Genomic DNA, 57,671 nt, shown 5'->3' on the forward strand with positions numbered 1-57,671 from the left:
CGTTTATTTGCTCCCGCGCCACGTGCTCCGACCCTGCTAAACCGGAGGGCTTGACAAAAACGTTCATAGCAACGAATCTGAGCAACGCTATTTGACTATATGCAGGCAAAATATAAATCTAACGAATCTCAGACACACTATTTGTCCGAATTGGCGCCGAAATGCGTTCTAGCAGGCAAATAGCGTGTTATAGATTCGTTAGATTTTTTAGCATGCCCGTTTTCGCGAAATAGGGTGGCTGAGCCGGAATGTGGAGGCGCTTCACAAAAAATTGTTTTGACAAGGAGCATTCTTCCAACTTATAATTCCTATATTATAACTAGGTATTATCGGAATGGTGAGGGATGTTTATGGATTGGACAATTGCGTGTCTGGGACTGCTGGTGGGGCTTCTGGTAGGACTAACCGGTGTAGGCGGTGCAGCGCTGCTGACCCCGCTTCTTGTGATGATCGGCATCCATCCTTCCATCGCGGTGGGCACGGATCTGTTTTACAATTCCATCACCAAGCTGTTCGGCACCTTTCAGCATTGGCGGCAGCGCACCGTAAATCTGACGCTGGTCCGTTATCTCGCCATCGGGAGCATTCCCGGTGCTGTTTGCTCTATCATCCTTCTGAAGGTATTTGACAGCTTTTTTCAGGATTCGGAGACCTTTCTGAAACATACCTTAGGTATCGTGCTGATTATCGCCTCCTTGGCCACTCTGTTGAAGCCGCTGTTCAAATTTCGGCAGCCGCCTGCAGATGAAGCGGGGGACGGCCTATCCATTTATCAAGCCAAGCGGAAGCAGGTTGTGGGTATCGGATTCGTCCTGGGTTTTATTGTAGGGATGACCTCCATCGGATCGGGTTCGCTGTTTGCCCTGGCGATGCTGTACCTGTTCCGGATGAAAGCCTCGGAGATTGTGGGCACGGATATCGCCCATGCCTTCCTGCTGGTAACGGTGGCGGGCCTTCTCCACGCTAGCTTCGGCAATGTTGACTTCGTCCTTGCCGGCAATCTGCTAGTAGGCTCCATCCCAGGTGTGCTGGTAGGAAGCCGTCTCTCCGCCAGGATTCCCGCGGTTCCCCTGCGGACAGCTATGGCGGGCATTATTCTGCTGAGCGGTCTCAAAATGATTTAAACCTTTACCCCGACAGGTCTGTGGACCTGCCGGGTTTTTCGCTATTTTCAGAGGAAAGCAGGAGAAGCAGGAATAATATGAGAATAATGCAGGAGTAAAGAAGGAGGGGGAGCCATGAGCAAAACCATTGCTGTGGTAGGGGAGTACCGCGGGAATTCCAAACCTCAAGCGGCGCTGAACGCTGCTCTGAAGGATATACGGGACGGTTTCGGGTATCCGGTGGATTACGAGTGGGTGGACACGGATGAGGTGGAACGGATGGGAGCGGCGCTGCTAAAAGGGTACGCAGGGATATGGAGCGCACCGGGCAGCCCGTTCCGCAGTCTGGAGGGGGCCTTGGCGGCCATTTCCTACGCCAGGCGGAATCAGGTGCCGCATCTGGGGACCTGTGCGGGCTTCCAGCACACCATTCTGGAGTATGCCCGGAATGTGCTGGATATTCCGGAGGCGCAGCATGAGGAGTATAATCCGGAGGCGGATGTCCTGTTTATTACCCGGCTGGCTTGCTCCCTAGCGGGGCAGGACCTGGAGATTCTGCTGGAGGAGGGGACCCTGGCCTTTTCCTGTTATGGGGAAAAGCATGCTACGGAAAGCTACTATTGCAATTTCGGCATCAATCCCGGGTTCCGGGGCAAGCTCGTCCACAGCGGTCTGCGGCTGTCCGGCAAAGACAAGGAGGGGGAGGTGAGGATCGTGGAGCTTCCCGGCCATCCCTTCTTCGCCGCCACCTTGTTTGTCCCGCAAACCCGCTCCACCCGGGAGGCGCCGCATCCGCTGATCCTGCGGTTTGTCCAGGCTTGTATGGGGCAGTAGCAGATAATCGGATGTCTCCCAGGTGAGGACTGGGCGAATTATCACACGGACTGATGATCCGTTATTTTGCCAAAACAAAGGGGTTTGCCTGTTGTGCGGACCTGGTTCCGTTATTTGCTTCTATAAACAGAAAAACCGGCTGTTTTGCCCTCCATAACGGATCGTGAGTCCGTGTGAAGCGGAAAACACCGGTTTTTTGTTAAATAACGGATGCTGTGTCCGTAAATATGGCTCAGCCCGTTAATGGTGCTGGGCAGAAGACCGCTACCATTTGGTCAGCTTGCGTACCAGCGCCGCCAGATCCTCTTCACCGTTGACGAACACCCGCTTCAGCTTATAGGGATGCTGCTTCGGGGTGGTTTTTCCCTGGTCGATGGTGAACGCGTAACGGAAGCCGTTGTCTTTGAGAATCTTCAGTGTCGCATTGTTGTATTGGCCGTAAGGGTAGCAGAACACATCTGCCGTCACTCCCAGTTTTTCCTCAATCTGCTTTCTCGCTTCCATAATTTCGTAGGCCTGCTCCTCAGCGGTCAGCTTGGTCAGGTAAGGATGGGTCATACCATGGGGATGAATGTCCCAGCCGTTGTCCCGCAGATCCGCGGCCTGGTCCCAGTTGATAAAGCGTTTGTCGTCCATGACGCCCGGCGACATGAACAGAGTAGCAGGAAAACCAAGCTTGGAGAGAAGCGGCATTACGGTGCTGTGGTTATCCACGTAGCCGTCGTCAAAGGTCAGGAGCACAGGCTTATCGGGAGCGGCGGCCTGGCCCTCCATAATAGCGGAAAACTCCGCCATGGTTAACGGATGGTAGCCGTTGTCCGCCAAATATTGCATCTGTTCGGTAAATTTCGTGGGGCTCACCACTGCGGTGCTGCCCGGCATTACCTGAACACTGTGGTAATAAAGCACTGGAATGGAGACGGTCTTTTGGCTGCCGGCCCCGCTGTTATAGACAGAGGCGGTGACGCTGGGCGCAGCCGCATCGGAAGCAGCCGGCAGCGGGGAGGAAGATGGGGGAGCAGGGGAATCAAAGCTTGCGGTCAAATCCGGTATGGCGGAGCCTTCTGCAGAAGCAGCGGCCGAAGGTGGAGCAGCCGTTCCGGCACCGGCATGGGAAGTGACAGACACAGAGGGAGAGGGTGTCTCCAACTGGGAAACAGGCTCCGTAGACGCAGTGTCTACATCCGCCGGGGATGCCGTTGCCGGAAGCTCCGATTCCACCACCTGGGCCAAGGCAGGCTCGAAGGGTTTATCTCCAAAATCGAACAAAATTGGAACGGCCACCGCTGCCAGAAGCAAGCAGATGGCACCCACATACACAGCTGCGCGTTGACTCAATTTCATAGCAAGCACCTCCATAAAAGGGTAACGTGCCTAGAGTCTATCTTATTGTTTCAGGGTGCCCGCGGCTTCTCCGGGTACCGTCCAGCCGGTTACAACGGTTTCGTACATACGAAGTGCCTCTTTACCCGTTGGGGTAAGGTCATAAGTGCCACGGTTTACCCGCTGGTACCATCCGTAATAATTTTTTTGGAGGATGGAGGTGATCTTGGGGCTGCCCGTCAGCTCCCGCAGGCGCGCTGTGGTTAACGGACCGTGGGTTTCCATCGCCAGCGCACAGCGCAGGGCGGTTTCCCGGTATCCGGTAACCAGCTTCTGCCGGGTGCTGCCCCCTACGTTGTAGTCGGCGGAGCGCTGGCGGAATTCCGCCACCAGGCTGGCGGTGCGGCGGGCCATCCGCTTGGGGGTGTACGGCTCCGGATCGCATTGAATATGTACGGCGGGTTTTTTCGTTTTGTAGAAGCGGACGGTGAGCAACCCTACTCCGATCCGCCTGCACAGCCGGATAATATCATTCCAGGCCAAGCCGTGGGGAGCGCGTCCTGACGGGTTCATTTCTACGGCCAGATACACACGCTCGGAGGTGCGCAGCCGGTCCAGTCCCTGGATAAGAAGAGGCAGGTTGAAGGTACGCTTCAGCTCCACAATGACTGGGTCCTCGCCGCTTTTTAGCGCCACCAGATCGCAATGCTTTACCTCACCCCTGACCTCATAGCCATTGGCCTCAAAAAAGTGCTTCACGGGTGCATATAGCTCCGTTTCATGTTGAATGGGCATGCTGTTATTTTCCTCCTGAAACACTTTACTCGGCAGGCGTGCTGCGCTTATCAGCGGTGGATTCCGTTTGACTTCGGGGAAGCGGCGGACGGGGCGGACGGTTCACGGAACCCGCGGTCCGTCACATAATTCTCCACACTCCAAATGCCCTTGCCCCCGGCCTGTGCCTCCGCCGCGGCACTGCGGAAATCCTCCACATACTTCACGTCCGGCGGAAACACCGCCACACGGGCCAGCCCTTCCTCCAGCAGCAGCCGGTTCACCAGCTTATCGTCCAGCCATACATAATAGAGAGAGCGTCCGTACGCGTCCTTCGCCGAGATATCCCGCTCCAGCCGCACCTCTTTACCGGTGAGCAGCTTCCGGGTGAACGCCGCTGCTTCAAGACCGAAGGGCTGGGGCTCCTGAAGCCCCGGCTTGCGGATCTCCGGCGTATCCACCAGAATCATCCGGACGGTTTCCTTGCGGCTGCCGATGGCCACCTCGATGGTGTCCCCATCGATGGTTCTGGTAACGGACGCCTCAACGGTCCCGCCGATCCCGGGAGAGGTGGTTCCGGCGGAAGGGGGTGCCCCCTGTCCGTTCGTGCAGGCAGCCAGGAGCAGGCAAATGATCCATCCCCATTTTTTCATGCGGGCCTTCTCCTGATTGTTTAATGGTTATGAAATCTTATAGCAGCCAAATGTCCAAAATGAATGGAAATGCTGCTGTATCCTGTATTTACCCCTAACCATGGGAATCTTAATCCATTCCCTTTACAATTCCACAAGACTTGGGATTTTTCCTGCAAGCCCTTTGGGCCTATGGAAAATAGAGGCAGGCGGAAACCGCCCCGAACATGGTATAGTGAAAGGGAGGAATAGAGAGTAACCGCCAGAAGCTTATGCTATATTTTATGCTCGCGGCGGACAAGGTTATGAATGCTTCCGGTGAAAAGGACGATGGTATGGTATGGCAGCGGTATATGCTGTTCTACCCGATAGATTAGAGGTACGCCTTCAGGGCGGAGAGCGGAACAGTGTTCCGCCTTCGCTGGCAGGCTGCACCGCGTAACATGAGGAGGGAACCGCGCTTGTTTCAACGGGACTATATTCTTCGCATGATCGAGCAACTGTCCCAGGTGATGGCCCGGCTCCTGCTGCTTAAATCCCTGGAGGAGCGCCAGGAGGCTCTGCTCCTGCTTGAAGAATTCTATGGCAAGCTCCGCCTGCCCCCGGCCAGGCTGCTCCTGCGTATGTCCGATTCCGAGCTGCTCTCTCTGATCAGCACCAACGGCCAGCCTGATCTGGACAAGGCGGTTGGGCTGGGGATGCTGTTGAAGGAGGAGGGCCGGGTCCATGAATCCATGGAGGAATACGGCGAAAGCGGGGAACGTTTCCGCAAGGCGCTGTACCTGTTTCTTTCCGCGGAGCATCTGGGGGCGAATATGCCGGGAGCCGATTGCCGGGACCTGATCAAGGAGACCCGGGAGCTGCTGCGGCCGTACTCCATTCCGGAGCATACGCTGCTTTTGCTGTTGGACTATTACACGGGAGCGGGGCAGTACGCCCTGGCTGAGGATGTATTGTTCGAGCTGCTGGAGCAGGATGTGTCGCTGGCGGGGCGTGAGGCGGGTGAGCGCTTCTACCGTATGCTGCAGGAGGTGCCTGACGAATCGCTGGAGGAAGGCCGCCTGCCCCGCGATGAGGTGGAGCAGGGCCGATCCGATATGGAGCGGATCGCCGCGCGGGCCGGGGAGGCTGCCCCCCGGGCGGATTGAGAGTGCAGGGCGGCGAAATGGACCAGGGGAGGCCCTGGTCTTTTTTTGTGCACAGAACATTCACTGGAAATGGCAGTAAGGATCTGCCGTCCCGTTAGGACTGAAAACCAATGACCGTCCACTCGTCGACATAACTCCAAAAATCAATATGATATTTGGGCTGCCGTTTAGCAGACCAGAATACACCCTCATTTTCTCCGCAGTTGGCGGCATCAATGACGATATACGAGCCCATTCCGTTGGTAAAAAAACCAAAGGATGCGGTCAGGTCAAGCTGCAGCGGCTCCTTAAGCTCCTCAAGAATACTCCATTCCAGGTCATCGTCTCCCAGATATGTAACGGATTCAAAGGGAACAAGCCCCATTGATTCGCTGGCGTAATAATAAAAACCGTTATGTACATGCCCATAAAAATGTCGGAGGGAACGGGGAAGCTTGTCCCAGTGCTTCTCCAGCTCGCTGTTATTCATATCGTCTTGGGGATTTCGGCCTTCATAATAAAAAATTCCGCCGTCAGGATTGCGGATGGTATACAAAACCGAATAAACATTCCCGCATTCCAGCAGCTCAACTTCCTCCAGATAATCAGCCAGATAGGAAATTGTATTCCGCAGCTCAGTGGCCACACTATTCTTCCATACCTTCAATATCGCTTCTTTTCGCTTGTTTGTATTCGCCTCCTTGAATATGTCACGCCACACATCAGGTATGAGAGCTGCCTCAATATCAGTTAATTCCTTGCTTGAAACCATACGAACCCCGGGATTGTATTCTCTTAGATAACTCAGTTTTTCTTCCATAGTTTAATCATCTCCATAAAAAGGAATAAACAGGCAGGCTCAGTATATCAATAAATGGTTTTACATACCAGGGCTGAAGGTTGGGAAAGGCATTTAGCCAGTGCTCTCTGCGGGAAGAGGGCGCCCTCCTTTTGGACGGAAACGGATGGACAAACCCTGTGTGTAGGTTTAATCGTCTGTTATACCATTATTAACACTCTGTTTTATGAAAACGATTAGACAAACTTCTGTAACATTTCGTTCACAAACCCAGCATAAACTTGTGAAAATAGTGTAACATTATCCAATGAAAGCCTTATTATTCGGGATTTTCTGAGATTTCAACCGTATTTTCATTCACAAACGTGTCACCATTCTGTCTCTTTTCCTTTTGGCAAAATAGGTGTATGATTTGGTTATAGAAATTGCTGTTATATAAATTACTTAAATCTGTTTTATTCGGAGGGAATGTTGATCATGAAACAATGGGAAGGATTCCAAGGCGGCGCATGGGAAAAGGAAATTAACGTCAGGGACTTCATTCAACAAAACATCACAGTATACACCGGCGACGACCAATTCCTCGCACCGGCTACGGATGCAACCAACCAATTGTGGAAGCAAGTCATGGAACTCTCCAAGCTGGAGCGTGACAACGGCGGCGTAGTAGATATGGATACCGAAATCGTGTCCACTATCACCTCCCACGGTCCCGGCTACTTGAACAAGGACCTGGAAACAGTTGTCGGCGTTCAAACCGACAAACCTTTCAAGCGGTCCCTGCAGCCTTTCGGCGGTATCCGTATGGCAGAGCAATCCTGTGAATCCTACGGCTACAAAGTAAGCGACGAAATTACCCGGATTTTCACCGAAATCCGTAAAACCCATAACCAAGGCGTATTCGATGCCTATACCGACGAAATGAAGCTGGCCCGTAAGGCCGCCATCATCACCGGTCTTCCCGACGCTTACGGCCGCGGCCGGATCATCGGCGACTACCGCCGCGTTGCTCTTTACGGTATCGATCACCTGATCGCCGAGAAGAAGAAGGACCTGTCCAACACCGGCCTGCGCACCATGAGCGATGACATCATCCGCCTGCGCGAAGAGCTGAACGAACAAATCCGGGCTCTGAACGAATTGAAGAAGCTGGGCAAGGCTTATGGCTTCGACCTGTCTCAACCGGCACAAACTGCGAAGGAAGCTTTCCAATGGCTGTACCTGGGTTACCTGGCCGCCATCAAGGAACAAAACGGCGCTGCCATGAGCTTGGGCCGCACCTCTACCTTCCTGGACATCTACGTAGAACGCGACCTGAAGGCAGGCGTTTTGAACGAACAACAAGCACAAGAATTGGTTGACCACTTTGTTATGAAGCTGCGTCTGGTGAAATTTGCACGGACTCCGGAATACAACGAGCTGTTCAGCGGTGACCCCACTTGGGTAACCGAATCTATCGGCGGTGTAGGCCTGGATGGCCGTCCGCTGGTAACCAAGAGCTCCTTCCGCTTCCTGCACACTCTCGACAACCTGGGCCCGTCCCCGGAGCCGAACCTGACTGTGCTCTGGTCCAACCATCTGCCGGAAGGTTTCAAGGACTACTGTGCCAAGATGTCCATCAAAACCAGCGCTATCCAGTATGAGTCCGATGATCTCATGCGCAACGAGTTCGGCGACGACTATGCCATCGCCTGCTGTGTATCCGCCATGCGCGTCGGCAAACAAATGCAATTCTTCGGCGCCCGCGCCAACCTGGCCAAGGCTCTCCTGTACGCCATCAACGGCGGTGTGGACGAAAAGCTGAAGATTCAAGTCGGCCCGACCTTTGCTCCCATCAAATCCGAATATCTGGACTTCGACGAAGTCATGAAAAAATTCGATTCTATGATGGAATGGCTGGCTGAGCTGTACATCAATACCCTGAACTGCATCCACTACATGCATGACAAATACAGCTACGAGCGCATCGAAATGGCTCTGCATGACACCCATATCCTGCGCACCATGGCTACCGGTATCGCCGGTTTGTCCGTAGCGGCTGACTCCCTGTCCGCCATCAAGTACGGCAAGGTCAAGACCATCCGCGACGAAAACGGCCTGGTAGTAGACTTCACCATCGAAGGCGAGTTCCCGAAATACGGCAACAACGACGACCGTGTGGACCAACTGGCTGTACAACTGGTAGAATCCTTCATGACCAAGCTGCGCAAGCACAAGACCTACCGGGATTCCGTACACTCCATGTCCATTCTGACCATCACCTCCAACGTGGTGTATGGCAAGAAGACCGGTAACACTCCGGACGGACGCCGTGCCGGCGAACCGTTCGCACCGGGCGCCAATCCGATGCACGGCCGCGACGAGAAGGGCGCATTGGCTTCCTTGTCCTCCGTGTCCAAGATTCCGTACCAATATTCCGTGGACGGTATCTCCAACACCTTCTCCATTGTGCCGCATGCACTGGGCAAGGATGATCATTCCCAAATCAAGAACCTGGTTGCCATCCTGGACGGTTATGCCTCCAAACATGGTCACCACTTGAATATCAACGTGTTCAACCGCGAAACTTTGATGGACGCCATGGAGCATCCGGAAAAGTACCCGCAGCTGACCATCCGGGTATCCGGCTATGCCGTTAACTTCATCAAGCTGACCCGCGAGCAGCAAGCAGACGTTATCCACCGGACCTTCCACGCTACCATGTAAGGTAGGCAGCCTGTCTTCCGGGACTTGGTAAACAAGTCCCGGAGACGGCAGTCCGGCTTGTATAGAGCGATTCCCCATACAGATAGAAGCCTGCGCATACGCAGGCTTTTGCCTGTTATAGATTGTGACTATTTTCACAATAGATGAGTAAAGGAAGATGCCGGTTGACAAAGCAAATCTCGGTTTGTATTGGAAGCTCCTGCCACCTGAAGGGTGCTTATCGCCTGATTGAAGAGCTGCGCCAATTGATCGCCAGCCGCGGCTTGCTGGAGCAAGTGGAATTGAAAGCGAATTTTTGCGCTGGCCGCTGCCAGCATGCCGTGTCCGTCCAGGTGGACGGCAAACCCTGCATCGAGGTTAATGAAGAAGGCATCGGGCAATTCCTGAAGGAAGTGCTGGAGGAGAGAATATAACCATGGGACTGCTTCATTTCCAGGCCGCCAACTGCAAGAATTGCTACCGGTGCATCCGTACTTGCCCGGTCAAAGCCATTGAATTCAAAGACAACCAGGCCCGTATTGTGGCCGAGGAGTGTATTTTTTGCTGCAGATGTATGAAGGAATGCCCGCAGAACGCCAAGACGGTGGAATCCGATGCTGGCAAGGTGCTGCGGATGCTTCAGTCCGGTGCTGAGGTGATTGTGAGCCTGGCGCCTTCCTTCGCCGGATTTACCCCGGACCCCCATGGATATATCCGGCGGCTGTACCGGGCCGGCTTCTCCCAGGTGCGGGAAACGGCGGAGGCCGCAGAGGAAATTTCCCGCTGTTATGAGGAGGAATTTCAGCGCAAGGGGCGGCTTATCACTACGGCTTGCCCGGTGGTCGTGGAATATATCGAGAAGTATAGCCCCCAGTGGGTTCCCTATCTGGCAGAGGCGGATTCCCCGTTGATGGCCCATGCCAAGTGGATCAAGGAGCGGTATCCCCAGGCAAAGGTGGTATTCGTAGGGCCGTGTTATGCCAAAAAAACCGAGGCGGACCAACAGCCCGGTTATGTGGATGCCGTGCTCACCTTCGAAGAGGTGGAGTGGCTGCCCCTGCTGGCGGTGGAGGAGGAAGGTTTTGCTGAGGGGGTACCTACAACCGCTGCTGCTGAAACGGCTGCCGCCGCTCAAGCTCCTTTAATGGAAGCGCGGCTGTATCCCATTGATGGCGGCGTTGTGGAAACCACCTTTAAATCCGGCAACGGCCATCCCGCCTCCACCCGCCTCAGGGCGGTGTCCGGCATCGAGAACTGCCGCAAGCTCCTGTCCTCCCTGAAGGAGCTGCCGGAGGGTTATTTCCTGGAGATGAACGCCTGCGAGGGCGGCTGCATTAACGGCCCCGCCGCGGGCAGTCACATCCATCCGCTGCTGAAGCAGGACCGGATCCTTGCCTACCGGCAGAACCCGGCTCCCCAAGGCCCTGCACTGCCTATGGCAAACAAGGAAATGGTCCGCCGCACCTTTCGCGACCGGAGTAAGGCTCCTGTCCGCTATTCTAAGGAGGCGATCCGCGACATTCTCCGGAAGCTGGGCAAGGAGCGGCGGGAGGATGAGCTGAACTGCGGCGCCTGCGGCTACGACACCTGCAAGGACAAGGCAGAGGCGGTTCTGGCGGGCAAGGCCGAGCTGTACATGTGTATGCCCTATGCCCAAACCAAAGCGGAGTCCTTTGCCCATGTCCTGCTGGAGAAGACACCCAACGCGGTGATTGCTGTAACGGATCAGCATCTGATCAAGGAAGTGAACGCTGCCGTAGGAATATTTTTCCAGACTGATCCACAGGAGCTGCTGGGCCTTCCCCTGGAGTATCTAATTCCCGCCGAGGAAATAACCCTGTCGCCTCACGAACAGTCACGGAAGAAGCTGTATTTTCCCGAGCTCCGCAAAATCGCCATTGTCTCCGCCGCTTTTGTGCCCGAGCAGCAGCTGTATCTGGTGATCCTTCATGACCTGACCGAGCAGGAGCAGGAGCAGGAAAAGCTGCGGGTGCTGAAGCAGGAAACGGTGGAAATGGCCCAGCGGGTCATTGAGAACCAGATGCGGGTAGCCCAGGAGATCGCCGGCCTTCTGGGAGAAACGACAGCTGAAACCAAGGTGACGCTGACCAAAATGAAGCGGCTTTTGCTGGAGGATTGAGACCATGTCGATGATGGAGCACCGTATCTTTGCCGATGTGGGATTTAGCAGCCTGAATAAGGCGGGGGAGGAGCTGTGCGGCGACAAGGTCCATATTACCCGGACGCCGGATTCGGCGGTAATCGTGCTGGCGGACGGCCTGGGCAGCGGTGTCAAAGCCAACATCCTGGCCACCCTCACCTCCAAAATTGCCGGGGATATGCTGCGGATGGGAAGCGATATCGAGGATGTGGTGGATACCCTGACCCAGACGCTGCCGGTATGCAAGGTCCGCGGTGTGGCGTATTCCACCTTCACCATCTTCCAGGTGTTCGCCGACGGACGGGCATACCTTGTGGAATATGACAATCCCTCCACCTTCTTCTTCCGGCAGGGCAAGCTGGAGGAGCTGTATTACCTGGAGCGGACGGTAAACGGAAAAATGATCAAGGAATCCCGCTTCCGCGTCACCGAGGAGGATACGGTGGTGCTGATCAGCGACGGAGCTGTCCATGCGGGAGTGGGACAGATTCTGAACCTGGGCTGGCAGTGGAGCCATATCGCCGAGCATCTGGGTAAAATCGTGCCGGAAACCGCCTCCACCCGGGCGGTGGCCCGGCAGCTGGCGGAGGCCTGCGAGGCGTTGTACTGCGGCAAACCCGGCGATGACACCACGGCGGTGGCGGTGCGCTTCCGGATGGCCAGCCCCGTGACGCTGCTGGTGGGACCGCCCAGCAATCCGGAGCTGGACAGCCGGATTGTGCGGGAATGGTTTACCCGTCCCGGGAAAAAGGTGGTTTGCGGCGGAACCTCCGCCACTATCGCCTCCCGGGAGCTGGGTGAGGAGCTGGAGGTGGATTGGTCCTCCGCCTCCGACCCGGATATTCCTCCGGCAGGGAAGCTGGCCGGCGTGGATCTGGTGACGGAAGGGGTGCTGACCCTCCGCAAGGTGCTGGAATATCTGCAGGCCTACAAGGCCGGGGGGACCCTGGACCGGAAAAGCCATGGCGCATCCCGGCTGGCCAGGCTGCTGCTGCGGGAGGCCACGGAGATCCATTTTATTGTCGGTACGGCCATTAACCCGGCGCATCAAAACCCCAATTTTCCCCAGGATCTGAATATCAAGCTGCGGATTGTCAACGATATGATCCGCACGCTGCGGGAATTGGACAAACCCACCTCCATCACCCTATACTAAGATGCCAGGGCGTGTGCAAACCCGCCCATCGTGTCCGGCAACGCCGGAACGGAAAATGATACGGTGAGGATAATAAGCGTGGATACGAATACATTGTATATCTTTGCATGCAGGGAAGAGGAGCTGGACCTGTGCCGTTTGGAGCAGCGTGCGCTGTTCGGCGCTGAAATGGAGGCCGCTGCTTCCCCGGGAGGCTGGCTGGCCTCCTCCTGTTTGATTGAGCCGGGCCGGAGCCCCTTTATCCGGCACCGGCTTTTGGTGCGGAGAGCCGCCACCTCCCTGGAGGAGCTCATCGCCCGCGCAGAGGGCTGGAGCATGGAAGGTAAAACCTTCAAGATCCGCTATGTGCCCACGGCAGAAACTGGCTTTGACTACGACGCCTGCCGGGGGATTGAGCGCCGGGTGGGGGCGGTGATCCGCGGCAAGGCGGAGATGCGCCAGCCTGAGGTGGTGCTGGGCGTTACCTATACCGGCCATGCGGAAGAGGGCTGGCTGCTGGGCGAACTGGCGGATAATCCGGCCATTTGGCTGGCCCACCAGAACAAGCCGCAGAGCTACTCCACCGCCCTCAGCACCCGGGTAGCCCGGCCTCTGGTGAACATCGCCCTTCCTTTTCCCGACGGGGAGCTGGGAGACCGCACTCTGCTGGACCCCTGCTGCGGAATGGGCACGGTGCTGATTGAGGCTTTGTCCATGGGCGTGTCCGCCTCCGGCTCCGATATGAACCCGCTGGCGGTCCAGGGTGCCCGGGTCAATCTGGCTTATTACGGGTATTCCGATGCGGTGAAGTTATGTGACATTGCCCATGCCCAGGGTGCATATGATGCAGTAATTGCCGACCTCCCCTATAATCTGTGCTCGAAGAGCCCGCGGGAGGAGCTGTTGGCAATTCTCCGTCATGCGGCAAGGCTCTCGGAGCGGGTGGTGTTGGTCACCACGGAAGCCGAGGAGCTGGATGGGCTTGTTCACGAAGCATGTCTTCTGGTGGAGGACAGCTGCCGGATTCCCAAAGGAAAGCTGGTCCGCCGGGTTCTGCTGTGCCGCCCGTCCAATAATCACAAGCCCAAAATTTCGTAAAATTCGGTAAACTCTCCTCCCCCGTCTGCATATTTATTAAATACATTCCTAACGCATCCCCAAAATGAAGCGCAGTGTTTGTTCCTTTTGAAAAGTGCGGAATGGGTACACACGGTCATGTCAGCTAACCTTCAAGAAAGTGTCAGGATGCTGCCAAGAGATGCATGAGTGATCGGGAGGAGGGTTACCATGAGTATTTTTAAGAAGATTTCGGATTACCGGGCGGAGAATGAACGCCTTGCGTGGAAAGGGAACTTTGCAGAGTATTACGAACTGGTGAGGAAAAACCCGAAGCTGGCGATGACGGCGCATTCCAGGGTGTTCAACATGATCGCCTCCAAGGGAACCGAGGAGCGGAACGGCCAGATCCGCTACAAGTTTTTTGACAATGATATTTTCGGTTTGGACCGGGCTCTGGAGAAGCTGGTCGAGGAGTATTTCCATTCCTCCGCCAGACGCTTGGATGTCCGGAAGCGGATCCTGCTCTTGATGGGGCCTGTCAGCGGCGGCAAATCCACACTGGTCACCATGCTCAAAAAAGGCCTGGAGGAATACTCCCGTACCGATGACGGAGCAGTGTACGCCATATCCGGCTGTCCCATGCACGAGGAACCCCTGCACCTGATTCCGGGCGAACTGCGGGCGGATGTAGAGAAGGAGCTGGGGATCAAGATTGAAGGCAATCTGTGCCCCTCCTGCCAGATGCGGCTGAAAACCGAATATGCGGGACGCATTGAGGATGTGGTAGTAGAGCGGGTCTTCATCTCCGAGGTGGACCGGGTGGGCGTCGGCACCTTCAGTCCCTCCGACCCCAAGTCCCAGGATATTGCCGATCTGACCGGCAGCATCGATTTTTCCACCATAACCGAATACGGCTCGGAATCCGACCCCCGCGCATACCGTTTTGACGGAGAATTGAACAAGGCCAACCGGGGGCTTATGGAGTTCCAGGAAATGCTCAAGTGCGACGAGAAATTCCTGTGGAACCTGCTCTCCCTGACCCAGGAAGGCAACTTCAAGGCGGGGCGTTTCGCCCTGATCAGTGCAGATGAGCTGATTGTGGCCCACACCAACGAATCCGAGTATAAGGGGTTTATCGCCAACAAGAAGAATGAAGCGCTGCAGTCGCGGATGATTGTGATGCAGATTCCTTATAATCTGAAGGTATCCGAGGAAGAGAAAATCTACGCCAAGCTGATCAAGCAGTCAGACATGAACCATGTCCACATTGCGCCGCACGCCCTGCGTGCCGCCGCCATCTTCTCCATCCTGACACGGCTGAAGGAAACCAAAAAGCAGGGCATGGACCTGGTGAAAAAGATGCGCATGTACGACGGAGAATCCATTGAGGGCTACAAGGAAGCGGACCTCAAGGAAATGCAGAACGAGTATGCCGAGGAGGGCATGACGGGCATCGACCCCCGCTATGTCATTAACCGGATATCCAGCGCCCTGATCCGTAAGGATGTGCAGTGCATCAACGCCCTTGATGTGCTCCGGGCCTTGAAGGACGGTCTGGACCAGCATCCCTCCATCACCAAGGATGAGCGGGAGCGGTATCTGAACTTCATCTCTGTGGCCCGCAAGGAATACGACGAGCTGGCGAAGAAGGAGATCCAGAAGGCCTTCGTCTATTCCTTCGAGGAGTCAGCCAAAACCCTGTTCAACAATTACCTGGATAATATTGAAGCGTTCTGCAACTGGCAAAAGATCAAGGACCCCCTTACCGGGGAGAATGTGGACCCGGACGAACGCCTGATGCGCTCCATCGAGGAGCAGATCGGCATCAGCGAAAATGCCAAAAAGGCCTTCCGGGAGGAAATCCTCATCCGCATGTCCTCCTACCAGCGCAAAGGCAAAAAGTTCGAATACAACACCCATGAGCGACTGCGGGAAGCCATCGAGAAGAAGCTGTTCACCGATTTGAAGGATATCGTGAAGATCACCACCTCCTCCAAAACGCCGGATGAGCAGCAGCTGAAGCGGATTAATGAAGTGACGGCGCGGCTTATCGAGGATAATCATTATTGCCCGGTGTGCGCCAACGAGCTCCTGCGGTATGTGGGCAGTCTGTTGAACCGGTAATTACAAGCAACTTGAATCCAAAAGAAACGGCAGTGCCTCCTTTCTGGGTCGGAAAGAGGCGCTGCCGTTTTTTACTATTCATTGGCTTTCATTTTGGTCGTGCCGTTTTTTTTGCGGTGCCGGATCGTCTGAATGAATGCATCCGCCAGCTCACGCTCTTCGTCTGTCCAATGATCGGCAGCGGTGTAACGAGCCCGTCCCTCACTGATGTAATGATCTCTGCCCAGAATGTAATCAATCGTTACTTCAAAATAATCCGCAATACGCCGGACCAATTCCAGGGATGGCTCGCGCTGGTCGCGCTCGTACATGCCGATGGCACTTTCACTCAACTGAAACAGCTTGCCGCATTCCTTCTGTGTGAGTCCCCGCGCCAGGCGGAGACTGCGAAGTCGTTGACCGAATGTCATGGCATCATCACCTACCGGAATCATAGCATATCATGTGAGCCAAAAAGACAGTGCGTACAAAATGTGTTGACTATGCACGGAATGTAACGCTATCATGAAGATTGAACTTATAGGGAAAGTTGTCACTGCGGGAAGATTCGGGAGGATTCGGAAAAATTCGAGAAAATTTGGGATGATTCGGAGGTACCCATGAAAAATAGATTCTATAATAAAACTCCGGACCAATGGATGGCTGACCAGCGGGACAAGCTTATCCGGGAAGGGGACCTGTACCGGACGGCAGAGGGAATGTACAGGCTGACGATCCAAGGGGAAGAAAAAATCCTGGAGCTGCTAATGGGATTGGCTGGAGAACCAGGCAACCTGCTGCTGCTGGAGCAGTGGTATGCCGAAAGGCTGGAGACGGAAGGGCCATTTTCCAATATCCATAAAACCCTCCCCCATCAGTGATGAGATGCTCTGTAGTTGTTGGGAACGCATTTTTTCAGAAAAATAGATCCTTCCTGAGGAAGGAAAATGTAGAAATGTGTCGAATTAGTGGAGGAACCTAATGTGTATGGAGGAGGTATACCAGTGCCCGCTATGTTACGCAACATGAGCTTGAGACTAAAGCTGATTCTGTCCTTTGCCATCATCCTGTCTGTCCCCGGCTTAATCATTGGGTATATTTCCTATGAAACAGCCAAATCCCGGCTGGCCGCCCAACTAATCCGCAGTGCGGACGAGAATGTGACGCTGCTCAATCAGGTGATCGAAAGTGAGATTTCTGCCCGGATCAAGGACTTGGATTATCTGTCCGGTCTGGTGGACAAGGAACACTTACAGGGCAGCGGCCAAGGGGCCAGAGCCTTTTTGGAGGAATATATCAAGCTCCATCCCGAAATTAACACGATTTTTATAGGTACACCCAACAAACAGTTCCTGAACGCCCCCAAGGTGGAATTGGGTGCGGATTTTGACCCTACTGCCCGCCCCTGGTACCAGGCGGCAGCCAAGGACAGCGCCAAGGTGGCTATCGCCGCACCTTATGTGTCCAAAACCACGGGAGATTTCGTTATTTCTCTCTCCAAGGTGCTGCGAGACGGCTCCGGCACAATCGGCGCCGAAATCAAGCTGGCCAACCTGGAGGCCATTACCAAGCAGGTCGCCATTGGTCAGAGGGGCTTCGCCGTGCTCTTGGACCAGCAGCGCAAGGCCATTGTCCATGCCGAGTTTGAGGCCGGGGGCGATTTGGCGGGCACCTGGGTGGACCAGGTATTCGGCAGCGACAGCGGAGAGGCGGAGTATGATGACGGCTCCGGCTTGAAGCGGCTCCGTTACGCCACCAATGCTTTGACCGGCTGGAAAATCGGCGGTGTGATTGAGCAGGCGGAGGAAGCTGAACAAGCGGCTCCCATCCTGAACAAGATGCTGATCGTGCTGGCTGTGGCTTTCCTGGTCTTCGGCGCGTTGGCCATGACCATTGTTTGGTTGATCATTAAGCCTGTCCGGGAACTGGGTGCGGCGGCTGCTCGTATCAGCGAAGGGGACTTGACCCACCGGGCGGAGATCCACGGCAAGGACGAAATCGGGCGGCTGGGCAACAGCTTCAACGCTATGGCGGATTCGCTGCGCCATCTGCTCACCGAGGTGCAGGACGTATCCATGCAGGTGGCCGCTTCCTCCCAGGAGCTGACGGCCAGCGCGGAGCAGACCTCCAAGGCGACAGAACAGATTGCCGAGTCCATCCAGGAGGTAGCCGAAGGCGCCACCCGCCAGGTGGAGAATGTGGGCAAAGGCGCCGACTCCATCCGGATGATGGATCAGGGCATCCACCGGATCGCCGAAGGGGCGGAGGCTGTTTCCCAGTCTGCGGGAGAAGCATCTAAGCATTCTAATGAGGGTTTAGCCGTCATGGAGGAAACCATCCGCCAGATGATGCGGGTGGAGCAGGAGGTCAACGGCCTGAAGCAGGTGATGGGCCAACTGGGTGAACGTTCGGCGGCCATCGGTGAGATTGCAGCTGTTATGACGGATATTGCCCAGCAAACCAATATTCTATCTATTAACGCTTCTATTGAAGCGGCCCGTGCCGGCGAGCATGGCCGGGGCTTCGCCGTAGTGGCGCAGGAAGTGAAGAAGCTGGCGGACCAATCCCGCAAGTCGGCGGAGGAAATCTCCGAGAAGATCGGCACGGTCCGCAAGGATACGGACACTGCGGTGCAGGCGACGGGAGTTGTGGTGGAGGGGGTAAGCCGAGGCTCCGAATCCATCCGCCATGCCGGTGAACTGTTCGAAACCATCCGCGGCATGCTGGGGCAGGTGGCGGAGCAGTCTACCACCATGAACGAGACGGTGGGCATGATTGCCGACGAGTCCGCCAATGCGGTGGAGGCGATAGCGCAAATCTCCGAAACTACAGCAGCAACAGCCGATAACACCCACGATGTGTCATCGGCTACGCAGGAGCAGCTGGCGTCCATGGAGGAGATTGCTTCCTCCTCCAGCGCGTTGTCCAAGCTTGCGGAGGATATGCAGGAATTGATGAGCCGGTTCAAGATTTAACGGGATTAGCCCGGGTTGCCGACAGTGTGCTGTTGGCGCCCGGGCTTTTTTTGTGACTCTGGTGACTCTGCAAACTAACGGACTCAGGAGCCGCTATTTGGCGGAAAAGAGGTGTTTTTTCATCTACGCGGACACAGGAGCCGTTATATGCTGCAAAAGGGCAGAGTGGGGTATATGAGAGAGGAATAGCGTACCGTGAGTCCGACAAATCTTCAAGAGTCTCTGTTTTGGAGAAATAACGGCTTCTGTGTCCGCATGAAGGGGGGATCATAACCTGAAAGCATCTGCAGAGCAGCGGGTAGCGGGGAAGCTGCACCTGAAAGCGGCTGCCTGTCATCTGGCGGCGGGACAGACGGAGACGAGCGTTAGGACCCCACCTGCAGCGGACCGGAGATGCTGGTGAGGGTAAGCGTCCGTTTGCTTTCTCCGGTGCTGCCGGAGCACTGCTTGAGCATCAGAATGCTGCTTGACGAAGCCCCCTCGAAGCCGCATTTGACAGAGCCGCTGACGGAGTTGAGCTCATAATTGAAGGGAAGCTTGGCATCCGCAGTCAGATTCACACTGCCGGATACGGTATTGACGGAGCCTGCGCTCTCCCAGGAGGTGCCGGAAATCCGCACGCTGCCCGAAACGGATTCCACAGCGAAGTCTCCGCTTAAGCTGTCTATGCTGATTTTGCCGGAAACGTTGGTCATATGGTGGTTCTTGCCCTTTAGCCCAGCCAGATCGATATTCCCCGAAACAGAAGCGCCGTTGAACTGGCCTGCTTGGAGAGCAGGAGCTTTAACCGAAGCGGATACGGTAGACACATCCAGCTTCTCCAGCGGAGCCTCCGGCAGAAGGATGCGGAGTGTAGTCTTTCGGCCTGAAGGCATCTGGTTTTTCTTGGCTTCCACAACTCTGACGTACACCGTGAAGGTGCCGTCGGAGCTATCCGTACCGAAATCATAATAGTCCGTCCAATCCTCGCCCTCACGGACCGTCATTTTGCCATCCAGCAGGGCTTGGAGCTTGGTATCCTTGACCGTTTCGATCACCACCTCCGTGTCTACGGTTTCGATCTGAAGCGAGCTGATGGTGTCGGCGGCCTTGCGTTCTTCGTTAATGATGACCGTTCCACCGGTTTTTTTGGCCTCGGGGCTGGCGGGAGGAGTGGAGGCAGGCTCCGGGCTCAAGCCGGAAGAATACGCTTTTAATGATTGCTTCAATTGGTCCACCGTGACGGCGGGACTGGATTCCGGCGGCGGAACAGCATCGGAGGGAACCATCCGGATTCCCACAAACGCCCAGATGAGCCCGATAAACAACACGGCGGTGAGCGCCATCATCACGGCCGTTCTCCACCAGGGTACGGGCATCACCTGTGCAGCAGCTTCAGCAGGAGCGGCAGCCCTGCCCGCCTGGTACTCCGCCAGAATATCCGCGGCCAAGGCCTCAACGGAACCAAGCGCGTCGGCAATCTCCTCCGGTGTTTTTCCCTCGGCCTGTGCCAGCCGGAAGTGCTCCAGGTAGTCCTGCAGAATCTCCTGCCGCTCCTCAATGGGAATCTCCTGCAGAAGCCGATCCAATTTGACGATATACGGGTTGCTCACGAGCGGTCCTCTCCTTTGAAAAATGTCTCCATAATCCGGTTAACACCATTGGTGAAACTGATCCATTCGGCTACCAGCGTGTCTCTGTACGCCTTGCCCTGCTCCGTCAGCCGGTAATACTTCCGTGGTGGGCCTTCATTGGACTCCATCAGGTAGGTGGAGAAATAACCCTCCTGGGTAAGACGGCGCAGAAGCGGGTAAATCGTTCCTTCCGAAATCTGAATGTTGTCCGAAATCATATTCACCAGCTCGTATCCGTAGTAGTCCTTTTGCCCGGCCATAACCAGCACGCAAAGCTCGAGAACGCCTTTCTTAAACTGCGTATTCATCTGACGCTCCATCATCTCCTAGTATTTTCATACCATCATTATATAAAAAGGTATTGTGCATTGCAAGGTACTGTGTAAACAATAATTGAAAGGCATGTTTCTTGAAAATCCGCCTTAACAGGGTCGCCGAATGGAAGGATCGGGTTTATAATGGACAGGAATGCGGCACTAACTATACATATGTCTAGAAAGAAGGACAAAAACATGCTTATCCATAAAGGAAGCAAGCTCTTGATGATCGGGGATTCGGTCACGGATGCGGAACGCAAACGTCCGGTAGGGGAAGGACGTGGAGAGGATATCGGCAAAAGCTATGTGGCGATTGTAAACGCTCTCCTGAACAGCGCCTGCCCGGAGGAGCAAATCCGTGTCATCAATATGGGGGTTTCCGGGAATACTTCCCGTGATCTCGTTCAGCGGTTTCAGACGGATGTGTTGGATCTGAACCCGGATTGGCTGACCATCATGATCGGCATTAACGACATCTGGCGGCAATTCGATGCTCCGCTCCGTCCGGAAGTCCATGTTTACCCGGAGGAATATGAAGCTAACCTTAACCACATGCTGGAGCTGGTCAAGGGCAAGGTGAAACAAACCGTCCTCATGACACCGGTTTTCATGGAGCGCAACCGTCAGGATGAAATGCGGGCAGCCCTGGACACCTACATCGCCATTATGAAAAAAACCGCAGAGCGCCATAACGCCATGTTCATCGACGTACAATCCGCCTACGAGCAGGTGCTGGAGCATATGCATCCCATGAACATCGCCTGGGACCGGGTACACCCCAATATGACGGGCCATATGATCATCGCCCGGTCCTTCCTCAAGGCCGTCGGCTTCCATTGGTAGTTTTATAGCAGAGAGCATGAACCGGAGAACCTTGGGAATATCCAAGGTTCTTTCATTTGCCGCGGTTTTGCGAAAATTGGTACAAAATAAAGCATCTTTTTTAAGATATTACATGTACGTTGTTCAGTAGAGCAGGTATTCTCTTCTTATATGGGTGGATTCTATTATATCGAGAGGATATGAAAATAATGAACCGTAAGCAGGATGAAAGACGGATGGAAAGCAGGCCTGTAAGCGTTATTATCGTAGGGGCGGGGCACCGCAGCCTGTTGTATGCTTCATATGCGGCAGAGCATCCGGAGGAGCTGCAGATTGTTGGTGTGGTGGAACCCGATCCGGTCCGCAGGAGGCTGGCTGGCAAGCGGTTTGGACTGGAGGATAGACATTGCTTTGAAACGGTGGATCAGCTTGTGAACGGACCGGTTTTTGCCGAGGCAGTTATTAACGGGACCATGGATGATCTCCATGTGCAAACCACCCTTCCGCTGTTGAAGGCCGGTTATGATGTGCTTCTGGAAAAGCCTATCGCCACATCGGAACAGGAGATGCTGCAGCTGTATCAAGCGGCTAATGAATCCGGACGGACGGTAATGGTCTGTCATGTTCTGCGGTATGCACCCTTCTACAGTGCTATCCGCCAACGGATTGCCTCCGGCGAAATCGGCGAGATAGTTAACATCCAAACGTCTGAGCATGTCAGCTACCATCATATGGCGGTATCCTATATCCGGGGCAAATGGAACTCCGCGGAAAGCTGCAAATCCTCCATGTTGATGGCCAAGTGCTGTCATGATCTGGACATGATCTCATGGATGGTGGGGGATAAACCGAAGAAGGTGAGCAGCTTCGGCAGCCTGATGCAGTTTAAGCCGGAGCATGCGCCGCCCGGTGCCGGGAAACGCTGCTTAGCGGATTGCCCGATTGAAGAAAGTTGCGTGTATTCGGCGCGGAAGCATTATATCCACCAGGGACGCTGGGGGTTCTACGTGTGGGATAACTCGCATCTTGGGCGGGAGTTAACCGTGGAGGAGAAGCTGGAGGCTTTGCGCATGGACAATCCTTATGGCCGGTGTGTTTGGCATTGCGATAACGATGTGGTGGATCACCAGTCGGTGATTATCGAATTCAAGAACGGATGCACGGCAAGCCACAATATGGTGGGAGCAACCTCCCGGCCCTGCCGCACCATCCACATCATCGGTACCAAAGGGGAAATCACCGGCATTCTGGAGGATGGCAGCTTCGTTGTCAGGCATCCAGACCCGCGTCAGGGACATGAGTATACCGAGGAGCGTTTCCAGCTCCAGGTGACCAACGACAGCCACGGCGGGGGAGACTTATTGCTGGTTGCCGATTTTGTGCGGGTGCTGCGGGGAGAAGAGCCGTCCATTTCCTGCACGTCTCTGAAGAAGTCCATCTACGGGCATCAGATCGGCTTTGCCGGGGAGCAATCCCGTCTGGAGGGCAGAACGATTCAGATCGGGGAACTGTAAAAAATTACATAAGGCAGAGACTGCTGCGAAACTCTCCTCTAGGGTAAATCGTATTAAATAAAAACACTCCATAGAGGTGGCTACAATGAATCAAGAAAACTTAATTTGTAAGGTTTGTGGAAGTAATACATTTGCACAAGGTGAAGTAAGCAACGGGTACGCCAATGTAATGCCGGCCGGAAAAATTCTTTCTACCGGATCCCCAATTATATATACCTTTTGTAAAAACTGCTGAGAAGTAGTCTCAATTAAAATTGCAAAGCCCTATAAATTTTGAGCCCACAGGGGCTTGCTTATCCCCAAACCCCAGCTGCCTAAAAAGCAGCGGGGGTTTGTTCGGTTTCTACAGCAGTTTTTCAAGGTAAGGAAAGTATGATGGATTTGCAACAATCTGAATTCTGCTGCGTCAAGATATCATTCCTAAATTCTAAGGGAATGATGGCTTTGAAAAAGTTCGTAGTTGGACTCATTTGCGGTGCAGCTTTATCCATGACGACAGTTGCTTTTGCCTCCGATACCATTCAGGCGATTTTGTTTCCCAGCAAGATTACATTTGAGATGAAAGGGAATCAGGTTGTACTGGACACAAATGAGAATCCTGTGCTCAATTATAATGACAAAACCTATATCCCCCTGCGGGCTTTTGCGGAAGCCATGGGGGCCAGTGTGGATTTTGTGGCAGGGTCGGAAGCGACGGGCGGCTTACATCTTATTACGGTGACGTCCAACGAGTATCAGCTGACCCGATATGGTCCGGAGGATAATCTATCGCCGGCAGATAACACCTTTTTTCCGCTGACAGTGGGGTTGTCGCTTCCTGACGGATACCGGCCGGATTCCAAGCAATTGTCCATTGAAAATACCACCAATCTCGTGTTTTCGGTCATGAACCGTTCAAACGATAACCTCATTATGGACTCTGCAACCCATCTGGCTATAGAGGTTTATACGGTAAAGGATGGGGCAAACGACAAGCTTGTTCACCGTTATGCGCTCCCTCCTGTCCCAAGCCCTATTCCCAGCCGGTCAGCATATTCGCTGACTGTTCCATGGAGCAATGTGGATTCCAGCGGCAAGAAGATTGAACCGGGTTCATATAATATCCGGCTTGTCACCCCGGAAAAGCTGGAGTACCAGGTGGAGGGCAGCGGCACAACACAATCCGTCATCGGATATCCGGGAATGAAATATGGCCTTCATAGTTATCCGGTGGAGTATAAATAAGCGGAAGAATGAGCATTTTTAGCTGGAAACTATAGTGGTGGCTGCGGTGGTGGCGGTGATGCTTGCTGAGGATAGACAGCTAACGGAACTGAGAGGCTCTTACACGGGTAAAATACGGTTTTTGGCGAGCTAACGGAACGGAGACGACCTTAAACCGTTATACCCGGCCAATGTGACTCCACATTCCCCGCTAAGAGCCGCTGAGTTCCGTTAGCCATGGAAAAAGCCGCATTCGCGGCTCTAAGGGTCTGTGAGTTCCGTTAGCCCATCGCAGTGGCGGATTCCCCGGAATACCATCCGATCTCCAAGGAAGAGTTCGACACCTACGAAGTCTGGAGCCAGAAGTCAGGATTTGTAGAGGATATCCTCCACCGACTCGGTTCCCCGGCACAGCTCTTCGAAGCTGTCCGCGACCCGCGCAGCATCGTCGTATCCCAGATTGCCGGAATGGGCTGCCAGTATAGGATATTCGCCGCTCCCGTGAGGGGAGCGCATGTCCCAGATATAGTGGTGGCCGCTGCCGTCCATAGCAAAGGGGACACCGCCGGGCATATACTGGGGAAACTCATAAGCCAGCATCATGGCGCGCAGATCATCCGTCCCGAAAAACTGGAAGAACCGTTCCCCGTTTCCGAATTCCCCGCCATTAGAGTAACTCAGGAAATCCAGGTAAAGAGCGGGCAGCGGCAGCGCAGGCAGCGCCCATAGTCCCGGATCAAAGGGGCGGTACAGGCTGTGCAGCGGATCGGTCACGGGGAAGGGATTGCGCTGTCGTCCGGTAATGTCCGCCTTTTCCGCCTGCGATAGCGGCTTGCTCCACTCTCCGGCAAACCGCATCAGCTCCTCGGCCTCAGCACCCGGATGTTTCCGGTAACACACCTCAAACACGGAATCCCAATTCATGCCCCGCCTTCCCTCCCTGTTGACTCAATCACTGCCCTCCAAGCCTCCAGCACGGAGATCGGTGCTTTGCTGCTGGTTTCTCCGCCGCCCTCCCGGGTCCACAATGGCGGATAATAGGCGAAAACCTGTCCAGCCGCCAGCTGTGCCATATCCTTGCGCCAGTCATGCCAGCGGAACGTGCCGTAAAACTGCTCCAGATCCCCCTCGGCCAGCCAGTTCAGGAAACCCGAATACCGCAGCTCCGTGGATTCCCATGCCAGGCTGTCCGGAGCCCAATAATGGATCAGGCCGTGGCCTCCGAATTTGCCCGTATCCAAAGCGAAAAATCCGCCTGCTGCATCATAGGCTGCCACCAGCATACCCTCCAAAGAGAGAAAAGGGCTTTCCTCCAAGCCGTTCCAACCGGCCAAGCTGCCGTATACATCGGGATGACCGGCACCCAGGAGAACCACCCAGCCATTGTCCCAAAGAATCCCGCCGGCCTCCAAAGCGACTGCCCCCAGATAGGACTTTGTGCTGACTTGCAAATGATACAAAGTTCTCTCTCCGGCTTCCCTGGAGGCCTTCAACACAACGGGGGCGTTGGTGCTGCCTTCCAAGAGTCCGAGTACCTCCTCCCACGCGTGGTGCTCGTGATCGATCAGGTCAAAGGCGCTTCGTCTGTTCATCGGGTCCCTCCTTTTTTGCATCTGCAGCACCTGTTGGGCTGTTATACGTTTAGTGTAACATGAAACCGTGGGAGAGGCAGGAAAAGGCGGTCACCCTTGGCAAGCCGCAGACCGTGTTGGTTAACATAGGAAGAAGCAGGGTAATATCCCCAGGAGGTATCCATTTTGCGGACAAGCTGTACATACATTGATATTGGGAGGGAATAAAATGAGCGAGGAAGAAGTGGAGGCAGCCGGTTGGGATGCCATTGAGGAGCAGATGAGGAGATTGTACGGACCCCAGGAGCCGAAGCATTATGCTGCTCTCTTGCCCTACATGCTGGGAGGCAAGGACCCGCTGAACGGGATCAGCGCCTATAAAGCGGAGCTGCCCTATCCCCATTGGCATTTTGTCACCTTCGGGTTCTCGGAATTGTATGAAAAGGAGTCCGATGACCCGGAATACAGCGGCTACGGCTTCGAGCTGACCTTCCGGCTGGTCCGTTCGGCGGACGAGCAGGAGCCTCCGGCCTGGGCCATGAGCCTGCTGCAGAACATGGCCAGGTATGTATTTTCCAGCGGGAATTTCTTTGCCTCCGGCCATCATCTGGATGCCAACGGACCGATCTGCCTGGGAGCGGATACCCGGCTGACGGCCTTGGCTTTTACCGATGATCCTGAGGTGCCGGCTATCGATACGCCTAATGGGCGGGTGGAGTTTCTGCAGATGGTGGGGATTACAGCCGATGAGCTGGAGGCCATGATGTCCTGGAACACCAATTCATTCCTCCAGTCTGCCCAGGAGGCGCTTCCCGGCTATATCACGGATTTATCCAGGGATTCACTGTTGCAAAAGCCCGGTATCGCCGAGGCGGTGCAGGAGGGGATTGAGCGTGACGGATCCAATACCGGTTTCTTCTATGTAGATCAGCTGGAATGGGAGCCGGGCAAAAGCCGGTTATTGAATAAGGCCCCGGCAGCCCTGATTATGGGGGCGAAGCAGGCCGGAACGGTGGCCAAGCTGCTGCGGGGGCGCCTGCCGAAGAACAAGGAGCTGACCCTCAACAGCCAGAATCTGGCGGTGATCCTCCAGCTGGGCGAGGAAACCGGCTATGAGGAGGGGGAGAAATTCGTCCGGATCAGCTTAAGCGAAGCTGCCGTTCAGGAGCTATCCACCACCCTCCGTCCTATAGAAGGGGAATACAAGCTGTTTACTGCTAAGAATCTGACCGTGCGGGTAAGAAAAACATATATCAAGGACCAGGACGGGAACGTGGTGGAAACCATCGGTTAAAATGCGGGACCCTCGGAGCGCCTGTCTCCGGCTATTCATCTGTGCGGCCAGAATGACTCCAATGGTGGAGGAGGCTGCTCAGAATCATAGCTGGAGGCGGCGCTTCTCTATGTGATAAATCTTCCAATTCACCATTTTCAATTCTGATTTTATAGTATATAATCATAATGTATAAAAATCCCAGAAGTGTTGGATATAGTTTTATAGAAAGAACGAGTCCGTTTCAGAGGTGATCAATGGGGATGCAGCTTTCCTTGGAAACCAGCAGCAGGCTTTATTCCAAAATTTCAGAGGAACTGAATAGACGCGGCCAGACCCTAAGCAGCGTGGCCTATAAAATCCCGGTAAACCTGCGTGTGCTTGAGGAAAGCATAAACCGTATGTCCAAGCCGGCTCCCCTGACGCTGTTGGATTCCATCGCCCGTATCCTCGGCCAACCCGAGGGGTGGCTGTATCCGGAATACATGAACGACTTTCTGTGTAACGGCAAAATGCAATGGCGGCGCATCAAGCCTTTTTTGCTGCGCTGTATGGATATCAACCGGACGGATTTGGTGCACCGGGTAATGAACCGTCTGATGGATGAGCCGCAGCACCTGCCGGCGGTGTTCAAGCTGGCGGAGGAGCTGTTTGGAAGCGGCCGTAAAACCGAGGCGGTCCCGCTGTACCGGTATGTGATTGAAACGGAGATCAAGCAGCATTCCGAACGTTTTGCCGTCAGCCATTACAGATGGTTCCGCGCCGAAATCAGCCAAGGCTTCGATCTGGACCGGTACCGTGAAGCGGCCATCCGCTTTGCGCCGCACCGCAGCCGTTTGCCGGAGCATGTCCAACTGGATGCGCTGCTCCATTTGGCCAATACCTATTTTATTATCCAGCGGTGGGATAAGGTTAACGAAATGGCGGAGGAAATGCTGTCACTGACCCTCCTGTGTGTGCATTTGGAATCCGAACGGAAGGAACGGGGGGCTCGAGAGGAAAGGTTATTTCCGGCTGAGCGGCCTCTTGTGGTGTATTACGGCCAGAGCTATCTGTTAAGGGGAAACGCTCTGGAGAAGCAGGGGCGGTATGAGGAGGCTTTTGCTTATTTGGGCCAATACCGTGACCTGAGCTGGTTTGATGATCTGGATGAGACCGGTAGGGCAGAGGTGCAGCGGCTGGCTGTTTTTGCCGAAGCCAACCGGCTGAATTTACATATCCTCCTGGGGAGATTTGAGTATCTGCTGGATTATGTGGAGTTTCTGAATGGACATGCTGACGAGAAAATTCCCGGTTTGCTTACGATTATTGAAGCGGCCATCCGATACGGTGAAAATGTGGATGATGTTTTTCCCTTTTTTAAGGAGGACGTACTGGCGTTGATGGAGGATTCTCCGGACAAGGAAAGCCGCGGGTACTATTCGCTTTCGTTCCGGCTGAACCGCCGCATCCAGCTTTTGTACGGCTTAGGTGTGTACCACTTCCAGCAAGGGCTGATAGCGGAGGGAGTGGACTATCTGCTGTGGGCGTTACGCCAAGCTTTGGCTTCCCATAATGAGCATCTGGCTATGGCCTGCGCCGCCTGGTTCGAGAAATACCGCAGCATGGCCCACGATGTGCAGAAAGAAGAATTTGAATCCATCATGAAAGGAGTGATCCCCGATGCGAAAATGGATTTCCGTATTTCTTCTGGTACTGGTAGCAGTAAGCGCAGCAGGTGAGCTTTCGCTGGTTGGCCGCATCGCCCCGACCAAACCCGGCGTCATCCAACCGCTGTCCCATGGAGAAGGCGGCTGATCGGGTAAGGCAGAGGACGCATCCGCACAAGGATGCGTCTTTTTTGTGCTGTGGCTGCGCGGGGGGAGGGGGAGAGGCGGCTGACGGATGGAACCTGAGGTGGCTGAGCAGGTGAGCTGCGGTAAACAGAACTCAGGAGAACTTAGCGGTCGAAAAAGCGGGGGGCCGAGCGGCTAACGGAACTGAGGAGACCTTAGCGGTCGAAAAAGCGGGGGGCCGAGCGGCTAACGGAACTGAGGAGACCTTAGCGGTCGAAAAAGCGGGTTTTGAAATTCTAGCGGAACTAAGAAGCTCTTAGCCGGGGTTTTCCGTCCATTTGGACGCTGAATCTCCCTCTAAGAGCGGTTGAGTTCCGTTAGCCGGGAAAAAGGTTAGTTTTTGGCTTCTAAGAGCTTCTGAGTTCCGTTAGCCGCCGCAGTTGCTGTCCATCATCACCTTATCCACTTGGGAACCATCCTCCGTCTGCCCGCTTCCTAATTTCCTCATGTCTGCCCGCTCTCCACATCCAGATCATCGCGTCCTCCAGCTCCCCATCTCCGCTCTCCACATCCAGATCATCGCGTCCTTCAGCTCCCCATCTCCGCTCACCCTCCGACCGGAGAGGCACCGCATGGCGAAACAACGCGCCAAACATTCTTTTTCCGGCAGCCAAAGTAAATTCTCTGCCCCAAGATGGGTATGCTATAATGGCTGTAAACGATTGCAGTCAACGGGGGGAGAAGGGTGTTCCGGATATTGCTAGTGGACGATGAGCAGATTGAACGGGACGGTGTGGCCCGGCTCCTGCGGAAGCACCAGTTTCCTTTCGAAATTCTCGAAGCGGAGAACGGGGAAGAGGCGCTGGCGCTGATGGAGCAGGAGCCGGTGGATATTTTGTTCACCGACATCAAGATGCCTTTTATGGACGGGCTGGAGCTGAGCCATCAGGCCCGGGAGCGCTACGGCAGCCTGAAAATTATTATCTACAGCGCCTACGGTGAGTTCGCCTATGCCCAGCAGGCCATCGGGTACAATATTTTCGCGTATCTGCTGAAGCCGGTAGAGGTGGAGGAGTTCCTGCGGGTGTTCACCAATGTGAGCAAGCTCTGCCAGGAGGAGAAGGACCGGCAGGCGCAGGAGCAGCAGCTGCGTCTGGGCTACCAGAAGGGGATGGAATACGAGCGGGAGCGGATGCTGCTGGAGCTGGTCGGCGACGCTTTGCCGCGGGAGGGGGACGGGGCAGCTGGATTTTCCCTGGAGGGGCGGCTGGTTCAGCTGGTGCTGGTGGACTTCGGGCAGCGCTTCTTTGACCGCCACGGCCAGTTATTCCCTGAGGTGATTAAGCAGTGGGTGGGCCACGAGTTTGAATATATCAACCTGAATGAGAACCAAAGCCTGCTGTTTATTCTGCTTCCACCCGGCAGCCTGCCGGACGGGCAGCTGGGACCGCGGCTGAAGCAGGGCATAACAGACAGCTACGGCGAAAGGGTAGCCCTGGTAATTGGACGCTGCCTGTCGGAGTCCGGACAGCTGAAGGATGAATACCGGCAGATGGAGGAGCTCCTGTCCAACCGGTTTTTCTATAAGGAAAGTGTTGTGTTCTATACGGACAGCGGCCAAGGGGGCAGCCATTCCGATACCTCCAGCGTCAGCGCCCTGATGGAGCCCTTGTATTGGCACTTGAACGCCAAGGATTATTACAGCTTCCGCAAGGGGATGGAGCATTTTTTTCAGGTGATGGCCGACGGTCACGACCATTCCGCCGTCTACATCAAATACATGTGCATCGAGCTGACCAAGAAGCTGCTGGAGACCTGCGGCAAGGAGAGCCAAATCGACTTCCGGGCTTATGTGGAGGGGATTTTCTCCAGCCGATCCTTAAGCGATATGCGGGTTTTGGCAGAGGGCGTGTTCACCAAGCTGGGCATCGGCGAGGAAAGCGGTGGCCAGGAATATACCAAGAAGGTCATCAAGGATATTCTCCAGCTCATTGAGGAGCATTATATGACGGATATCAGCCTGCAATGGATTGCCGATCAGGTGTTCCTGACCCAGACCTATGTGAGCCATCTGTTCAGCAAGGAGATGGGGCAAACGCTGGTGAAATATTTGACCGCAGTAAGAATGCGGAAGGCTGGGGAGGCCCTGCTGCGCACCAATCATACGATTGCCCATATCAGCGGGATGGTGGGGTATCCGAATGATTCGTACTTCGGCAAAATCTTTAAGAACCATTTTGGCGTCAGCCCCGCCAAATACCGCGAGCAGTACGGCTGATCCATGAAAAAAACCAACCGGCTGATCCACTATTTCCAGAATCTCCGTTTCCGGCAAAAGCTCATTGTCTCTTATCTGACCGTCAGCATTATCCCGCTGATTATGCTGGGCGCCTTCTCCTACATGCAGGCCAATGGACTGCTGCTGAAGCAGGCCCGTCAGAATCTGGACAACTCCGTACGGCAGGCCACGGAGTCCATCAGCTACCGGACCCGGCAGTATGAGGCGATTATCAATTCCGTCACGCAGAATATTGTGTTCAAGCAAATTTTTAATGCGACCAGCGGAGATTTTACAGGCTTGTACCGGGATTATGTGGACCCGTTCTTCGGGAATATTCTCGATTTCAACCCGGACATCCTGCAGATTTCGGTATTTACCAACCGGACGGAGCTTCTGCGCGGGGAATATATTCTGCCGCTTCAATTAACGGACGCCCTGCTTTGGGCCAGGACAGCCGGTCAAGGGGAGCCGGACAAAACCCAATGGAGCGCCAACAACGGCAAGTTTTTCGCCACACGGACCTTTACGGATACCGATAACAAACGGCCTGAAGGCCAATCCGCAGCCATTCTTTTCCTGAGTCTGGACGGAGACAGTCTGTTCAAGGGGCTGGAGGATGTGCAGGCTTCATCCTATGGGGTGCTGATTGTGAACCGGGAGGGGCAGCCGGTGCTGGCCAGGAATGTGGGGATGGAGGCGCTCCCGGGACAGGATGGGAAGCTGCTCACGGAATTAACCGGCAGCAACGGGTTCATCAAATACGGGCAGACCGAATACATGTATGTCCAGGGGGAAATTGCCGAAACCGGCTGGAGAGTATTCTATTTCACTCCCCGCAGCGGCTTGTCCGTGGATGTCCGGAGCATTGTCAAGGCGGCGGCGCTGATCATTGGCCTGTGTCTGCTTATTCTGCTGTTCATCATCTCCCTGTTTTCCAGCACCTTCGTCAAGCGGATCACCCACCTGAATAAAACCATGATGATGGTCGAAAATGGCAACCTGAAGGTGTCCGTAGCCAGCTCCTCCACCGATGAGATCGGCCAGCTGACCAACCGGTTCAACCGGATGCTGGGTAACATCAATACCCTGATCGAAGAGGTGTACCAGAGCAAGATTATCCAGAAGGAAGCGGAGCTCAAGGCGCTGCAAACCCAGATCAACCCGCACTTCCTCTATAACACCCTGTCCATCATCAACTGGAAGGCACTGGAGATCGATGCCATGGAGATCAGCCGCATCACCACCACCGTCTCCAAGTTTTACCGCACCGTGCTGAATAAGGGCAAGAATGTGATTGCCGTCAGCCAGGAGCTGGAGAATGCCAACGCCTACATGCAGATCCAACTGATCATGCATAACAACAGCTTCGATTTTGTCTGCCAGGTGGAGGAGGAGCTGCTGCATTACGATATGATCCATCTGATCTTCCAGCCGCTGCTGGAGAACGCCCTGGAGCATGGCATTGACCGGCTGCGCAAAAATACCCGGCGGGGCCTGGTGTCCCTGACCGGTCACCTAACCGAGGAGGGGCTGCTGCAATTTGTGATTGCGGACAACGGTCCCGGTATGGATGCGGAAACCCTGGAGCAGCTGTTAGCTCCCCATGCCCGGGGATACGGGCTGAAGAATGTCCATGACCGGATACAGATTCTGTTCGGAGCGGCGTATGGTCTGGTGATTACCAGCGACCCGGGCCAAGGGACACAGGTCACCGTCACCTTCCCTAAATTCCTGGTAGGCCCAGGCACCGAGCCTCCCCTTTAAAAAAAGTCTTCCCTGCATTCGGCAGCGGGAGGCTTTTTTTGCATGAAAACATACTTTGTAAGCGGATTCAATACCACAAAAAAGTGATGCTTATCGAAAAAATGTTGGATTTTTAGCCGGGAAACGAAATGTTACACTTTGGTTACAGCAAACAAGACAACGCAAAAGAGAAAGGAGAGTTACCTTGCATGCATCAGAAAAAAACGCCGCTGCTCAAGCTCATCCGCCGGGATAAGCTGCTGATACTGATGTTTTTGCCCGTATTCCTGTATTATTTCATCTTCTGCTATCTGCCGATGCCGGGTGTGATCATGGCCTTCAAGAATTTCACCCCCGGGAATGGCATCCTTGGCGGAGATTGGGTGGGCATGAAGTGGTTCGTCCAGTTTGTGGAGTCCCGCTACTTCTGGCGGCTGATCCGTAACACGTTCCTGCTGGCCTTTTACCCGCTGGTATTCGGCTTCTGGGTGCCGATTGTATTCGCGTTATGCGTGGTGGAGATCAAGAATACGGCTCTGAAGAAATTCGCCCAGACCATTACCTATCTGCCTCACTTTATCTCGACGGTGGTTATTGCGGGGATGATTATCAACTTCCTGTCCCCGGCCGACGGCATCGTCAACACCCTTTTGGTCAAAATGGGGATGGAAAAGATCAACTTTATGATGGCGCCGGAATGGTTCCGCACCATCTTTACCGCCTCGGGCATCTGGCAGGGCTTCGGCTTCAGCTCGATTATCTACATCGCCGCCATTATGGGCATTGACCAGGAGATGTACGATTCCGGCAAAATCGACGGTGTAAACAAGTTTCAGGAGGTATGGCATCTGACCCTGCCCAGCCTCAAGCCGACCATTGTGATTCTGCTGCTGCTGGCTATCGGGGGCATTATGAGCGTCAATTTCGAGAAGGTGTACCTGCTGTACAACGGAGCCACGTACGAAACCGCAGACGTGATCTCCACCTATGTGTACCGTCAGGGCATCGAATCACAAAACTTCGGCTTTGCTACTGCTGTGGGCCTGTTCAACTCCGTGGTGGGCTTCGTGCTGGTGTTCCTGGCGAATACGGCCAGCCGCAAGTTCAACGATATGTCCCTATGGTAAAACCGAGGAGATGGGGAGGACACCATGAAAAAGCCTTTCGTCGATAAAGCCTACTATACGCTGGTTTATCTGATTGTGTTTATTGCGATTATTGTTACGCTGTATCCGTTTATCTATCTGGTCAGCATCTCCATGAGCTCGGTCCAGGCTATAGATAACAAGCTGGTCACCCTGTTTCCCGTTGACCTGAGCTTCGACGGTTACCGGATGGTGCTGGGATACAAGGAGCTGTGGACCTCGTACTACAACACCCTGTGGTACACGGTGGTGGGGACGGTACTGAATCTGGTCTTTACCTGTTTGGCCGCTTACCCCTTGTCCAAGCGGGAATTCTTCCTGCGGCGGAAGCTCAACTTCTTCATCGCGTTCACCATGTATTTTTCCGGGGGATTGATTCCCATCTATATGGTCATTACCGAGCTGGGCTTGTACAACACCCGTTGGGCCATGGTGCTGCCGGTGCTGATCAACACCTTCAATGTGATGATTCTGCGTTCAGCCTTTGAGTCCATTCCCAATGAGATTTTTGAGAGCGCCAGTATGGACGGAGCCAAGGAATTCACCCTGCTGTTCCGGATGGCCGTGCCGCTGGTCAAACCAACTCTGGCCGTGCTGACTCTGTATTATGCCGTTGCCCACTGGAATGACTTCTTCAGTGCCCTGCTTTATCTGAGCAAACAAGAGCTGCAGCCGCTTACGATTTTCCTCCGGCGGGTCCTGATTATGGCCTCTCCTGAGGTTATGCAAAAAATGGGCGGTCAAACCTCTGCCAACGCGCTGGCGGTTTCCACCCTGCAGGTCCGTTATGTTTCCATCGTAGTCAGTATTGTTCCCATTGTTCTATTCTATCCCTTCATCCAGAAATATTTTGTGAAGGGCGTTACCCTGGGGGCAGTAAAAGGATAACCCGTCCTTGACTGTATAGATGCTCTGATTTTATTTTAACCATTATAGGGAGGTTCACATCAGATGAAAAAACAAACAAAACGCGCCGTTAACGCTTCTCTGGCTGCTTCATTGGTGATTGTATTGGCTGCCGGCTGCTCGTCCAAGGAAGAGAGTACCCCCAGCCCTGCGGCAAGCACCAGTCCGGGTGCCAGCGCAGCACCTGCCTTCCAGTATACCGGGGCCGCTCCGGTTACGAATAACGGCGGCAGCCTGAGCATTCTGGCCACCAATGCGTGGAGCAACAATGTGGATTTGAACAAGGCCTCCATTGTCCAGGAGCTGGTGAAGCGCACAGGCGTCAACGTCAAGTGGGAGCTGCTTTCGCCGGGCACCTACAATGATGCCATCAGCCCTCGTTTGGCCGCAGGGAAGGACCTGCCGGACATCATCTACACCCTGGACCCGGACCAGAACATGAAGAACATTCAGGGCGGGCTGTTTAAACCCTTGAATGAATATCTGGACAAATCCGGTGTTAACCTGAAGAAGCTGTTCGAAAAATATCCTGAGCTGAAGGCCAGTCTGACCACGCCGGACGGCAAAATCTATTATGTGCCCCAGCTGGCGGTCACCAAAAACTATCAGCCTCTTTTTATGATCAACACCCGTTGGCTGGAGAAGCTGCAATTGAAGGAGCCCACCACCCTGGATGAATTTACCGAGGTGCTGCGCAAGTTCAAATCCAGTGATCCCAACGGCAACGGCAAGCAGGATGAAATCCCCATGTCCATGGAGTCCAAAATGGTGACTCAAGCCTTCGGCCCCTCCTTCGGTCTGGACCTGGCCAATAACTACTATGCCGACAAAAACGGCAAGGTGCATTATTCCTACTATGAGCCGGCCTACAAGGAATACCTGGCTTACCTGAACGGCTTGTATAAGGAAGGGCTGCTGGAGGCGGACTTCGCCAGCACCACCGCCGACCAGGTGACCTCCAAAATTTCGCAGAACCTGACCGGTATCACTTACAACTTCAGCTATCATTCTTCCATGGTGTATAGCAAGCTGTTTAAGGATTACGATCCCAATGTGCCTCTGATCAAGGGCATTGCACCGCTTAAAGGCCCTCACGGTGACCAGTTCTATGTAGGCCGCAACCCGATTACCGGCATCTTCGGCATCTCCAAGAATGCCAAGGACCCCGAGCTGGCCTTCCGCTTCCTGGATTATGCCAGCAGCGAGGAAGCCAAGGAGCTGTACGCCTGGGGCATCAAAGGCGACACTTATGATGTAGTCAACGGCAAGAAGGAGTACACGGAGAAGGGTAAGGATAATGATTATATCCAAAAGTCCGGCATCAACCCGGTAAACCTGCCCATCGAGCAATCGGTTGAAGCGGTAGATACCTTGGTGGCACCGTGGCATGCCAAGATCGACAAGGACATGGAGAAATATATCAAGGCTCCGTTCCCCTTCGTATATGCCCTGTCGTCTGAAGCCAGCACCGAAAGCACGATTATGCCCGATATCACCACGTATGTGAACGAAATGCATATCAAGTTCATTACCGGCAGTGAAAGTCTCGACAAGTTCGACAGCTATATCAAGGCGCTGAAGGGTATGGGCATTGAGGATGTTATCAAGGGCAAACAAGCCCAATACGACCGCTATGTGGCGGCCAGCAAAAAATAGCACATGATGTACAGCGGCCGCTTCAGGAGGGCCGCTGTTTTTTGTAGGGGGCCGGCGTGGGCTGTGCTGCGCTGGGCTGGCAGCAGGCTGCGTTTCTTTAAGGGGCTGGTTTTGGATATAATGAAAACGACAGGCAAACAGCATAGAGGTTTTATCGCAGACAGGAGGGAATGTAGATGAGGAAGGCCGTATGGGTAGCGTTGGCGCTGGTGCTGGTGGCCGGAGCCGCCACAGCTGTGATGGTTATGGTCCGGCCCGGTGCTCCTCGCGGACCTGTTCTCTCCGGCCATGAGCAGGCGGCGCCGGGAACGGAGCCGGTTACGCTGAAGCTCCTGTTCCCGTTGGACGAACCCAAGGATCAGGCCCAGGTAACCAAGGCGGTGGAGGAGAAGCTGGCTCTGGATGGACTGCCGCTGAAGCTGGAGTTTACCTTTGTCCCGTTTGACCAATATTGGAACCGGGTGTGGGTGAATGCAGCCAGCGGGGAGAACTATGATCTGGCCCTGATCTCCTATTCAAATCTGTCGGATATGGTTTCGAAGAAGGTGCTGGCCCCACTGGACAGTGCGCTTGAGACATACGGGCCGGAAATTCTTGCCCATACTCCGGATTACGCCCTGCAAGGGGTGACTATCAACGGGCATATCTATGCCATCCCCCGGGTGATGCCTATTGCCGAGCATGAAAGCTTCGTTCAGATCCGGGGGGATCTGCGGAAGAAATACGGGCTGCCCGAAATCAAAAGTGTGGCGGATATGGACCGTTATCTGGAGGCCATCTCGGAGAATGAGCCGGAGATGATTCCATATTTTTATGATACGGGACGGTTTCTGCTGCGGGAGTATGGGGATGTGGCGTTCCTGGCGGGGAATTACCTGAATGCCCCGGTATATATCGATCCGGCCGATCCCGAGCTGGAGGTCAAGAACACGTATGAGTCGGTGTTTTTCCGGCAGATTATGGAGAAGCTCCATGAATGGCAGCGCAAGGGTTATATTCCTTACGGTCCGTCAGGGACACCGGAGATTCCCGATCCGGAGAAGGCTTTATATGAAGGGAAAATTGCCGCCACTTGGAGTGTGGTTCTGAAGCAGGCGGAGCGTATCGATTCCTTCAAGGAAAAGCTGCCTCTGGCCGAGCTGGAGAATGTGTATCTCCATCCCGAACGGCCCAAGTATATGTTCACGGCGGCGGACAATATGCTGTCTGTTTTCTCCACCAGCAGCCATGTGAATGAAGCGGTGGCGCTGATCAACTGGGTGCGGAAAAGCCAGGAAAATTATGATTTGTTCACCTATGGCGTGAAAAATGTCAATTACAAGCTGGTGGGGGACGCCATCTCCTATGACGAGGTGCATCCCACCAAGCGGTATATGTCCATTCATTGGGCCTGGAACGACATCCGTTATTTCCGGTTCAGCAAGTACCTGTCGGAGCCCTACAAGAAGGAGCTGCGCAGCTGGAACCAGGACGCGGTGGCTTCGCCCACCTTGGGCTTTATGCCCGACCTGACCCCCATCAAGTCGGAGATGGCCCAGGTAAACGTCATCGTGTCGGAATATCTGGCCCTGCTCTACGATGAGAAGGTGGACTGGGACACCACCCTGTCCCGGTTCCAGGCTAAGCTCAAAAACGCCGGTTTGGAGCATGTGAAGGCGGAAATCCAACGCCAATTCGATGCTTTTCGGAGCCGGAACGGACGGTGAGGGGGAGGGAAGGACGTGGGGGATGGCTGGAGCGGATGCAAGGTGTATTCGGAGTTCCCTCCAATTAAATGGGGATATACATTTACAAATTATGTAAATCATAATTGGTTGATTCAGGTTCCCTGCTCGTCCGGATGCGCTAACGGAACTGAGCGACTCTTAGAGGCGCAAAATGCAGCTTTTGCGAATGTAACGGAACTCAGGCGACCTTAAACGGCAAAATCGCAGGTAGATGCGACTATTCCACCCTGTAAAAGCTTCTCAGTTCCGTTAGCCGCGACAACTCCCGAAAATTCACCGCTAAGAGCTCCACAGTTCCGTTAGCTGTCAACTCACAGTGGCCAACTCCCGATTATCCTCTCGCATTCATCAGATGGGGCGGATTACCTTCCGCAAGCAGGTATAAACACATATTGGTTAGTTAAAAACAGACGTTATAGCAGTCCACCAGGTGGGTGCGCCTACGCCGCTGAAGACGGGAGAGGACAGTTTTTGGAGAAATATGCCTCGTTCGGTGAATGTTTTGAAGTTACCCTCCAGCACAGGTGCGAATGTCAAGCTCCCATAAAAACTCCAGGACATTCGCACCTCAAACTTTGTCGAAGTCAAACGGAAATATTTCCCTTCTGGTCATGTCAATACGTATGCTATACTTTATTTGGAAGAAGAATTGACGTAATCTTGCAAATTGTTCCCACTATGTTATCAATCAGGGAAATGGTAGCTGTCGCACTCCGTATGGAGTGCGTGGATTGAAATAATTTGGGCGGGCGGATGTTTGTGATCTGGGGGTCGCACTCCGTATGGAGTGCGTGTATGAAATTAATACGTCCATTGAAATGTTGAACAAAGTTGTGGGTTTTAAAGATGGGTATGGCTCTGACTCTTGCTATAATAAAGAATAATCAGAGAATGGGAGGGAACAATTGTGGCGGAATCCGGCAAGAAATCCTATATGCTCATGCACAAAAATATACCCGTTGCTGAGGTTGAACTGGATGAAGCGACAGCCTCCATTTCAGCGATTGGGCAAATCTTTTCCAAGCAGCACATCCCTATTGGGATTCCTGTCAAAAGGGGCAAGATCGACCGTGCAGCACTCAATGAATGGTGGAGGGGACGCGCCATTCCGGCCAGCCGCGACGGAATTCAAGAAGCCCTGCTTGAATTGAATCTGTCTGCTACACAACAGTTGCTGGATAAAAGTTACGGGCTTAGCTTGTCCGATCACTATTGGATTTCTCCGGAGGCTTCACATTTGGAATGGACTACCATTAACTTTTTCCATAACTCTTTTTCGGAGGATGTGGGGAATGTATTACTGGGTAAAGGTGCATCCGATGCGATAAGCCTGCTTTCACCGGATAATACCTCTGATGGTTGGCTGAAAAAAAAGTGGACGATTATTGATGGCAAGCGCTGTTTGGTTAAAGGCGGAAGCGGTTCTACTCAACAAGAACCGTATAATGAAGTAATTGCGAGTAAAATCATGGAACGGTTAGGCATTCCTCATGTTCCTTACATGTTAATAGAGCAGGAAGATTACCCATTTAGTGTGTGCGAAAATTTTATTACACCCCAGACTGAACTCATTACGGCCTGGTATGTGATGCATACCCAACAAAAACTAAATCATATTTCCGTTTATCAGCATTACGTTAACTGTTGTGAAGCGCTAGGCATTCGGGGCATTGTGGAAGCGCTTGACCGGATGATCGTTGTGGATTATCTGATTGCCAATGAAGACCGGCACCAGAACAATTTTGGCGTGATTCGGAATGCGGAGACGTTGGAATGGATTGGCCCGGCACCGATTTATGATAGTGGTTCATCTCTTTGGTTTTCCAAACCTATCGGTCTGATTCATGCAGACAGTAAGTTGATCTGTAAGCCCTTTAAGATTGATCACAAGGAGCAGCTCAAGCTGGTCACTTCTTTTGATTGGCTGGATTTGACACGATTAGATGGGATAGAAGATCAGGTGCGGGAGCTTTTTGATGATTCGCTTTTTGTGGATGAAGCCCGGAGTTATGCCATTTGTCAGTCCTTGCGTGGACGCATTGAACAGTTGAAGCAATTTATTCAAACACGTGAGCCGCGGATACGGATCGACGACCATAGCACTGATGTTAAGAAGAATATTGCTTACGGCGGTATCCCGGATGAAGAAGATAAGAGCGGAAGATAAACATTGATCTGACTAATAAATCATAAAAACCCCAACAAGACACTAACTTATTGTCTCGTTGGGGTTGTTCATTTTTACGTAGAGCGGCTTTCCTTTAGCTCCCCTATGCCTTGGCTATCCGGTTTTCTGTTTGCAGCAGACGTTTTGTTCGTGAGGAACAATGCAGGGAGGAGCATCACGATACTCAAGATCAAAGTCAACATAAATCCATCCTGGTAAGCCGCGGTCAAAAGTGGGATCGTGGGAGTTTGGCCCTGCATCGAATGACTGACGGCCGTTGCCACTACGGCTGAACCAAACGCGCCGCCAATATTTTGCATGAGCCGTGTTCCGACACTCGCTTGGGCAATCTCCTCCTTCACCATGCCGGTGTAGCCGTCTGTCATCAAGGGAATGGCGATCCCGCCGATACCCGTGCCTCGGATAAACAAGGCAACCCCGATCTGCACAAGAGAAGATCCCTCATGGAAGAAGAGAAAGGGAACCGTACCTGCAACGGCTAAGAACAAGCTGGCTAACACCACATAACGCGCACCCCATCGATCTGTTAGTTTGCCGATTAAGGGACGGGCGATCAACATACCGATTCCCTGCGGAATCAGGATTAACCCGACACTTAGAACAGAGAACCCCTTGACGTTCTGGAAAAAGAGAGGCAGCAATAACATGGGACCATTGGTGGCAATACTCGAAAGGAACAAACCCGCCATGACCGCACTGAAGCTTTTGGATTTGAATAAACCCAGCGGCAGAATGGCCTGTTCCTTTTTGAAGGCAGCGTAGATCAGGTAGACCAGCAAAATAACGACGCCGGCCATCACATAACCCACGGTTGTGCCATTGGTCAACACGGTATTTTTCGCTGCTTGGGAAATGCCATAGATCAATGCGGCTGAGCTGCCGCCCAATAAAAAGATGCCGGCAAAATCAGATTTGGCCTTCGGGTTAACAGGTGTGAAGGTAGGCAACTTCAGGATCATCAAGGTGATGGCAATCAGGCCAATGGGAATGTTGATCAGAAAAATGTAACGCCAGGAGTAGAATTGAACAAGTAGCGCTCCAATCACCGGACCCAGAATGGGGCCTAATACCATTGGAATGCCAACGGTGGACATCAATCGTCCCATTCGCTCGCTTCCGGCAATCTGAACCACCAGGGTGGTGAGCAAGGTCATAATAAATCCGGCGCTTAACCCTTGGACAATCCGGAACAGAATTAAGGCTTGGATGCTCCCGCTTAATCCTGCACCAATGGACGTAGCCAAAAATACGCCGTTGGCGCCAACCATCAGCCACTTGCCGTTAAAACGCAAAGCGGCCCATCCCGCAAGCGGCACTGAGATGGCCATCGCTAACACATAACCGGTGATGGCCCATTGCACACTGTCCAGTCCGATGCGAAAATCCTGACTCAAGTGGTTTATGGCAATATTGACCATGGTTGAATCCAGGAGCGGCATGATCGCCCCAAGCACCAAAATCCAGGCAACATTCATGATCCCCTTGGGAATGGGATCAAGCTTTGCGGTTTGTTTCTTCATACTCATTATCCATTCTCCCTCCTAACAGGCGGCGGTTGAAATGTCAGGGGCGATGCCTTTTACAAAACGCTGCCGCTCGTTGATAATGTGAGTATGGAGTGTAACGTAACGTTCGAGTCAACCCTGGTTTTTAAATGGGCTTGAGGGGGAAAAAGCTGTGAAAAGTGTCAATGAAGTGAGCAAGCTCTCCGGCGTAAGCCGCCGCACCTTGCAGTATTATGATCAAATTGGATTGCTGCCGCCCAGTACGGTAAAAGAATCGGGTTACCGCTTATATAATGACGATAGCTTGCGCCGTCTATGGAGTATTCTGTTCTATAAGGAGCTTGGTTTTTCCCTGGACGAGATTCGTTTGCTGCTGGACAATCCCATTGAGGTAGAAAAGGAAATTATGCGGCAGCATAAGCAAATTCTGTTGGATAAACAAGCCGCCCTGCAAAAAATGATCGAGTCTATTGACCAGATTTTAAACGGCAAATTTGATATTTACATGTTAAGCGATTTTGATAAAAGCCGAATTGAAACCATTAAGAAAATCTACGCCAATGAAATCCGAATGCTAATCGAAAGCAAGTTTTTTCTTCCCCTTGCCAAAAGTGGTTTATTATCGGGTGATCAATCTCTCGTGAAAAATGCCTCCGTCATCGTGAATGTGGATTTCGGCCAGATCATTTCGCTGTGCGGGAGGATCATACAGACCTTTCAGGAGGCTATGGTGGATGGCCCGCAGAGCGTAAAAGCAGCTGAAGCGGCTGCGGCTTACAGGGAGCTGCTCAGTAATTGGATTCCCTGTGATGACCAGACCTTTCTTCAAATTGCAGAAGCTTATGAGAAGTACAAGGATGAAATGGGCCAGACGCCGCCGGAGCTGGGGGAGTTGGTGTCGGAAGCAATTCGGCGGGGATGCGGGTTGAGATAAGAAACGAATCCATTTGAAAAGGCGGTTGTTCCTGCGTCATGCAGAGGCAACCGTCTTTTTGTATGGCTACGGAAAAGGGTTGAATAATTTTATCCGGGTAATATTGACTTATCTATTTTTATCCGGGTATAATAAGCAAAAGAGCAGAGGAGAAATGCAGCATGATAAATGGTCATTCGGATATTACCTGTACGGCATTTTTGGGTACAAGAATGGTTGCATCAGGTTCCTTGCCATCCGTGACTTCGATTGTGAAGGAGAGGTTGGAGGACAGGGAGCTCCTGCAGCTGCTTATTTTTGACGATTCTACTGGAAAACAAATTGATGTTCACTTCCGCGGCAAGACTGATGATCTAGCCGCGGACGAATCTCCCCGGCGGGCCGGACGTCCGAAGCTGGGTGTTGTGTCCGGTGAGGTTACGTTATTGCCGCGCCAATGGGAGTGGCTGAAGGGTCAACCCGGTGGAGCTTCCGTCACCTTGCGCAAGCTCATTGATGAAGCCCGCCGCGCCGGAGAGGAACAAGGCAAAATACGGGCGTCACAAGAGTCAGTCTATCATTTCATGACGGCCGTGGCCGGAAATTTCCCGCATTACGAAGAAGCGCTGCGGGAGCTTTATTCCGGTGATATGGATCGCTTTTATGACAGCATGGAGGAATGGGCACCCGATATCAAAAGTCATATAAAGAAATTGGCCCTAGATGCATTTCCCAAGCGGAATCCAGGATGAAAGCAGGAGAATGTGGATGAATATTGTAAAAGTCAATGATGTGGAGCTGGCGTTTGACAGCTTCGGCAACGAAACGGACGAGGCTGTGATTTTAATTGCCGGTCTTGGAACACAGATGCTCCGATGGACAGCTGATTTTTGCCGGAGGCTGGCGGCACGGGGCTTTCGTGTGATTCGCTTCGATAATCGCGATGCTGGATGCTCGACACACTACAGCGATTATCCGACATTGGATTTTGAAGCCTTGGCGGCTAAGCTCATGTCCGGGCAGCGGCCGGACCTTCCTTATACACTCGATGAGATGGCAGCAGACGTTATCGGTCTGCTCGATGCCCTTTCCATTAAGCGGGCTCATCTTGTGGGACGGTCCATGGGTGGGATGATCGCCCAGCTTGCAGCCAGTGTTTACCCCGAGCGGGTGTTATCCCTCACCTCAATTATGTCTAGCTCCGGCAATTCCGCTCTGCCGCAAGCTTCTCCGGAAGTGATGGCGATGATGACGAAACCGGCGCCGAATCCGTTTGAGGATGAAGCAGGGTTCCTCGCGCACAGCCTTTCTTTTGCGAGGCGAATTGCCGGGACAGGCTATCCGTTTGATGAGAGGACTTACAGGGAGCTTATTCTGGAGGAGGTGAAGCGGGCTTATGATCCGGGCAGTGTGGGGCGGCAAATTGCGGCTATTGCTGTCTCCGGGGACCGCCGTCCACGCCTGGCCGCTCTATCCATGCATGCACTTATTATTCATGGATCGGATGACCCCTTGTTTGTGCCCGCCTGCGGCGAGGACACGGCTTCCACTATACCCGACGCGGAGTTTATGCTGCTTGACGGAATGGGGCATGATCTGCCTCAGGAACTGTACGATATGGTCATCGATGGCATCGAACGGACGGCTCACCGGAGCGGACACGCATCATAAAAAGGCTCGTACTGCCTGGAAGGGAAACCTCCTGGCCGGTACGAGCCTTGGTTCATCATGGGCCGTCATTGCCGCAGCCTAAACATCCCCGCAGGTATTGATCCGCTTCGGGTCAAAAATCTCGTTGATGTGATGCTCCTCGAATTTGTCCAGCAGGTGCTCCTGGCAACCTGTTTTTCCTAAGAGATAATCTGCTCTTTTTTCAATAGTAGAGAATGTAAGGATTTGGTATAATAGGTGAAACGTGAAACGGGCTTGAAACAAGGAGGCATTCAAGTATGAACGATTTTGTATTGAACAATGGGGTTGCCCTGCCCAAGGTGGGGCTGGGTGTCTACAAATTCAAGCCCCAGCACGAATCCGCCTTGATCTGGGCTCTACAGAATGGGTACCGCCATATTGATACGGCATCGTTTTATCACAATGAAGAATTGATTGCCCGTGCCATTCAGAAGTCGGGGATCAAAAGAACCGACGTTTTCCTGACCACGAAGGTGTGGAGCTCCGACCTGGGGAAACGGACCAAGCAGGCCTTTGAAAGCAGTCTCCGCAGGCTGCAAACGGATTATGTCGATCTTTATTTGATCCATTGGCCGGCCGTTCATTATATGGAAAGCTGGTTTACCTTGGAGAGGCTCTACAAGGAAGGGAAGATTCGGGCCATCGGCGTCGCTAATTTTGAGCGAAAGCACTTGGAGGACGTGCTTACACAGGGGTCCATTGTCCCGGCTGTGAATCAGATCCAAACCAATCCCTATTATCAGCAAGAGGATATACACGGTTTTTTGGCCAAACACGGTATCCAGCATGTTGCCTGGGGGCCGTTCGGACAAGGAAACAAGCAGTTATTCAGCGACCCGGTACTAACAGAGATTGCGCAAGGACATGGTAAAACAACCGCTCAAATCATGCTCAGGTGGAGCCTTCAGCGCGATATCGCCGTGATTCCCAAATCCATCAACCCGTCAAGACTGAAGCAGAACCTGGAGGTGTTTGACTTCCACTTATCCGCGGAGGAGATGGGCCGCGTAGCCGTACTGGAGCGTAATCAGAAGGGATTCAATGACCCAAGCAACAAGTTTATGCTGTGGATGACGAGATATATCCGGTAGACGCCCGTCAGAAATAGTGAAAAACCCAAACCAGACCAGAAATGATTGTCTCGTTTGGGTTGGGGTAATTGTCCGTACTGCACCATGTCTGTTCATTGTTCTTCTCCCCTTATTTTTTACTTGTGCCATATGTTCGGTTTATTATTAAACCCACTTGTTTCTGCACAAAAGAACCCCTATAATTAAACCAAACGGTCGGTTTTATCTGGGAGGGACAACATGAGCACGCCAAAAGGCTCGGAAAAGCGGAGTATGATTCTAGACAAGGCGTTGGAGCTTTTTGTGCAGAAGGGCTACGCCGCTACTTCGATGGATGATATCGTCAAACACACCGGGGTCAGCAAGGGCAGTATTTATTACCATTTTTCCAGCAAAGATGATTTGTTCGTGAGTATGGTTGAAAAAATAAACCGGGAATGGGTGGAGGAGTGGGCAGGAATCCGCCCCCACTTCCCGGATGTCGGGAGCAGACTGATGGGAGCAAGCCTGCATTATGTGAACAGCTTCCAGAGCCCTCTGACGAAGGTTGCCGAAGAGTTCTCCATGAATATTCAGGAGGGTTACCAGGGTGTGTATGACAGGCTGGTGGAGATTTCAATGGTGCAGATTGACGTATTTACGGAGATCTTCCGGGAAGGGGTGGAGCAGCAGTTTTTTGCCGAGGTGGACCCCAGCCGGTTGGCTGTGTTATTCACCACCTTGTTAAGCGGAATGTTGGTCTACCCAAAGCTGTTCCCCAAAGAAGTGAGGGAGAAGCATACGCAAGAAGCGGTGAATGTGTTATTGAACGGAATTAAGAGCCGATGAACTGGGCCAACCATGACCGAACGGAGCCTGTCCGAGCAGGCGAATTCTTATATCGGGCAGGCCCCTTACATTTGGCCATTAGTAAACCGAACGGTCAGTTTATTCAAAGGAGGAACTAAGATGAAGGGTTTGTTGCAAAACCGGGTATTCCTGCTGGTGATGGCTTCGGATGTGCTGCAGCAGGTGGGCATCTGGGTACGCAATATGGCTTTATTGTATTATGTGGTGCAGCAGACACAAGGTGATCCGGTGGCGGTGTCCTTGCTGACGGTTGCGGAATACGCACCGATTTTTTTGTTTTCCTTGGTGGGAGGTGTACTGGCAGACCGGTGGCGCCCCAAACGCACCATGATCTGGGGCGATATTCTAAGCTTTCTCTCCATTGTGCCGATTTTATTCGTGGTGGCATGGGGTTATTGGCAGGCTGTTTTTATTGTGACGATGATTTCCGCGATTGTGTCCCAGTTCTCCCAGCCTTCCTCATCCAAGCTGCTGAAAACCCATGTCCCGGAAAAGGAATTGACGGCTGCCATAGCGATGATTCAGATGGTTAGTTCGCTGTTTATCATTCTTGGTCCCATTCTCGGCACCTTTGTTTATTACACCTTCGGAGTGATGGTTTCGCTGGGCAGCCTGCTGGTGATTTTTGCCCTATCCGCTTGTTTGTTGCTGTTCCTGCCGGATTCACCGCGCACCATGGAGAGATTGTCCGTGCAGGCGTTGATTAGGGATTTTGGCGACGGGCTCGGTTATATGCGGAAACAGGCGAACCTGAAGGTTCTGCTGGTGATGTTTGGCGTCCTTGCTTTGGGAGCCGGCTTGACCGCTCCGCTGGACATTTTTCTGGTTACCCAACGGCTGGGATTGGCGGAAGCGGACCTGCAATGGTTTACCGCCTTGTCCGGTTTGGGCCTCTTAATTGGAGCCATCATCGCGGCCGGTCTGTCCGGCCGTTTGAAGGGCAGAGGAGTGGTTTTTGCCGGTTTGCTTTTGTTGGGAGCGGGCACGATGATTGAAGTATGGTCGGTCTGGCCTGTGCTGACAGGCGGAATGCGGCTGGTCACCGGCTTGTTTCTGGCTTTGACTCAAACTGTAATCGGCACCTATATGCTGACTTTGGTGCAAGCTGAATATATCGGACGGATTAATGGTCTCATAACTCCTGTATTTACCGGCTGCACCCTGATCGGCACGGCTCTTTCCGGTATGCTGGTAGCCCAAAGCTCGCTTATCTTCGTCTATATGTTATCCGGTCTTATTCTGATGCTGGCAGCCTTGGTGGCACTGCGATTACGTTTCTCCTCTTAATGGGAGGCATGATTAGCCGGGGTGACGGCAAGCCACCTTAATTCATCAGTGCGAATAGAATGATTCGCCGCCTCATAGCCCAGCTTATACAGGGGTTTGCCGTCACCGGAATAGGCGATGCCGTTCAAATCATTCCATCGGATTGAGCTGTCCCAGGCAAATATGGCGGTTTCACCAACGGCTAACTCAAGTCTTTGCCGCTCCTTGTCCGGTCCCATTTCAATATAGGCTACCTGCGGGTCAAGGCTTTGCACGGGAATGGCCGTTACGCCTTGGCCGCCTGTTCTGTCCGTCATACTGCTCCAGCCCACCAGCTTCACTTGGTCCTCTGTTTTGTTGGCCCAGGAGGAGCTGCTGTTCTTCCACAGGCCGAAGCTTTCCTTCGTCAGGACGGTGCGGTACTTGTCTTCATTTTCATAGAAAAATACCTTATACGCTCCCACCTCCACCTCGCCGAGCAGAGTGGATTGTTCATCTACGTAACGGCTGGTTCCGGCAGCTTGTTCGGCGCTGAAGCGCAATCCCTGTGTGTATGCAAAGGAAGTGATAAGAACCAGACTCACTATGCAAGCTAACCCTGTCAAGGTGAGCGTTTTACGAAGCCGGAGTCTTCTGGCAAGGGACTTGTAATGATCTGTGGCTTCCGTACCTTCATTCTCCCTGTTGGCCTCCGGCTCCCTCTTCATTCCTTCATACCATACCCGGCATGCTTCGCAGCTCTCCATATGCTCGGCAGCTGCGGCTTGGCTGGCCGGACTGGCCATATCATCCTGCACCAGGGGCAGCAAATCCCTGATCAGTTCACAATCATATTTCATATCCGTAACCCTCCCGTAATTTCGATTGAAGGGCAAGCTTGCCCCGGAAAAAAATGACCTTGGCTGAGCTTTCGCTTATTTTCAACATCGCAGAAATCTGCACGTAGCTTAAATCGGAATAAAACCGGTACAGCATCACATCCCTTGTCCTCGAATCAAAGGTATCCAGAACCTTAAGAACTGCCGCGAGCTTCTCTTTGTTCTCCACTTGCTGATGCAAGGAAACAGGCTCACTTCTCTCCAGATTAAAAAGGATAGAGCGCAACAGGCTTCTGCCGCGCTGTTTCTTCCGGATCTCTTGATAAAATACATTCTTGGCGATCTGAAGCAGCCATGTTTTCACCTGGCATTCGCCTCTGAATTTGGAGAAGGACCGGATAGCCTGGTAAAAGGTCTCCTGGGTCAGTTCCTCCGCTAGTTCCTGCTCATACCCGGACAGCCGGAGCAGGAAGGAAAACACATCCTTGCGGTAATCCGTATACAGCTGATGGAAGCTTTGCAATGCCATTCATCCTCTCGGGCTTCTCACTCATAACTAGTAGTTGCCGCAGATTCGAAAAGGTTACAAATTCGGATGATTTTTATTATACATGGTACCGCAAAAAAGCCTGCTGCAGCTTTCGCAGCGGGCTTGGAAGTCTGTCACGAAACTCTTACGTAATCTGATGGTTCCGGAAGGAACGGTACGCCAGGGGTGTCAGCAGGACACTGGCGGCTGCTCCGAACAGGGGCAGGAAAATATAAGGGCGCAGGACCAGGCCGAGAAACTCGTATTGGATCAGGGAGGTGACATTCTTGAAGACCAGCATGTTTGTGGGCAGAAGATGGACCAGATTATACAGCAGAAGGTTGGCTTCGGAGACATTGGTGAACATCGGCACCAACAGCAGCAAGCCGGTGAGGACAATCACAGCGAATGGACTCCTGAACCGGGCTGAGAGCAGCATGGTAACGGCAGCGGTGAACAGGCAGGCGCAGAGCACGCTGGCAGACAGCAGCAGGGCTGTTTGTCCCAGGGTGAGCGGGTAGGAGCACATAGGCATATATAGCTGCAAAGGAGCGTTTCCTCCGTCAAAGCCGAAGGTAAGCATACATTGCAGATAGGAGACCAGGGTGAAGGTTATAGCCAACCCGGCTGCCGCAGAGAAGCCTGTAAACAGCTTGGCCCCAATGAGCCGGCCTTTTCCGTGTTTGGAGGTCAGGATCAGTTGGTCGGCTCGGCAGGCATATTCGCCAGAGAACAACGGCGCCGTGCATATGGCTGTGAAGAAGGCCGCAATCAGACCGGTGATGTACATCATGGTAAAAAACCGGGTATAGCCATCGGTATAGGAATAGATGAAGGGGGCTTGCACCTGGTTGTCCAGGGCCAGCACCTCTTTTTTGGCATGTTCACTCATCCGGGATTGCTCGATCACCTGAGCCAGTCTTTCTCCGCGGATGGTGTAGAAATTCCCGGCCTGCGCCTCGGTCAGCTTCTGGAAATCCTCCATATTGAAGCGCCGGGATTCGGTATTGTAAATGGTGCGGGTAAGCGAGTAGATTTCGCTGTAGGGGCGTGCAAAGGTTTGGTACGCCTCGGTATTTTGATACTGGGCGCTCCCGGGAATTTGCGCATAGGCTTGGGAGGCGGCGAGGATCAGCTCCGTGTCGACAGGGCGTCCCGCTAATGAGCGGGCGTAGGTACGGTCCTTGATCATGGCGTCATAATTGGACTCAAACACTTCCCCGTTCATATAATGATTCCCGATCAGGATGCCCCAGCCGTTAATAAGGGATAAGAGGAAGGCCAGTATGAGGCCGAGAAGGATGCTTTTTTTGCGGAGCATTTTCCTGTATTCAAAACCGGCTAACTGCCAAAAGAGAATCATTTTGCCGTCACCTCACTGAAATAATAAAGGTAAAGATCCTCCAGCCCCGCTTGGACGGGCACGGCTGAAGCCCAAGGTTTACCTTCACCGACCAGCCGCAGGAGAATGCCGCCAGTTTCCTGGCGCAGATTAATAACCGGAAATTTGGCGCACAGCGCATCCGCCTCCTCCCGGGTGACGATGCATTCCCACACCTTGCCCTGTATGGGCTCTACGATTTCGGCCAATCCGCCTTGATGGATGATCTGGCCGCTTTTCATAAGAAGGATGGTATCCGCAATATGCTCCACATCGGAAACAATATGGGTGGACAGCAGCACAATCCGGTCCTTGCCCAGCCGGGAAATCAGATTGCGGAAGCGCACCCGCTCCTTGGGGTCAAGACCGGCCGTGGGTTCGTCGAGCACCAGAATGCGCGGATCGTTTAACAATGCCTGGGCAATGCCCAACCGCTGCTTCATCCCGCCGGAAAAGGTTCTGATTTTCTTTTTGGCCTCCTGCTCCAGGGCAACCAGCTCCAGCAGCTCCCGCGCTTTTTCCTTGGCGCGTGTTTTTGGCAGGCCCTTCAGGGTTGCGATGTAGAGCAGGAAATCCAAGGCGGAGAATTCCGGATAATACCCGAAATCCTGGGGCAGATACCCCAACGCATCGCGGTAATCCTCATGGCTGACATCGGTTCCGCCATAGGTGATGGTGCCCGAGGTGGGGGACAGGACGCCGCACATCATGCGCATCAAGGTGGTTTTGCCTGCACCGTTGGCCCCCAATAGGCCGTATACGCCGGGCCGGAGCACAAGGGAAATACGGTCGTTGGCGATTTTGCTGCCGTAGTGTCTGGTTATTCGGTCAAGAATGAGCTCCATGTTCTCTCCTCCGTTTGTTTAAGCACTTGCGTAAGCTGGCGGATGACCACAAGGATACTGGCGGCAAACAGCCCAACCCAGTAGATAAAGCTGGTCTCCGCATAAAAAGGCTGCATCGTATTGCTGAAGACGGCGTCCGCCAGGCTGATGATGCAGGCGGCTGCCGCACAGGCCGGAAGGCTTTCACGGCCATGCCACCGGTTTAAGATCCAGAAGCAAACCCCGCAGGTCATGAGGTAGGGCACCAGCAGATACAGAGCCGTCCGCATCAAGCCAATGGGGGTCACGTGACTCACAAGGGCGAGGAGAAGTGCGAATAACGCAAAGTTGGCAGCACCCAGAATCGCCGCCCGGGCCAGGATAATCTGCGGCAGGCTGAAGCGGCAGCCCATCTCCAATTCCGCCATCCGGTGAAAGGCCGAGCGGAACAGCTCCGTGGTGGTTAAGAGTGCCATCAGCGGAAGAATGGCGGAGATGATCCAGAGGGCATCCGCCTCCGACCACCAATGGCTGGCGGCAGGAGTGGAGAAGGAAACAAACCAGCCCAACAGGACGTTCATAAAGGCAAACGCCCACACCCGCTTGCGTATATAGCCCAGTTGGCTGAAGAAAAATTCCCGGAAGGTGATCTTCGGATAACGGAGAGTCTGCAGGAACCGCTCCTTGTCTCTCGGGGCCGGAGCCTCGAAAGCATCCCGCAGCGCCTTTTTCCATTGCTTATTCATAAAAATCCTCCTCGTGGAGCAAGGTTTTCAGAGCGGCCAGGGCGGCACTGGTTCTGCGGTATACGGCAAACCGGGACAACCCCAGGACAGCCGCTGCTTCTCCGACGGACAGACCGTTTGCATACCGTAAAAACATCAGCTCCCGCTCCTGCTCCGGCAGTGTATCCAAGGCTTGGCGCACCGTAATTTTCAGCTCCAGCTGCTCCATGGCCCGGGTATCCGGCAGCTCTTCCGTCAATGGCTCCGGCTTCTTGCGCCGGAAGGCATCCACGCAGATATTGCGCGCGATGGTATACAGATAGGCCATTTGCTTGCCGCGTTCCAGATAAGTATTGTGGGCGAAATATTTAAGAAAGGTGTCCTGGGTCAGATCCTCCGCCAAAGCGGCGTTGCCGACCTTGTAATAGCAATAGCGATAAATTTTGTCGTACTGTTCCTTGATGTCGGCCGGCACCGGATACCCTCCTTTCATTATGCTTAACGGTTGGGGACGGCTGGATGTGCGGTGAAATAAAAAGAATTTGATGATAAAATGGCTGTAGTTCATTGGCTGTAATCTATCATAGTGTAGGAAAGGTTTATTTCACATGCCCAAAACCCAAATTGTCAAAGAAAAAGAGATTGTACATAAAATGATTGCCATCTACTGCCGGGGAAGCGGGCACGGCAAGGAGCAGCTTTGCCCCGAATGTGCGGCGCTTTTGGAATATGCGGGGAAGCGGCTGGATCATTGCCGGTTCGGCGAGGAAAAGCCGTTCTGCAAACATTGTCCCATCCATTGCTATAACAAGGATATGAGGGCACAGATCAGGACGGTTATGCGTTATTCCGGACCCCGGATTATGCTGTATCATCCGCTCGCGGCAGCGGAGCATCTGGTTTCCACCGTCAAGCAGCGGATCGCCAGAAAGTAGGGATGGAAAAGGCTCCCTTCTTTTTTGGAAGACGCGGTTTTTGCTGCCAAAACGTGCTATAATGAATTCTGCATGTGCTTGTCATGCGGCATCGGGAAGAACCCGTGTCCCTATTATCATTAGAGGAGTGGGACAATGGGTTCTTTAGATATGATTCTGCGGGATACACCTGCGGGTGAACGGCCCCGGGAGCGGATGCTTCATTTTGGGGTGCAGGCATTAAGCAGTGCGGAGCTGCTGGCGATTCTGCTGCGTACGGGTACGGTGGCGGAGTCGGTGGTCCGGCTGGCCGAACGGGTGCTCCGGGAGGCGGGAAGCCTGAAGGGCTTAAATGAAATGCGCATCGAGCAGCTGACGGCCATTAAGGGTGTCGGTCCCGCCAAAGCCATGCAGATACAAGCGGGTGTGGAGCTGGGCAGAAGATTGTCCCGCTCGGCGCCGGAGGAACGGTATACCATCCGCAACCCGGGTGATGCCGCGGAGCTTCTGATGGAGGATTTACGGTATTTGGACAAGGAGCATTTTGTGTGTCTGTTTCTGAATACGAAGAATCATGTGATCGGGCGCGAGACCATTTCCATGGGCAGCCTCAATGCGACGGTGGTGCATCCCCGGGAGGTATTCCGGTCGGCCATCCAGCGGAGCAGCGCTTCTATTCTATGTGCGCATAATCATCCCAGCGGCGATCCTACCCCAAGCCATGAGGATATTGAGCTGACTCAGCGGCTGATGGAGGCCGGGGAGATTATCGGCATCGATGTGCTGGATCATTTGGTGATCGGCGACGGCACCTTTCTTAGTATGAAGGAACGGGGTTTGATGTGAGCGCATCTTAGCCGTATGATGGTTGCTCGGCGGTTGAAGCCGCGGTGGGGCGTAACGGAACTAAATGACGCTTAGACGCTGAATTTGGATGGTTTGAAGTTTTAACGGAACTGAGCGACCGTTAGCGCCGGATTTATTTGTCCAAAGGTAGCCAAAAGCCCTGTAAGAGCTCCTGAGTTCCGTTAGCGGCGGAAAAGGCTGGTTTTAAGCCTGTAAGAGTCGCTGAGTTCCGTTACAGGGGCGACCGGGGCGTAAAGGTAACATACCAGCCTGATTCGGCATAAAGGTCTACCTCTAAGGACGTACCCTCATCGCTTATAAGAGGAACGTTCATCGCTGAATTGCATCGGTCGTTGACTTTTTTATATAATAAAATTTGAACATCAAATTTTCCTGAACCGGAGGCAGCTGGAAGTGTGGAAGCCGGCGCTACGGAGAGCAGATATAGAAGCCGCCGACGTTGGGCGGTTGAAGTTTTTTCACCTCCGCACGGACCCTAATGGACGGGCGGATACGAAAGGTTTCATGAAGAGACCGGACCGCTTAAACCAAAGCAGCATATTGCCCGTCTAAAAGGAATCACCCCAGAGGGGCAGGGATAAGCGCAGCCCGTCTCGGGAACGCAGAAGCTTGATCTGCAGAATACGGCTTGGATGAAACCGATAATTGGCCAGTGAAGGGAGAGCGTGCCATGTTTGGCGGCTTTACGAAGGATTTAGGGATTGATTTGGGAACAGCGAACACCCTCGTGTATGTAAAAGGAAAAGGAATTGTCGTCCGGGAGCCCTCCGTGGTGGCCCAGCGCACCGATACCTCCAATAAAACGATTGTGGCGGTTGGCAACTCCGCCAAGATGATGATCGGCCGTACCCCTGGCAATATCCGGGCGGTTCGCCCCATGAAGGACGGGGTTATTGCCGATTTTGAAACAACGGCTACGATGATCAAGTATTTTATCCGCCAGGCCCAGAAGCAGCGTGTGCTGTTTCAGCGCCATCCCAACGTGATGGTGTGTGTGCCCTCCGGCATTACCGCCGTGGAAAAACGCGCCGTAGAGGATGCCACCAAACAGGCCGGCGCCCGCGAGGCGTATACCATTGAGGAGCCCTTCGCGGCAGCCATCGGAGCGGATCTTCCCGTATGGGAGCCCACCGGCAGCATGGTGGTGGATATCGGCGGCGGCACCACTGAGGTAGCCGTTATTTCCCTGGGCGGCATCGTTACCTCCCGGTCCATCCGGATTGCCGGGGACGAGATGGATGACGCCATCATCCAGTACATTAAACGCACCTACAATCTGGCCATCGGTGAACGTACCTCCGAGCAGATGAAGCTGGAGATCGGCTCGGCGATGCCGGGGGATCTTGCGGAATCCATGGAAATCCGCGGCCGGGATCTGGTCAGCGGTCTGCCGAAGACCATTGCGGTTACCTCTCTGGAGGTAGCCGACGCTCTGGCGGATACGGTGAACAGCATCGTGGAAGCCGTGAAAGTAACCCTGGAGAAATGTCCGCCCGAGCTGGCTGCGGATATTATGGACCGGGGCATTGTGCTCACCGGAGGCGGCGGTCTGCTGCGCAACCTGGATAAGCTTCTGGCCCGGGAAACCGGCATGCCGGTGCTGGTGGCGGAGAATCCGCTGGATTGTGTGGCCATCGGAACCGGACGGGCTTTGGAGAACATCCATCTGTTCAAGTCCAGATCGGGTCCTGCTTACCGGGGAAGACGTTAATTTGTAGATAGGAAAATCGGGAATTTGATCTTACGGGGCCCCGCAAAGTAATCCGTATCAGCTTCATAGCCCAAGCTTCACTTTGCGGGGAATTTTCAGAATGAGGGTGTAACAAGTGTTTCGATTGCTGGGGAACAAAAAGCTGCTCACGCTGCTCCTGGCTTTGATGGTCTTTATCGCGCTGATGGGGCTCACCTTAAGCAGACGCTCGGAAATGACCTGGCCGGAACGGGTGATTAAGGATACGGTAGCCTGGACACAAGGTTGGCTCTACAAGCCCGCTCGGTATGCAGCGGGTTTCTTTCGGGATGTGGAGGACCTGAAGAACACCTACAAGGAAAACAAGCAGCTCAAAAAAACCTTGACCCACTATGCCCAGGATACTATGCGGCTGAATATGCTGGAGGCGCAGAACAAGCATCTCCAGGAGATTCTCGGATTTACCGAACGCCAGAAGAATGCCGATAACTACCAATACATGGTGGCGGAAGTGGTTTCCGTCAGCCCCGATCCGTACAGCAATACGGTGAATATCAACCTGGGTTCATTGGATGGCATCAAGGAGAATATGGCGGTTATGTCCGTGGAGGGACTGATCGGCCGGGTATCCCGTGTCTCCAACTTCACCTCCAGCGTCCAGCTGTTGGTGGATATGAATGCGGAATCCGGCGGTTCTGCGGAGCGCCAGCTGGAGAAGGGGATTTCCGCAACAGTGCTTGGGAAGGAAGACTTGGTGTTCGGCACCATTGACTATTACAGCAATGAGGAGCAGGGTTTGGTCATGACCCGGATCGACCAGAGGAGCGAGATGAAACTGGAGCCCGGTGATGTTGTGGTTACCTCGGGGCTGGGCCAGATTTTTCCCAAGGGACTGGTTATCGGGGTTGTCTCCGAAAAGCGTGTCGGTGATTTCGGCATTAACTATCTGGCCACCGTCAAGCCCAAGGCGACGGACTTCCGCCATTTGCGCGAGGTTCTGGTTGTGAAAGTGCCTGAGGTAGAGTGATGGCGATGAACCGGGGACTCCTGTTTGTGCTGGTGACGGTTTTGTTTTTATTGGAAGGAACGGTGCTCAAGTGGATCATCCCCTCCGTATGGCAGGGGAATGTGGCCGTAGCTACCCATTTTACGCTGGTCGTCATTATGTTTATTGGATTATATTACAACCGGCATCTGGCCCTGTTCTATGGGCTTGGCTTCGGACTGCTCCATGATATTGTCTATTATGGCCCGACGATGATCGGCGCCTATTCCTTTTCTATGGGTGTGATCGGTTATGTGTGCGGTATGGCCTCCTCCCGGTCACGGCCCAATATTCTGTTCAGCATGTTCATCATCACCATGGGTAACTTTTTATTTGAAGGCATTCTCTACAGTCTGTACCGGTTGTTCCAAGTGACGAAGGATACGCCGCAGTGGATGTTCTTCCACATCATGCTGCCCAGCGTCCTGATTAATCTTCTGTTTGCGCTGCTTATTTATGTTCCCCTGCGCAAATGGCTGGAGGATATGGTTTCCCAGAAGCCCAAGGAGGATTAATTTTCATCCCGCGGCAGGAAATCGGGGCGTTCGGACAGAAAGAGTATGTTCAGGAGGGAAAAGCATGGCGGCAGTCAAACATCCGGTCAGGATCAAAGGCGTCAAGGACGGCTTGCTGTTTCTCCTCGATGACAGTTGTCCGTTTGAATCGGTAATCGGGGATTTGACTACAAAGCTGGAAAAAACACATCAGAATATCCTCACCGGCCCGATCATTCACGTTTTTGTCAAGCTGGGCAAACGAACCGTTTCCGATGAGGAGAAGGAGCAGATCCGGGAGATAATCGGCACCCGGGGCAATCTCTTGATCCAGTCCATCGAGTCGGAGAACGATATACCCCAGGAGAAGGCAGAAGAGCCCATTCATCTGGTGAAAAGCATCGTCCGCTCCGGACAGGTGCTGCACATGGAAGGCAACCTGCTCTTAATCGGTGATGTGAACCCCGGCGGAACGGTGAGCGCTACAGGGGATATTTATGTCATGGGATCCCTTCGGGGGATGGCCCATGCAGGTATGGAAGGCAATGAGAAGGCAATTATTACCGCTTCCCATATGAAGCCGACGCAGCTGCGCATTGCGCAGATCATCAGCCGCCCGCCGGACGAGTGGGCCATCGGCGATAC

Annotated in this window: 53 protein-coding genes (1 of these 53 running past the window's edge); 36 read left to right on the forward strand and 17 right to left on the reverse strand. The window is 53.6% G+C overall.

Annotated features, from left to right (window positions below):
* The first annotated feature begins 350 nt into the window (after window positions 1–350).
* Window positions 351–1,124 (forward strand): sulfite exporter TauE/SafE family protein, encoded by a 774-nt coding sequence (locus ACI1P1_RS21075; RefSeq protein WP_416218416.1) that lies wholly within the window; start codon window positions 351–353, stop codon window positions 1,122–1,124.
* A gap of 114 nt (window positions 1,125–1,238) precedes the next feature.
* Window positions 1,239–1,937: a CTP synthase C-terminal region-related (seleno)protein gene (locus ACI1P1_RS21080; protein ID WP_416218417.1), complete on the forward strand. Its 699-nt coding sequence runs from the start codon at window positions 1,239–1,241 to the stop codon at window positions 1,935–1,937.
* Window positions 1,938–2,201: 264 nt separating this feature from the next.
* Here ACI1P1_RS21080 and ACI1P1_RS21085 read toward each other — a convergent pair whose 3' ends face one another.
* Genes ACI1P1_RS21085 through ACI1P1_RS21095 form a run of 3 tightly spaced genes read right to left on the reverse strand, consistent with a single transcriptional unit; the run spans window position 2,202 to window position 4,687 of the window.
* Complete coding sequence (locus tag ACI1P1_RS21085) at window positions 2,202–3,281, reverse strand: polysaccharide deacetylase family protein (protein WP_416218418.1); 1,080 nt, start codon at window positions 3,279–3,281, stop codon at window positions 2,202–2,204.
* 42 nt (window positions 3,282–3,323) lie between these two features.
* The gene (locus tag ACI1P1_RS21090) at window positions 3,324–4,055 is read right to left on the reverse strand and encodes a DUF2161 domain-containing phosphodiesterase (RefSeq protein WP_416218419.1); all 732 of its coding nucleotides are present in this window, start codon (window positions 4,053–4,055) and stop codon (window positions 3,324–3,326) included.
* Window positions 4,056–4,105: 50 nt separating this feature from the next.
* Window positions 4,106–4,687, reverse strand: coding sequence for a thermonuclease family protein (locus tag ACI1P1_RS21095; protein ID WP_416218420.1), 582 nt, complete (start codon window positions 4,685–4,687; stop codon window positions 4,106–4,108).
* A 440-nt stretch (window positions 4,688–5,127) separates the two neighbouring features.
* Here ACI1P1_RS21095 and ACI1P1_RS21100 point away from each other — a divergent pair, with 440 nt between their 5' ends.
* On the forward strand, window positions 5,128–5,814 hold the full coding sequence (locus tag ACI1P1_RS21100; RefSeq protein ID WP_416218421.1) for a DUF6483 family protein: 687 nt from the start codon (window positions 5,128–5,130) through the stop codon (window positions 5,812–5,814).
* Between the two features lie 94 nt (window positions 5,815–5,908).
* On the opposite strand, the gene ACI1P1_RS21105 is transcribed toward ACI1P1_RS21100, so the two are convergent.
* Entirely contained in the window at window positions 5,909–6,613 is a 705-nt protein-coding gene (locus ACI1P1_RS21105; protein WP_416218422.1) for an SMI1/KNR4 family protein, read from the reverse strand.
* Between the two features lie 456 nt (window positions 6,614–7,069).
* Here ACI1P1_RS21105 and pflB point away from each other — a divergent pair, with 456 nt between their 5' ends.
* The 6 genes from pflB (at window position 7,070) to ACI1P1_RS21135 (ending at window position 15,756) form a co-directional block, all read left to right on the forward strand.
* A complete protein-coding gene (gene pflB, locus ACI1P1_RS21110; protein ID WP_416218423.1) occupies window positions 7,070–9,298 on the forward strand; it encodes a formate C-acetyltransferase in 2,229 nt (742 codons plus the stop codon).
* A 164-nt stretch (window positions 9,299–9,462) separates the two neighbouring features.
* Complete coding sequence (locus tag ACI1P1_RS21115; protein WP_416218424.1) at window positions 9,463–9,711, forward strand: (2Fe-2S) ferredoxin domain-containing protein; 249 nt, start codon at window positions 9,463–9,465, stop codon at window positions 9,709–9,711.
* A gap of 2 nt (window positions 9,712–9,713) precedes the next feature.
* A complete protein-coding gene (locus tag ACI1P1_RS21120; protein ID WP_416218425.1) occupies window positions 9,714–11,417 on the forward strand; it encodes a [Fe-Fe] hydrogenase large subunit C-terminal domain-containing protein in 1,704 nt (567 codons plus the stop codon).
* A gap of 4 nt (window positions 11,418–11,421) precedes the next feature.
* Window positions 11,422–12,594, forward strand: a complete 1,173-nt coding sequence (locus tag ACI1P1_RS21125) for a SpoIIE family protein phosphatase (RefSeq protein ID WP_416218426.1) — start codon at window positions 11,422–11,424, stop codon at window positions 12,592–12,594.
* Between the two features lie 78 nt (window positions 12,595–12,672).
* Window positions 12,673–13,671, forward strand: a complete 999-nt coding sequence (locus ACI1P1_RS21130; protein WP_416218427.1) for a TRM11 family SAM-dependent methyltransferase — start codon at window positions 12,673–12,675, stop codon at window positions 13,669–13,671.
* Window positions 13,672–13,860: 189 nt separating this feature from the next.
* Complete coding sequence (locus ACI1P1_RS21135; protein ID WP_416218428.1) at window positions 13,861–15,756, forward strand: PrkA family serine protein kinase; 1,896 nt, start codon at window positions 13,861–13,863, stop codon at window positions 15,754–15,756.
* Between the two features lie 74 nt (window positions 15,757–15,830).
* On the opposite strand, the gene ACI1P1_RS21140 is transcribed toward ACI1P1_RS21135, so the two are convergent.
* Window positions 15,831–16,166: a helix-turn-helix domain-containing protein gene (locus tag ACI1P1_RS21140; RefSeq protein WP_416218429.1), complete on the reverse strand. Its 336-nt coding sequence runs from the start codon at window positions 16,164–16,166 to the stop codon at window positions 15,831–15,833.
* 189 nt (window positions 16,167–16,355) lie between these two features.
* On the opposite strand from ACI1P1_RS21140, the gene ACI1P1_RS21145 reads away from it, so the two are divergent.
* Both ACI1P1_RS21145 and ACI1P1_RS21150 read left to right on the forward strand, forming a co-directional pair.
* Window positions 16,356–16,616 carry a hypothetical protein gene (locus ACI1P1_RS21145; RefSeq protein WP_416218430.1) on the forward strand — a complete coding sequence of 87 codons (261 nt, stop codon included), beginning with the start codon at window positions 16,356–16,358 and terminating at the stop codon, window positions 16,614–16,616.
* A gap of 132 nt (window positions 16,617–16,748) precedes the next feature.
* Window positions 16,749–18,710 carry a methyl-accepting chemotaxis protein gene (locus tag ACI1P1_RS21150; protein ID WP_416218591.1) on the forward strand — a complete coding sequence of 654 codons (1,962 nt, stop codon included), beginning with the start codon at window positions 16,749–16,751 and terminating at the stop codon, window positions 18,708–18,710.
* 365 nt (window positions 18,711–19,075) lie between these two features.
* Here ACI1P1_RS21150 and ACI1P1_RS21155 read toward each other — a convergent pair whose 3' ends face one another.
* Window positions 19,076–20,302, reverse strand: coding sequence for a DUF4097 family beta strand repeat-containing protein (locus tag ACI1P1_RS21155; RefSeq protein WP_416218431.1), 1,227 nt, complete (start codon window positions 20,300–20,302; stop codon window positions 19,076–19,078).
* Entirely contained in the window at window positions 20,299–20,631 is a 333-nt protein-coding gene (locus ACI1P1_RS21160) for a PadR family transcriptional regulator (protein ID WP_416218432.1), read from the reverse strand. Before ACI1P1_RS21160 ends, ACI1P1_RS21155 begins: the two co-directional genes overlap by 4 nt.
* 204 nt (window positions 20,632–20,835) lie before the next feature.
* Here ACI1P1_RS21160 and ACI1P1_RS21165 point away from each other — a divergent pair, with 204 nt between their 5' ends.
* The 3 genes from ACI1P1_RS21165 (at window position 20,836) to ACI1P1_RS21175 (ending at window position 24,200) form a co-directional block, all read left to right on the forward strand.
* Window positions 20,836–21,483: an SGNH/GDSL hydrolase family protein gene (locus ACI1P1_RS21165; protein ID WP_416218433.1), complete on the forward strand. Its 648-nt coding sequence runs from the start codon at window positions 20,836–20,838 to the stop codon at window positions 21,481–21,483.
* Window positions 21,484–21,671: 188 nt separating this feature from the next.
* Window positions 21,672–22,976 (forward strand): Gfo/Idh/MocA family protein, encoded by a 1,305-nt coding sequence (locus ACI1P1_RS21170; RefSeq protein ID WP_416218434.1) that lies wholly within the window; start codon window positions 21,672–21,674, stop codon window positions 22,974–22,976.
* Window positions 22,977–23,465: 489 nt separating this feature from the next.
* Complete coding sequence (locus ACI1P1_RS21175; RefSeq protein WP_416218435.1) at window positions 23,466–24,200, forward strand: hypothetical protein; 735 nt, start codon at window positions 23,466–23,468, stop codon at window positions 24,198–24,200.
* Window positions 24,201–24,545: 345 nt separating this feature from the next.
* Here ACI1P1_RS21175 and ACI1P1_RS21180 read toward each other — a convergent pair whose 3' ends face one another.
* Together ACI1P1_RS21180 and ACI1P1_RS21185 are read right to left on the reverse strand one after the other, a co-directional pair.
* Window positions 24,546–25,103 (reverse strand): SMI1/KNR4 family protein, encoded by a 558-nt coding sequence (locus ACI1P1_RS21180; RefSeq protein ID WP_416218436.1) that lies wholly within the window; start codon window positions 25,101–25,103, stop codon window positions 24,546–24,548.
* Complete coding sequence (locus tag ACI1P1_RS21185) at window positions 25,100–25,771, reverse strand: DUF2625 family protein (protein WP_416218437.1); 672 nt, start codon at window positions 25,769–25,771, stop codon at window positions 25,100–25,102. Before ACI1P1_RS21185 ends, ACI1P1_RS21180 begins: the two co-directional genes overlap by 4 nt.
* A gap of 208 nt (window positions 25,772–25,979) precedes the next feature.
* On the opposite strand from ACI1P1_RS21185, the gene ACI1P1_RS21190 reads away from it, so the two are divergent.
* The 3 genes from ACI1P1_RS21190 to ACI1P1_RS21200 all read left to right on the forward strand — a co-directional run bounded on the left by ACI1P1_RS21190 (window position 25,980) and on the right by ACI1P1_RS21200 (window position 28,820).
* Window positions 25,980–27,044, forward strand: coding sequence for a suppressor of fused domain protein (locus tag ACI1P1_RS21190; protein WP_416218438.1), 1,065 nt, complete (start codon window positions 25,980–25,982; stop codon window positions 27,042–27,044).
* Window positions 27,045–27,286: 242 nt separating this feature from the next.
* Entirely contained in the window at window positions 27,287–28,744 is a 1,458-nt protein-coding gene (locus ACI1P1_RS21195) for a DNA-binding protein (RefSeq protein ID WP_416218439.1), read from the forward strand.
* Window positions 28,686–28,820: a hypothetical protein gene (locus ACI1P1_RS21200; protein WP_416218440.1), complete on the forward strand. Its 135-nt coding sequence runs from the start codon at window positions 28,686–28,688 to the stop codon at window positions 28,818–28,820. The genes ACI1P1_RS21195 and ACI1P1_RS21200 overlap by 59 nt, the downstream gene beginning before the upstream one ends.
* A 436-nt stretch (window positions 28,821–29,256) precedes the next feature.
* Here the strand turns inward: ACI1P1_RS21200 and ACI1P1_RS21205 are convergent, their stop codons facing one another.
* Entirely contained in the window at window positions 29,257–29,442 is a 186-nt protein-coding gene (locus ACI1P1_RS21205; RefSeq protein ID WP_416218441.1) for a hypothetical protein, read from the reverse strand.
* 101 nt (window positions 29,443–29,543) lie between these two features.
* Between ACI1P1_RS21205 and ACI1P1_RS21210 the strand changes: the two genes are divergently transcribed.
* The 7 genes from ACI1P1_RS21210 (at window position 29,544) to ACI1P1_RS21240 (ending at window position 40,423) form a co-directional block, all read left to right on the forward strand.
* Window positions 29,544–31,076 carry a response regulator transcription factor gene (locus ACI1P1_RS21210; protein WP_416218442.1) on the forward strand — a complete coding sequence of 511 codons (1,533 nt, stop codon included), beginning with the start codon at window positions 29,544–29,546 and terminating at the stop codon, window positions 31,074–31,076.
* Window positions 31,077–31,079: 3 nt separating this feature from the next.
* Window positions 31,080–32,843 (forward strand): sensor histidine kinase, encoded by a 1,764-nt coding sequence (locus ACI1P1_RS21215; protein ID WP_416218443.1) that lies wholly within the window; start codon window positions 31,080–31,082, stop codon window positions 32,841–32,843.
* Window positions 32,844–33,031: 188 nt separating this feature from the next.
* Entirely contained in the window at window positions 33,032–33,949 is a 918-nt protein-coding gene (locus ACI1P1_RS21220) for an ABC transporter permease (RefSeq protein ID WP_416218444.1), read from the forward strand.
* 24 nt (window positions 33,950–33,973) lie between these two features.
* Window positions 33,974–34,855, forward strand: coding sequence for a carbohydrate ABC transporter permease (locus ACI1P1_RS21225; RefSeq protein ID WP_416218445.1), 882 nt, complete (start codon window positions 33,974–33,976; stop codon window positions 34,853–34,855).
* Window positions 34,856–34,918: 63 nt separating this feature from the next.
* On the forward strand, window positions 34,919–36,529 hold the full coding sequence (locus ACI1P1_RS21230) for an extracellular solute-binding protein (protein ID WP_416218446.1): 1,611 nt from the start codon (window positions 34,919–34,921) through the stop codon (window positions 36,527–36,529).
* Window positions 36,530–36,705: 176 nt separating this feature from the next.
* Window positions 36,706–38,235, forward strand: coding sequence for an ABC transporter substrate-binding protein (locus ACI1P1_RS21235; protein WP_416218447.1), 1,530 nt, complete (start codon window positions 36,706–36,708; stop codon window positions 38,233–38,235).
* Window positions 38,236–39,163: 928 nt separating this feature from the next.
* Window positions 39,164–40,423: a HipA domain-containing protein gene (locus ACI1P1_RS21240; RefSeq protein WP_416218448.1), complete on the forward strand. Its 1,260-nt coding sequence runs from the start codon at window positions 39,164–39,166 to the stop codon at window positions 40,421–40,423.
* Window positions 40,424–40,497: 74 nt separating this feature from the next.
* Here the strand turns inward: ACI1P1_RS21240 and ACI1P1_RS21245 are convergent, their stop codons facing one another.
* A complete protein-coding gene (locus tag ACI1P1_RS21245; protein ID WP_416218449.1) occupies window positions 40,498–41,970 on the reverse strand; it encodes an MDR family MFS transporter in 1,473 nt (490 codons plus the stop codon).
* 151 nt (window positions 41,971–42,121) lie between these two features.
* Here ACI1P1_RS21245 and ACI1P1_RS21250 point away from each other — a divergent pair, with 151 nt between their 5' ends.
* The 6 genes from ACI1P1_RS21250 (at window position 42,122) to ACI1P1_RS21275 (ending at window position 47,760) form a co-directional block, all read left to right on the forward strand.
* On the forward strand, window positions 42,122–42,883 hold the full coding sequence (locus ACI1P1_RS21250) for a MerR family transcriptional regulator (protein ID WP_416218450.1): 762 nt from the start codon (window positions 42,122–42,124) through the stop codon (window positions 42,881–42,883).
* A gap of 161 nt (window positions 42,884–43,044) precedes the next feature.
* Complete coding sequence (locus ACI1P1_RS21255; protein WP_416218451.1) at window positions 43,045–43,614, forward strand: DUF2239 family protein; 570 nt, start codon at window positions 43,045–43,047, stop codon at window positions 43,612–43,614.
* A 16-nt stretch (window positions 43,615–43,630) separates the two neighbouring features.
* The gene (locus ACI1P1_RS21260) at window positions 43,631–44,533 is read left to right on the forward strand and encodes an alpha/beta fold hydrolase (protein WP_416218452.1); all 903 of its coding nucleotides are present in this window, start codon (window positions 43,631–43,633) and stop codon (window positions 44,531–44,533) included.
* A gap of 278 nt (window positions 44,534–44,811) precedes the next feature.
* Window positions 44,812–45,645, forward strand: a complete 834-nt coding sequence (locus ACI1P1_RS21265) for an aldo/keto reductase (RefSeq protein ID WP_416218453.1) — start codon at window positions 44,812–44,814, stop codon at window positions 45,643–45,645.
* Between the two features lie 219 nt (window positions 45,646–45,864).
* A complete protein-coding gene (locus ACI1P1_RS21270) occupies window positions 45,865–46,452 on the forward strand; it encodes a TetR/AcrR family transcriptional regulator (RefSeq protein WP_416218454.1) in 588 nt (195 codons plus the stop codon).
* Between the two features lie 120 nt (window positions 46,453–46,572).
* Entirely contained in the window at window positions 46,573–47,760 is a 1,188-nt protein-coding gene (locus tag ACI1P1_RS21275) for an MFS transporter (protein WP_416218455.1), read from the forward strand.
* Here ACI1P1_RS21275 and ACI1P1_RS21280 read toward each other — a convergent pair.
* The 6 genes from ACI1P1_RS21280 to ACI1P1_RS21305 form a co-directional block, all read right to left on the reverse strand.
* The gene (locus ACI1P1_RS21280) at window positions 47,757–48,578 is read right to left on the reverse strand and encodes a zf-HC2 domain-containing protein (protein ID WP_416218456.1); all 822 of its coding nucleotides are present in this window, start codon (window positions 48,576–48,578) and stop codon (window positions 47,757–47,759) included. The genes ACI1P1_RS21275 and ACI1P1_RS21280 overlap by 4 nt on opposite strands.
* Window positions 48,568–49,086: an RNA polymerase sigma factor gene (locus ACI1P1_RS21285; protein WP_416218457.1), complete on the reverse strand. Its 519-nt coding sequence runs from the start codon at window positions 49,084–49,086 to the stop codon at window positions 48,568–48,570. The genes ACI1P1_RS21280 and ACI1P1_RS21285 overlap by 11 nt, the downstream gene beginning before the upstream one ends.
* A 145-nt stretch (window positions 49,087–49,231) precedes the next feature.
* Window positions 49,232–50,449: an ABC transporter permease gene (locus ACI1P1_RS21290; RefSeq protein WP_416218458.1), complete on the reverse strand. Its 1,218-nt coding sequence runs from the start codon at window positions 50,447–50,449 to the stop codon at window positions 49,232–49,234.
* Complete coding sequence (locus ACI1P1_RS21295) at window positions 50,446–51,312, reverse strand: ABC transporter ATP-binding protein (RefSeq protein WP_416218459.1); 867 nt, start codon at window positions 51,310–51,312, stop codon at window positions 50,446–50,448. Before ACI1P1_RS21295 ends, ACI1P1_RS21290 begins: the two co-directional genes overlap by 4 nt.
* Window positions 51,288–52,037, reverse strand: coding sequence for a hypothetical protein (locus ACI1P1_RS21300; protein ID WP_416218460.1), 750 nt, complete (start codon window positions 52,035–52,037; stop codon window positions 51,288–51,290). The genes ACI1P1_RS21295 and ACI1P1_RS21300 overlap by 25 nt, the downstream gene beginning before the upstream one ends.
* Window positions 52,030–52,491: an RNA polymerase sigma factor gene (locus ACI1P1_RS21305; protein ID WP_416218461.1), complete on the reverse strand. Its 462-nt coding sequence runs from the start codon at window positions 52,489–52,491 to the stop codon at window positions 52,030–52,032. The genes ACI1P1_RS21300 and ACI1P1_RS21305 overlap by 8 nt, the downstream gene beginning before the upstream one ends.
* A gap of 133 nt (window positions 52,492–52,624) precedes the next feature.
* Here ACI1P1_RS21305 and ACI1P1_RS21310 point away from each other — a divergent pair, with 133 nt between their 5' ends.
* The 6 genes from ACI1P1_RS21310 to minC all read left to right on the forward strand — a co-directional run.
* Window positions 52,625–52,951 (forward strand): nitrous oxide-stimulated promoter family protein, encoded by a 327-nt coding sequence (locus ACI1P1_RS21310; protein WP_416218462.1) that lies wholly within the window; start codon window positions 52,625–52,627, stop codon window positions 52,949–52,951.
* Window positions 52,952–53,086: 135 nt separating this feature from the next.
* Window positions 53,087–53,776, forward strand: a complete 690-nt coding sequence (gene radC / locus ACI1P1_RS21315) for a RadC family protein (protein WP_416218463.1) — start codon at window positions 53,087–53,089, stop codon at window positions 53,774–53,776.
* A gap of 691 nt (window positions 53,777–54,467) precedes the next feature.
* Window positions 54,468–55,508 carry a rod shape-determining protein gene (locus tag ACI1P1_RS21320; RefSeq protein WP_416218464.1) on the forward strand — a complete coding sequence of 347 codons (1,041 nt, stop codon included), beginning with the start codon at window positions 54,468–54,470 and terminating at the stop codon, window positions 55,506–55,508.
* Between the two features lie 115 nt (window positions 55,509–55,623).
* The gene (mreC, locus tag ACI1P1_RS21325) at window positions 55,624–56,514 is read left to right on the forward strand and encodes a rod shape-determining protein MreC (protein ID WP_416218465.1); all 891 of its coding nucleotides are present in this window, start codon (window positions 55,624–55,626) and stop codon (window positions 56,512–56,514) included.
* Window positions 56,514–57,047 (forward strand): rod shape-determining protein MreD, encoded by a 534-nt coding sequence (gene mreD, locus ACI1P1_RS21330; RefSeq protein ID WP_416218466.1) that lies wholly within the window; start codon window positions 56,514–56,516, stop codon window positions 57,045–57,047. The genes mreC and mreD overlap by 1 nt, the downstream gene beginning before the upstream one ends.
* Window positions 57,048–57,111: 64 nt before the next feature.
* A protein-coding gene (gene minC / locus ACI1P1_RS21335; RefSeq protein WP_416218467.1) for a septum site-determining protein MinC crosses the window boundary here: on the forward strand, window positions 57,112–57,671 show its 5' portion. It continues 79 nt past the right edge of the window; the window shows 560 of its 639 coding nt (coding positions 1–560); the start codon lies at window positions 57,112–57,114; the stop codon falls past the right edge of the window.

Source organism: Paenibacillus mesotrionivorans (assembly GCF_046098205.1).
Classification (GTDB): domain Bacteria; phylum Bacillota; class Bacilli; order Paenibacillales; family NBRC-103111; genus Paenibacillus_AR; species Paenibacillus_AR mesotrionivorans.

Bases quoted from the DNA above. Each gene is read 5' to 3' on its own strand.
- ACI1P1_RS21105 (WP_416218422.1), bottom strand. From the start codon at position 6,613: ATGGAAGAAAAACTGAGTTATCTAAGAGAATACAATCCCGGGGTTCGT.
- ACI1P1_RS21095 (WP_416218420.1), bottom strand. From the start codon at position 4,687: ATGAAAAAATGGGGATGGATCATTTGCCTGCTCCTGGCTGCCTGCACG.
- ACI1P1_RS21290 (WP_416218458.1), bottom strand. From the start codon at position 50,449: ATGATTCTCTTTTGGCAGTTAGCCGGTTTTGAATACAGGAAAATGCTC.
- ACI1P1_RS21195 (WP_416218439.1), top strand. From the start codon at position 27,287: ATGCAGCTTTCCTTGGAAACCAGCAGCAGGCTTTATTCCAAAATTTCA.
- ACI1P1_RS21310 (WP_416218462.1), top strand. From the start codon at position 52,625: ATGCCCAAAACCCAAATTGTCAAAGAAAAAGAGATTGTACATAAAATG.
- ACI1P1_RS21170 (WP_416218434.1), top strand. From the start codon at position 21,672: ATGAACCGTAAGCAGGATGAAAGACGGATGGAAAGCAGGCCTGTAAGC.
- ACI1P1_RS21075 (WP_416218416.1), top strand. From the start codon at position 351: ATGGATTGGACAATTGCGTGTCTGGGACTGCTGGTGGGGCTTCTGGTA.
- ACI1P1_RS21245 (WP_416218449.1), bottom strand. From the start codon at position 41,970: ATGAGTATGAAGAAACAAACCGCAAAGCTTGATCCCATTCCCAAGGGG.
- ACI1P1_RS21230 (WP_416218446.1), top strand. From the start codon at position 34,919: ATGAAAAAACAAACAAAACGCGCCGTTAACGCTTCTCTGGCTGCTTCA.
- pflB (WP_416218423.1), top strand. From the start codon at position 7,070: ATGAAACAATGGGAAGGATTCCAAGGCGGCGCATGGGAAAAGGAAATT.
- ACI1P1_RS21165 (WP_416218433.1), top strand. From the start codon at position 20,836: ATGCTTATCCATAAAGGAAGCAAGCTCTTGATGATCGGGGATTCGGTC.
- ACI1P1_RS21255 (WP_416218451.1), top strand. From the start codon at position 43,045: ATGATAAATGGTCATTCGGATATTACCTGTACGGCATTTTTGGGTACA.
- ACI1P1_RS21295 (WP_416218459.1), bottom strand. From the start codon at position 51,312: ATGGAGCTCATTCTTGACCGAATAACCAGACACTACGGCAGCAAAATC.
- ACI1P1_RS21270 (WP_416218454.1), top strand. From the start codon at position 45,865: ATGAGCACGCCAAAAGGCTCGGAAAAGCGGAGTATGATTCTAGACAAG.
- ACI1P1_RS21235 (WP_416218447.1), top strand. From the start codon at position 36,706: ATGAGGAAGGCCGTATGGGTAGCGTTGGCGCTGGTGCTGGTGGCCGGA.
- radC (WP_416218463.1), top strand. From the start codon at position 53,087: ATGGGTTCTTTAGATATGATTCTGCGGGATACACCTGCGGGTGAACGG.
- ACI1P1_RS21140 (WP_416218429.1), bottom strand. From the start codon at position 16,166: ATGACATTCGGTCAACGACTTCGCAGTCTCCGCCTGGCGCGGGGACTC.
- ACI1P1_RS21185 (WP_416218437.1), bottom strand. From the start codon at position 25,771: ATGAACAGACGAAGCGCCTTTGACCTGATCGATCACGAGCACCACGCG.
- ACI1P1_RS21220 (WP_416218444.1), top strand. From the start codon at position 33,032: ATGCATCAGAAAAAAACGCCGCTGCTCAAGCTCATCCGCCGGGATAAG.
- ACI1P1_RS21215 (WP_416218443.1), top strand. From the start codon at position 31,080: ATGAAAAAAACCAACCGGCTGATCCACTATTTCCAGAATCTCCGTTTC.
- ACI1P1_RS21090 (WP_416218419.1), bottom strand. From the start codon at position 4,055: ATGCCCATTCAACATGAAACGGAGCTATATGCACCCGTGAAGCACTTT.
- ACI1P1_RS21190 (WP_416218438.1), top strand. From the start codon at position 25,980: ATGAGCGAGGAAGAAGTGGAGGCAGCCGGTTGGGATGCCATTGAGGAG.
- ACI1P1_RS21160 (WP_416218432.1), bottom strand. From the start codon at position 20,631: ATGAATACGCAGTTTAAGAAAGGCGTTCTCGAGCTTTGCGTGCTGGTT.
- ACI1P1_RS21200 (WP_416218440.1), top strand. From the start codon at position 28,686: ATGCGAAAATGGATTTCCGTATTTCTTCTGGTACTGGTAGCAGTAAGC.
- ACI1P1_RS21180 (WP_416218436.1), bottom strand. From the start codon at position 25,103: ATGAATTGGGATTCCGTGTTTGAGGTGTGTTACCGGAAACATCCGGGT.
- ACI1P1_RS21120 (WP_416218425.1), top strand. From the start codon at position 9,714: ATGGGACTGCTTCATTTCCAGGCCGCCAACTGCAAGAATTGCTACCGG.
- ACI1P1_RS21260 (WP_416218452.1), top strand. From the start codon at position 43,631: ATGAATATTGTAAAAGTCAATGATGTGGAGCTGGCGTTTGACAGCTTC.
- ACI1P1_RS21320 (WP_416218464.1), top strand. From the start codon at position 54,468: ATGTTTGGCGGCTTTACGAAGGATTTAGGGATTGATTTGGGAACAGCG.
- ACI1P1_RS21150 (WP_416218591.1), top strand. From the start codon at position 16,749: ATGTTACGCAACATGAGCTTGAGACTAAAGCTGATTCTGTCCTTTGCC.
- ACI1P1_RS21275 (WP_416218455.1), top strand. From the start codon at position 46,573: ATGAAGGGTTTGTTGCAAAACCGGGTATTCCTGCTGGTGATGGCTTCG.
- ACI1P1_RS21125 (WP_416218426.1), top strand. From the start codon at position 11,422: ATGTCGATGATGGAGCACCGTATCTTTGCCGATGTGGGATTTAGCAGC.
- ACI1P1_RS21300 (WP_416218460.1), bottom strand. From the start codon at position 52,037: ATGAATAAGCAATGGAAAAAGGCGCTGCGGGATGCTTTCGAGGCTCCG.
- ACI1P1_RS21085 (WP_416218418.1), bottom strand. From the start codon at position 3,281: ATGAAATTGAGTCAACGCGCAGCTGTGTATGTGGGTGCCATCTGCTTG.
- mreD (WP_416218466.1), top strand. From the start codon at position 56,514: ATGGCGATGAACCGGGGACTCCTGTTTGTGCTGGTGACGGTTTTGTTT.
- ACI1P1_RS21135 (WP_416218428.1), top strand. From the start codon at position 13,861: ATGAGTATTTTTAAGAAGATTTCGGATTACCGGGCGGAGAATGAACGC.
- ACI1P1_RS21175 (WP_416218435.1), top strand. From the start codon at position 23,466: ATGACGACAGTTGCTTTTGCCTCCGATACCATTCAGGCGATTTTGTTT.
- ACI1P1_RS21265 (WP_416218453.1), top strand. From the start codon at position 44,812: ATGAACGATTTTGTATTGAACAATGGGGTTGCCCTGCCCAAGGTGGGG.
- ACI1P1_RS21080 (WP_416218417.1), top strand. From the start codon at position 1,239: ATGAGCAAAACCATTGCTGTGGTAGGGGAGTACCGCGGGAATTCCAAA.
- ACI1P1_RS21285 (WP_416218457.1), bottom strand. From the start codon at position 49,086: ATGGCATTGCAAAGCTTCCATCAGCTGTATACGGATTACCGCAAGGAT.
- ACI1P1_RS21280 (WP_416218456.1), bottom strand. From the start codon at position 48,578: ATGAAATATGATTGTGAACTGATCAGGGATTTGCTGCCCCTGGTGCAG.
- ACI1P1_RS21225 (WP_416218445.1), top strand. From the start codon at position 33,974: ATGAAAAAGCCTTTCGTCGATAAAGCCTACTATACGCTGGTTTATCTG.
- ACI1P1_RS21145 (WP_416218430.1), top strand. From the start codon at position 16,356: ATGAAAAATAGATTCTATAATAAAACTCCGGACCAATGGATGGCTGAC.